Below are 49,658 nucleotides of genomic sequence, written 5' to 3' on the forward strand. Positions count from 1 at the left end.
CGACCGCGGCCAGCTCGGCGACCACCGCCTCGGGCAGCGGCACCCGGATCGCCCCCGCCAGCCGGGCGTACGCGGCGCGCAGCTGCGCGTCGGGGTGCCGCGCGGCGGGCAGCAGTTCCACGGCCGCGGCCGCGACCGCGTCGACCGCCGCCGCTACCACCGGGATCGCCAGGTCTGCGGGCGGCTGGTCGGCGATGTCGGCGAGCAGCTCGAGCACGCCAGCGGGGTCGGCCCCGTGCGCCGCCGCGTACGCGAGGAACGGCACCGCCGCCACCGTGGCCGGAAACACACTGCCCTGGTGCCAGACGTTGCCGTGCAGGTCGTACAGCGCGTCGCCTACGTCGTCGGGGTCGTACAGGGCGCGCACCAGCGCCGGCACATCCTCGGCCCCGCCGTACGCGTGCGTCAGCGCCGCCCACTCGACGGCATCAAGGTCATCCGGCGCTCGCACGGCAGCACCCTACCGTGACGCAACCGCCGCCACGGTGGCCCAACGTCGACCAGGCGCCGGCACGGTGATGGTGCGCCCCTACCGCAATTCCCCTCTCCAGGGCGGCGCTCGGCGCCGCCGTCGCCGTCGCCGTCGCTGCGGTCCTCGGTGACGAGCGACCATGTCGCCAACTCGGCTGGTGCGCACGCGGCAATAGCGAATGTTGTGACGCCGTTACTTCAAGTCCACTGTTCATGGTCGTCGCCGGAACTATGGCCTAGCTCGAGCCTTCTCCCAGGGTGGCCGCGGGCGTTCAGCTCCAATCGGGCGACGCTTGAGCGTAGGCGGGTGGTAGGTGAGGCCAGCCCAGCGGGCGGCCGTCGAGTTGACCTGGTGGGCTGATCGCGCTCCACCCGTTTCCGAGGGCTGTTCGGTAAATGTCGGCTTGGCGCTTCGGGTCATCGCCCGCGCTCTGCCTGGCTGGCATGATGCCTTGCTCCAGCAGCCATCGTGCCGTCCTGGCGAGGGATACAGAGACGTGGGTGGCGTCGCCGGTGCGGGCGCGTCGACCCAGTGCGGCCAGTGCACCAGCCGCGATGAGGTAGCCGGTGGCGTGGTCGAGCAACTGGCAGGGCAGCGCGCCGGGTTGGATGCCATCCGTGCTCGTAGCCCAGCCGATGCCGGTGGCGATCTGCACCAGGCTGTCGAAACCCCGCCGTGTCCCCCAGCTTCCGGCCGTCTCCCACGCCGAAAGCGTGACGACGATGGTGCCGGGGTGCTGGTTCGCAACCTGGTCAGGGTCCAGACCGAGACGGCGCAGCGCTCCGGGCCGGTAGCCGGTCACCAGAACGTCGGCTTGGTCGAGAAGACGATGCAGAGCTTGACGGCCGTCCGCCGTGCTGGCATGCAGGCTTGCGCTTGCCTTACCGATCACTCCGTCGACAGCATGCAGCGCCAACTCCGGGCGATGCGGATCATCGACTCGTAGCACGTCGGCACCGAGCGCGCCCAACATCCGGGTACCAACGGGGCCGGCGATGACCCGTGTCAAATCAAGCACCTTCACCCCCGACGCCGGAAGCTGGCCCGGTTCGGCTAGCGGCAACGAGCCACGGCCGAGCGGCACCATGCTCACGAGCGGCGACGTCCCCGCCGTGCTGCATTGACTGTCTGCTTGCCACTGGGCCTGCGTACGAGCCGCCACGGCCAACCCTCCCGCGGCGTACACAACACGCTCAACCTCCAACGCCGGGCGCGCGGCAATAACCTCAGCCAGCTGCGCCTGAACCTCGGCGTCTCGACCGTCGTTCACACCGACGGACGCCAGCAGAGCCGTCCGATGCCACGGGTAGTTCGCATGGGTGCGCACCCAACCGTCCGCAGCCCGCCACAACCGGGACAGTGGAGCGAAGCCGTCGATCCCCCGCCCGTCTGCGTCGCGAAGCCAGACCTCGCTGCGCATCGCCGCCGCCACATGGTCCGTGTCGAGCCCAATGTCAGGCCGCCGACCGGTGCGCGCATAAGCCAGATCAGCGGCAGCCGTGAGACAGGCGGCCACGGACACGATTGCGCATTCGGCGACTGCGAGCGGTGACGCCAGCACCGCAGGCTGTGGATCTCCGGCCAGCCGGGGCCCGGCGATATCCACCAGCCCCAGGTCTGCCAGTACGCCGTCCAACAGAGTCACCATGCACACATCCTTCCCGACTCTTGCTGACCCGGATTGACCCACTGGAGGTGCCGTTGCTCACCCGCCGGACAGGGTCAGGAGGAACGCCCAGAGTCATCGGGAGCATCGCGACGGAGGTCCTCATCTCGGCATGACAGCGCAGCGGAGTGGGCTGGGCGCGGCCACGCGGACAGCGGCAGAAGCGGATGTCCGCGAGGTTCAGCCGCGGGGGGCGTTCATACACCGGTCACGAGCGGGGCGGCGTCAGGCGCGGGCCGCGATAGGGCAGGGTGGCGCTGTAGACCACGTTGGTGGTGGTGCTGCCGAACCCGGCGAGATCGTTGACGACCTGTTCGAGGTGCGCCATCGACGTCGCGGCCACCTTAAGCACGTAACAGTCGTCTCCCGTGGTGCGCAGGCACTCCAGAATCTCCGACCGTCGCTCCAGTAGTCGGTGCAGCGGTTCGTGCCGGCTGCCGGGGTACTTCAGCCGGACCACCGCGAGCACGGCGAAGCCCGCCTTGGGCAGGTCGACCTCGGCGCGGTAGCCGCTGATCACACCGATCGCCTCCAGCCGCCTCACCCGTTCGCTGGTGGCCGACGCGCTCAGGTTGACCCGGCGGCTGAGCTCGGTGATCGGCAGGCGGCCGTCGCCCTGCAACTCGGTCAGGATGGCCCAATCGACAGCATCAAGATTCTCGGCCATCGGGCCAATCTACCGGCGGATCCACGGCAAAGGCCAGCGAAGGCAGGGATCACGGTGTTCACACGCCGGGTTCACGCTGGCTAGCGTAGGACCCGTGCAGATTGGCGTGAACGTACCGAACTTCGCTCCGGGTACCGACCCGGAGGTGCTGCGACAGTGGGCGCAGACGGTCGAGGGTCTCGGCTTCGACCTGCTGATGGTCTCCGACCACATCGCGGTGACCCAGGACGTGGCCGAGCAGTATCCGGCGCCGTTCTACGAGCCGTTCACCACGTTGTCCTGGCTGGCCGGGGTGACCCGGCGGGTCCGGCTGGGTACCACGGTGCTCATCGTCCCGTACCGGCATCCGCTGCTCACCGCCCGGATGGCGGCGAACCTCAACCGGCTCAGCGGTGGACGGCTCGTCCTCGGCGTCGGCGTCGGCTGGGCCCAGCAGGAGTTCGAGGCGCTCGGCGTGCCGTTCCGGCAGCGCGGCGCGCTGACCAACGAGTACCTGGGCGCCATGTGCGACGCCTGGCGGAACACCGACGACTACGATACGGGTGCGATCCCGATCTGGGTCGGCGGCAACAGCGACGCCGGCATGCGTCGCGCGGTACTGCTCGGTGACGCCTGGCACCCGCTGCGGTTCACGCCAGGATGGCTGGCCACGGCGGCTGGGCGGCTGAAGGCCACCGCCGACGAACTCGGTCGCCCGGTGCCCGCGTTGGCGCCGCGCATCGCACTCCGGGAGACCCGTGAACCAATCACCGACCCGGACCGGCTCGCCGGTGTCGGCACCATCGACCAGATCCTCGCCGACATCGAGCGGATCCGTCTGCTCGGGGCGGAGGCAGTGGTGCTCGACCCGTTCAACGGCGACCTGACCGAGATCCGCCATCCCGAACGGGCCTGGCGGACACTTGCGGCCGTGGCCGCGTACCACAAATCCCAGGAGGACCGATGACGCTCGACGACGAGAAGTTTCTCCGCCGTGCCGTGGAACTCGCCGGCCAGGCCGGGGCGTCCGGCGAACGACCGTTCGCCTCGTTGCTGGTCGCTGCGGACGGCACCGTCCTGATCGAGGACCACAACACCGTGGTGTCCGACTCGGACATCACCGCCCACCCGGAGCTGAAGCTGGCCCGCTGGGCCGCCCGGGAACTAGCTCCCGACGTGGCCGCCGGCACCACCATGTTCACCAGTTGCCAGCCCTGCCCGATGTGCGCGACCGCGATCGACCGGTCCGGCCTCGGCCGGGTGGTGTACGCCCTGTCCACCGAACAGTTCGAGGAGGTCAAGCCGGCCACCCCGCCGCTGCCCCCGGTCCGGTACGAGGGGCCGGCGCTGTTCGACGAGGCGCGCCAGCCGATCGACAACTATTACTAATTAGAGCGCATCGGAGTGCCTGGTAAGTAAGGGTTTTAGGCGTGTTGGTGGCGGGCGAGGCGGCGGGTCATGACGATGACCATTGGACCATTGGGGCGTGGTAGTCGGGTAGCCGTTCGTAATCGTGCCGGGAAAGCGCGGCGGACCCCACGGTCCGAGTGATCCGCCCCGACGAGGCTCATCAGTAACCTCGACGACCACCTCGACAAGATCGCGGTGGACGCGGACCATCGGCTCGCCTTCCAGAACGGCCATCCCACCGCGACCGGCTGAGACGTGCCGAGCCGGGTCCGGCAGCTCCGCACCGGTCGCTTCGCGGCCAGATGCGGATGTCGATTCCTCGCCCACTGTCCGATGCTGCTGGCATGTTCGCCCCGCTGATCGGTGCTGGACCAGGTTTGGGGACGCTTGTGGCTGAGGTGGCGCTGCGGCCTGTCGAGGACTCCGACCTCGATGCCTTGTTCGCACAGATGCGGGATCCCGAGTCTGTCTGTGGATGGCAGCCTTCACTGCCGAGGATCCCGACGACCGCACCGCGTTCGACGTCCACATGGCGAAGGTCAGGAAGTCGCCTGAGGTCACCACCCGCGCTGTCACCGCCGATGGACGGCTCGTCGGCAGTGTCGCCAGCTTCGTCATCGAGGGCACCACCGAGGTCACGTACTGGATCGACAGGTCCTTCTGGGGGCAGGGCCTCGCCGGCCGAGCGCTTGCCCTGCTCCTCGACTCGGTTCCCGTCCGGCCTCTGTTCGCCCGCGTCGCAAGTGACAATGTGAGATCGCTCAAGGTGCTGCAGAAGGCAGGGTTCGCGATCACAGGCACGGAGATCTCGTTCGCCAACGGACGGAATATGGAGATCGAGGAAACGATTCTGCGCCTCGATGAGCCCGCGAAGACCACGCCATCCGATGTGTCGAGCAGGGAGAGGCGGACTTACTGATCTCGGCACGAGAGTGCGTCGGAGACCGTCGAGTCGAATGCATTCAGAGTCGGCACCTTAACAAGCAGCGCAAGACGGAGGTACGGCACCGACCCAGCATGGTCATCGGTAGGTAGGTCCAAGCCGAGGAAGGCGCCGCCGAGGCGACCCTGCGGCGCCTCGGCGGACGCCCACCCTCACCACAGACGGATCCACCGTCGCCGCCCGGTCAGGCGGGGGCGGGCGCCGCCAGAAGCGCGCGCAGCTCGCGGACGCCTGACGACCACCTGGCCATGCGCTTGCACCGGCGCTCACGATAGCGACGATGAGCAGTTGTCACAGGTTGTGGCGTACGTCGGCCGGCAGGTGGGGCGGCTCCGGTGGCTCGGGGGACTGGTCGGGCTGACCAAGCTGCGCGACCCGCGTCGGGTCGAGGACCCGAGAGAGGAACGAGCGGGTCCGTTCGTGCCGCGGTGCGCCGAGCACCTCCTGCGGCGGCCCCTGCTCGACCACCACGCCGCCGTCCATGAACACGACCCGGTCGGCGACTTCCCGGGCGAACGCCATCTCGTGGGTGACGACCATCATCGTCATGCCGTCCTCAGCCAACTGGCGCATGACAGTGAGCACGTCGCCGACCAGTTCCGGATCCAGCGCGGAGGTCGGCTCGTCGAAGAGCATCAGCTTGGGCTCCATCGACAGCGATCGGGCGATCGCCGCCCGCTGCTGCTGCCCGCCGGAGAGCTGCGCCGGGAACGCCTCGGCCTTGTCAGTCAGGCCCACCCGCTCCAGGTTCTTCCGTGCGATCTGCTCGGCCTCGGCGCGGCCGCGCCGGAGCACCCGGCGCTGGGCGATGGTGAGGTTGTTCAGCACGGTCAGGTGCGGGAAGAGGTTGAACGACTGGAAGACCATCCCGATCCCGCGGCGTACGGAATCGATCTCGACATCCGGGTCGGTCATCTCGACCCCGTTCACCCAGATCTTGCCGGCGGTCGGCTCCTCCAGCAGGTTGACGCACCGCAGCAGCGTCGACTTGCCGGATCCGGACGGCCCGATGACGCAGACCACCTCGCCGTGGCCGACCTCGAAGTCGATGCCCTTGAGCACTTCGAGCGGCCCGAAGGATTTGTGCAGATCGCGGATCTCGACGGCGGGCCGGGATTGGATAGTCGTCATGTGGGTCACCGGGCCTTGGCGTAGCGGAGTTCGAGGCGTCGTACCACCTGGGAGAGGGGCAGGGTGATGACCAGGTAGGCGAAGCCGGCTACCAGCAGCGGGGTGGCGTTCACCCGGTCGTTCAGCGTGTCCCGACCGAACTTGGTGACCTCGATGGTCTGCGCGGTCACGCCGAGCACGTAGGCGAGCGACGAGTCCTTGGTGAGCAGGATGAGTTCGTTCGTCAGCGGCGGGATCACGACCCGGAACGCCTGCGGGATGACGATGGTGCGCATCGCGGTGAAGTGCGACATGCCGAGGGTGCGCGCCGCCTCCATCTGCCCCTTCGGCACGGCCTGGATGCCGGCCCGGATGGTCTCGGCCATGTACGCCGCGGCGGTCAATCCGAGACCGATCGCGATCGAACCGAACACGCCGCCCGGAATCTCGCGCTCTGGGAAGGCGATGGGAACGCCGTACCCGACGAGGAAGAGCACCAGCAGCGCGGGCAGACCCCGAAAGAGCTCGATGTACGCCGTTGCGACCCAGCGGTACGGAGCCACCCGGGACAGCCGCATCAGCGCGAGGATGGTGCCGAACACGAGCCCGAAGGCGAACGCACCCAGCGTGTAAAGGATCGTATTGCGCAGCGCGACGGTGATAATCGTCGGGAACATCGACTTGATGATGTCGACGCGGAAAAACGCCTCTCGCAGCCTGTCCCAGTCCGCAGCATAGATCACCGTGGCGATGACGGCGATGAAGGCCAGGTACTGGAGCCAGAGGGACAGCCGCTCTCGCTGGCGGCGTCGCAGCTTCACGGTTCGATGCTCCTTGCTATACGCGCAGGTTGCCTACGCGGAGGGCGCGCGACAGGCGCGCGCCCTCCGGCCACGGGTTTCGATCACGAGTTCGGCCGCTTGCCGATCCACTTCTCGTAGATCGTGTCGTACGTGCCGTCCTGCTTGGCCTTGGCCAGCACATCGTTGATCTTCTTGAGCAGTTCCGGGTTGCTGTCCTTCTTCACCGAGAACCCGTACTGCTCGCCGGTGTCGAACTCGGCCGCCACCTCGAAGCCGCCCGAGTGCTCCTTGATGTACTCGGTCCAGACCGGCAGGTCGTTGATGGCGGCTTCCACCTGGCCGTTGGCGAGGGCCTGCTGCAGGGCGGCGAGATCCTCGAACTCGACGAGCTGCAGGCCCTTCTCCTTCTCGAACTTCCGGGCGTAGTCACGGCCCGTGGTCGCCGCCTGGACGCCGAGCTTCTTCCCCTTGAGGTCGTCCAGCGACTTGTACGGCTTGCCGGTCTTGATCAACATCGCCTGGGTCGCGTCGAAGTAGGGGTCGGAGAAGTTCATCACCTTCTGCCGTTCTTCGGTGATCGTCATGCCGGCGGCGGCCGCGTCGCACTTGCCGGTGTTCAGGTCCTGGCCGGACTTGATCCCCTCGAACGGCGTGTCGACGATCTTCTGTTCGACGCCCAGGTCCTTGGCGACCAGGTCCATCACGTCGACGTCGAACCCGACCACCTTGCCGCTGGGATCCTTGGACTGGAACGGCGCGTACGGCAGGTGGGTGCAGACGGTCAGCTTGCCCTTCTCGACGAGCTTGACCCCGTTCGCCTGGACTTCGCTCTCGTCCTTCTTGGCGCATCCCGCGCTCACCGCGAGGGCGGCGATCGCCACGACGAGGCCAGCCTTGCGGACTGCGCTATCGAACCTCACGGCTGTGTCCCTCCGATTCGGCCCCCGCATGACGGGCAGCCAGGGTTGGTACGAAGACTGTGTAACAGCGGACGGTACCTGATCTGGCGAGCCGTACCCAGATCACGCCCAGTCGTTGAGCCGATGCTGTGACCGTCACGGTCAGTAAATACGGCACTCGGCAAGCAACCGGACGGCGAGACGCGACACCAGCAGAACCGGGCAGTCGGGGCCGAGGAACCACGACGGGTTCTGGGCTCCATCGATCAGGCTGAGCACTCACCACCTTCCAGCGGCCCAGGTGCCGTTGACCCGCGCCGGCGCGACCCGGATCGGCGTCCGCGCCGCAGCGCTCGCGATAGTAGCCATGGTGATCGGCACCGTTCGCATCGCCCAGCTGCAGCGCCGCCGCTAAGCGGGGCCCGAAGACCCGGCCGGACGGGTCGGCGAACGCGGCATCCCGTCCAGCGCATGACGCGATTCCGCGCACGACTTCACCGCTACACCCCGGTCACGGCGATGACGGATCCGACATGATGCCATCGACCAACGCCCTCGCTCCCCCATCGCCGCTCGACGACCGGGTCGACCTGCCAGGGAGATCAGCCGTCTGCTGGTCACCGCCCCGTGACCCGGACGGCGCGCGCCCATATCCGCGATCAGCGCAGCCATGTGCCGGGTATGTCGCAGCTGAGGCAACAACCTTGATCAGATCCGAGGCGGGAGTGGCCTGGTGCGGCGGCCCGGCGAAGTGGCAAGGGGCAAAACGCTGTCGGCGTTTTGCCCCTTTTTCATGCTCTGTAGCTAGCGTGCTGCCCGTCGTTGGAATGATCGCTTTGCCCACAGATATGGCATCAGCAGCGGCCATCGGCCGCCAGCTCCCCCGATGCGGATCACCGAGCGGTCCAGCAGCGCGGCGAACATCGACACGGCAGAAGTCCCGTTCGTGAACGCGAAGCCTGAGGGCTGCCCGATGTGCCCATGGCAACACAGTTCCCGAGTCCGACGCCTCGTGCCAGACGAGGACGTCTCCGGGCTGACCAGCGCCACCACCGACGTCTTCGGCTCCGCCGAAGAGGCCACCACGCAGGACCCGCTGACCCGCCGGATCCCGCTCAGGCTGCCATGGCCGCCGACGGCACCACGTCGGGCGTGCCCAGCCGGACGGCGTCGGCCCCCGCGTCGTCGGGCTGCTCGTGCGCGGCCCGCTCGGCCCGGACGCGCGCGACGTAGTGCGCCACCTCCCGGTCGACCCGCTCGTCGTCCCAGCCAAGGACCGGCGCCATCAGTGTCGCCGCAGGGCGAGCGGCCAGCAGGCCACGGTCGAAGGTCTCGATCGAGATGTGGGTGCGCCGGGTGAGCACGTCCTCCAGGTGCAGCGCCCCCTCGGCGGACGCCGCGTAGACGACCTCCACCCGCAGGTAGTCCTCCGCGCCGTCGAGCGGCTCACCGAGCGTGGAATCCTCCCGCAGCAACGCCAGAACCTCGTCGACAGCGGCGCCGTAGCGCCGCAGCAGGTGCTCCACGCGCTCGGTGTGCATGCCGAACTGCTGCGCCAGCCGGCGCCGCTGGTTCCACCGGGCGACGTAACCCTCGGCGCCGAGCAGCGGCACCCGGTCGGTGCAGGAGGCAGGTACCGCAGCGCCGAAGCCGCGCACCGCCTCGTCGACCGCGTCGCGCGCCATCACCCGGTACGTCGTGTACTTGCCGCCGGCCACCACCACGAGCCCGGGCGCCGGGCTGACCACGGTGTGCTCCCGCGACAGCTTGGCGGTCGCCTCGGACTCCCCGGACAACAGCGGGCGCAGGCCGGCGTACACGCCCTCGACGTCGTCGCGGGTCAGCGGGGTGGCCAGCACCGCGTTGACGTGCTCCAACAGGTAGTCGATGTCCCGGCTGGTCGCCGCCGGATGCGCCTTGTCCAGGTCCCAGTCGGTGTCGGTGGTGCCAATCAGCCAGTGCCGGCCCCACGGGATCACGAACAGGACGCTGGACTCGGTACGCAGGATCAGGCCTGTGCTGGACCGGATCCGGTCGCGCGGGACCACCAGGTGGATGCCCTTGGAGGCGCGCACCTGGAACTGGCCCCGCTCGCCGACGAGGGCCTGGGTGTCGTCGGTCCACACCCCGGTGGCGTTGATGACCTGCCGGGCGCGTACCTCGAACACCTGGTCGGTCTCCAGGTCGTGCACCCGCGCGCCGGTGACCCGGGCGCCCTCGCGCAGCAGACCCACGACGCGGGCCCGCGACAGCGGGTGCGCCCCGTGCGCGGCGGCGGTGCGGACGAGGCAGGTCACCAGCCGGGCGTCGTCGACCTGGGCGTCGTAGTACTGCAGGGCGCCGACCAGCGCCTCGGGCCGCAGCGACGGGCAGGCGCGCAGCGCACCGCGTCGGCTCAGGTGCCGGTGGGCCGGCACGCCGCGCGCGTGGTTGCCGGAGAGGCTCATCGTGTCGTAGAGCAGCACGCCGGCCCCGGCGTACAGCCGTTCCCAACCCCGGTGGCGCAGGGGATAGAGGAAGGGAACCGGGCGGACCAGGTGCGGGGCGAGGCGCTGCAGGAGCAGGCCCCGCTCGCGCAGGGCCTCGCGGACCAGCCCGAAGTCCAGCATCTCCAGGTAGCGCAGGCCGCCGTGGATGAGTTTGCTGGACCGGCTCGACGTGCCGCTGGCCCAGTCACGGGCCTCGACGAGCCCGACCGACAGGCCCCGGGTGACGGCGTCGAGCGCGCAGCCGGCGCCGGTGACGCCGCCGCCGATCACCAGGACGTCCAGTTCCTCGTTGCTGCCGAGGGCGGCCAGGCACCGCTCGCGGGCGGCCGGTGACAGTGTCGCGGAGTGCATCGGTCTTCTCTCTCTTCTGGGAGGGGTGGGGCGGCCGGCGGGAGCGCCGGCCGCCCGGATCCTTGACGGAGGGCGGGACGCCTCAGTCGACGTCGACCCAGTCGAGGGTGCGCTGGACCGCCTTCTTCCACCGGCCGTAGCCGTTCTCGCGCTGCTCCGGCGACCAGGCCGGCTGCCAGCGGCGGCTCTCGTTCCAGTTCTCGCGCAGTTCGTCGGTGTTCTTCCAGAACCCGACGGCCAGGCCGGCGGCGTACGCCGCGCCGAGCGCGGTCGTCTCGGCGACCACCGGCCGGCTGACCGGCACGCCGAGGATGTCCGCCTGCATCTGCATGCACAGGTCGTTGACGGTGACGCCGCCGTCGACCTTGAGGCACTCCAGGTGCACCCCCGAGTCCTGTTCCATGGCCTCGGCCACGTCGCGGCTCTGGTAGCAGATGGACTCGAGGGTGGCCCGGGCGATGTGGGCGTCGGTGTTGAACCGGGAGAGGCCGACGATCGCGCCCCGGGCGTCGGAGCGCCAGTAGGGGGCGAACAGGCCGGAGAACGCCGGCACGAAGTACACCCCGCCGTTGTCCTCCACCTGGCGGGCCAGGATCTCGCTCTGCCCGGCGTTACTGATGATCTTGAGCTGGTCGCGCAGCCACTGCACGGCCGAGCCGGTCACCGCGATCGACCCTTCGAGCGCGTACACCGGCGCCTGGTCGCCGAACTGGTAGCACACCGTGGTGAGCAGTCCGGCCTTCGACCGCACGATCTCCGTGCCGGTGTTGAGGAGCATGAAGTTGCCGGTGCCGTAGGTGTTCTTCGCCTCGCCCGGGGCGAAGCAGACCTGCCCGACCGTGGCGGCCTGCTGGTCGCCCAGGTCGCCGGTGAGCGGGACCGCGCCGGCGAACGGGCCGTTCATGGTGCAGCTGCCATACGAGCGCGGGTCGGACGACGGCCTGATCTCCGGCAGCATGGCGCGCGGGATGTCGAAGAACGACAGCAGCTCCTCGTCCCAGTCCAGCGTCTCCAGGTTCATCAGCATGGTGCGGCTGGCGTTGGTGGGGTCGGTGACGTGCACCCCGCCCTCGGTGCCGCCGGTGAGGTTCCACAGCAGCCAGGTGTCGGTGTTGCCGAAGACGGCCTCACCGCGCTCCGCGGCCTCCCGGACCCCGTCGACGTTCTCCAGGATCCACTGGATCTTCCCGCCGGAGAAGTACGTCGCCGGCGGGAGCCCCGCCTTGCGCCGGATGACGTCGCCCTTACCCTCGCGTTCCAGCGCCGAGGCGATGCGGTCGGTACGGGTGTCCTGCCAGACGATGGCGTTGTAGTAGGGCCGCCCGGTCCGACGGTTCCACACCACGCTGGTCTCGCGCTGGTTGGTGATGCCGAGCGCGGCCAGGTCCGAGGCGGTCAGGCCGCGGGCGTTCATCGCCGTCTGGATGACCGTCTGGGTCCGCTCCCAGATTTCGACGGGGTTGTGCTCCACCCAGCCGGCCTGCGGCAGGATCTGCTGGTGTTCGAGCTGGTGGCGGCCAATCTCGTTGCCGCCGTGATCGAAGATCATGAAGCGGGTGCTGGTTGTGCCCTGGTCTACCGCGCCGACGAAGTCAGCCATTCGGGGTGTCTCCTTCTGTGTTCGTCCGGGGGATGCGGATCGGCGGATGTCAGACGCGGGCGGGCTCGGCCCGGACAGCGACGGTCTCGGTGGCCAGGGCGCCGGGCTCCAGCTCGTCCTCGCTGGGCAGGAAGCGGCCGATGATCAGCTCGTAGAGGCCGGCGCCGATGACGCCACCGACGAGCGGCCCGACGATGGGCACCCAGAAGTACGGATATCCGCTGGTGTCCTGGAAGGCCGTCTCGTAGCCGGTCAGGAACGAGGCGAGGCGGGGGCCGAAGTCGCGGGCGGGGTTGATGGCGTAGCCGGCGTTGACGGCGAAGGCCATGCCGATCGCCACCACGATCAGGCCGACGATCAGCGGGGCGAGGTTGCCGGCGGGCAGCGAGTTACGCGCGTCGGTGACCGCCAGGACGAGGAACAGCAGGATGGCCGTGCCGATGATCTGGTCGCGCAGCGCGCCCCACTCGGTCACACCGGCGCCCGGCAGGGTGGAGAAGACGCCCTGGCTCTTGCTGGTCAGGCCCGGGTCGAACCGGGACAGCACCTCGCTGTAGTTCCAGCGGATGATCAGGGCCGCGACGAACGCGCCGGCGGTCTGGGCCAGCGCGTACGGCATCACCTTGCGCCAGGAGAAGCCCTTGAAGACCGCCAGGGCGACGGTGACTGCGGGGTTGAGGTGCGCGCCGCTGATCCGGCCCGCCACATACACGCCGAGCGTGACGCCGAGGCCCCAGGCCCAGGCGATGCTGTCGAACTCTCCGGTCCCCGCCGCGGCCACCTGGGCGACCACGCCCACGCCGAACAGGATGAGGATCGCGGTGCCGGCGAACTCGGCGGCCAACTCGCCGACGAGTCCGGGGACTTTCAACCGTTGCGCCATGGGTGCCTCCAGAGGTGGTGGGGGGTGACGACCCTCTTCGTTTGGGGGGAAGCGGAGGGCCGGTCGGTAACGCTGCGGCGTCGGGCGTCACCGTGCCGTGAACCGTAGGAAACACTCGAGGCCGGGTCAACGAACCCCGGTCGACAATGTCGAACACTGTTGCGGCCGCCGAAATGCCGTTAGCATTCCGGCCCATGCCGGGTCAGGTGCAGTCCATCGCGCGGGCCGCGGCGATCCTCCGCCTGCTCGCCAGCAGCTCCGGCCGGCTCGGCATCGGAGAGATCGCCCGGTCCCTCGACCTGCCCAAAGGCACTGCCCACGGCATCGTCCGCACCCTGCAGGACGTCGGCTTCGTGGAACAGGACAAGACCTCCGGCAAGTACCAGCTCGGGGCGGCGCTACTGCACCTGGGCACCAGCTACCTCGACGTCAACGAACTGCGCTCACGCTCGATCAACTGGGCCGACCCGCTGGCCGCGCGCAGCGGCGAGGCCGTCCGCATCGGCACCCTGCTGGACGGCAAGGTGCTGGTGGTCCACCACGTCTTCCGACCCGACGACACCCTCCAGACCCTCGACGTCGGGTCCCTGCTGCCCCCGCACGCCACCGCAATCGGCAAGGTCCTGCTCGCCTACGACGTCGGCGCCGCCAACACCGTCATGCAGGGCGAACCCGAGCCGTACACCCGGCGCACCGTGGTCACCGCCCGGACCCTCAGCCAGGCCTTGACCAAGATCCGGGAAAACGGCTGGGGCGCCGAGATCGAGGAGATGACCCTCGGCGAGGCCGGTATCGCCGCACCCATCCGCGGCTACGGCGGCCTCGTCGTGGGCGCGATCGGGCTCTCCGGCCCGGTCGACCGCGTCTGCGACGGGCAGGGCCAACCCCGCCCGACGCTCGTCGCATACGTCCGCGACGCCGCCCGCGCGGTCTCCCGGGATCTCGGCGCCGCACGCTGGTGATCCGTCCACCTGCTCCCCGCCAGGCCAGAGAGGACGAGGAATGACTGACAGCTACGTCGTCTCCATCGACCAGGGCACCACCTCGACCCGCTGCATCGTGTTCGACCGCCGGGGCAACCTCGTCTCAGTGGCGCAGCGGGAGCACCAACAGCACTTCCCCCGGCCCGGCTGGGTGGAACACGACGCGCTGGAGATCTGGCGCAACGTCGGCAAGGTGGTGCCGAGGGCCCTCGCCGAGGCCGGCATCGTCGCCGGCCAGGTCGCCGCGATCGGCATCGCCAACCAGCGGGAGAGCACGGTGGTGTGGGACCGGCGCACCGGCGCACCGGTGGCGCCGGCGATCATCTGGCAGGACACCCGCACCGACGCGCTGGTGGAGACGCTGGCCCAGGCGCCCGGCGCCGAGGACGTCCGGGAGCGCTGTGGGCTGCCCCTGACCACGTACTTCTCCGGCCCGAAGCTGCGCTGGCTGCTCGACCACACGCCCGGGCTGTACGAGCGCGCGGACCGCGGCGAGGTGCTCTTCGGGACGATGGAGAGCTGGTTGATCTGGAACCTCACCGGCGGCCCGGACGGCGGTCTGCACCTGACCGACGTGACCAACGCCAGCCGGACCATGCTGATGGACCTGCGCACGCTCGCTTGGCACCCGGACCTGCTGGCCTTCTTCGGCATCCCGGCCGCCATGCTGCCCGAGATCCGCTCCTCGTCCGAGGTGTACGGCACCGCGACCGCCGTCCTGCCCGGCGTGCGGATCGCGGCGGCGCTCGGCGACCAGCAGGCGGCCCTGTTCGGCCAGACCTGTTTCGCGCCGGGCGACGCCAAGTGCACCTACGGCACGGGTAGCTTCCTGCTGCTCAACACCGGCACGGAACCGGTGCACTCCAGCCACGGGCTGCTCACCACCGTCGGCTACCAGATCGGCGGCCAGCCGGCGGTCTACGCCCTCGAAGGCTCCATCGCGATCACCGGCTCCCTGGTGCAGTGGTTCCGCGACCGGCTGGAGCTGATCAGTACCGCGCCGGAGATCGAGACCCTCGCCCGCACCGTGGACGACAACGGGGGCTGCTACATCGTGCCGGCCTTCTCCGGGCTGTTCGCGCCGCACTGGCGCAGCGAGGCGCGCGGGCTCATCGTCGGGCTCACGTCGTACATCACCAAGGGGCACCTGGCCCGCGCGGTGCTGGAGGCCACCGGCTGGCAGACCCGCGAGGTGGTCGACGCGATGAACGCCGACTCCGGCCTGGCGCTGACAGCGCTGCGGGTGGACGGCGGGATGACCGCCAACAACCTGCTGATGCAGTTCGTCGCCGACGTGCTCGCGGTGCCGGTGGTACGCCCGATGGTCGCCGAGACGGTCTCCCTCGGCGCGGCGTACGCCGCCGGGCTGGCAGTCGGCTACTGGCCCGACCTGGAGGGGCTGCGCAGCAACTGGCACCTCGCCGCCCGCTGGGTGCCCAAGATGGACGACGCCGTCCGGGCCGAGGAACGGGACAACTGGCAGCGGGCGGTGGAGCGCACCTTCGACTGGATCAAGCCTGGGGCCCGGGCCGGCAATGCGTGACCCGTCAGGGCGGTCGCGGATACGGGAGCCGCTTCGGTCGGACGGGCACGGGTGGGCGCACAACGGACAGTCAGGTCCACAGAATCGGGTATTGACTGTGACCTAACGCACATATTGAATGTCGACGTGGTAGGGCCCGCCGTCGGAGCGACCTCGACATGGACCACCGACATGGCCACCTCGACCGATTGTGCTGCTGCGTCACCTGGAGCCGTCGTCGGGGTGCGGTGGACAATGTGAACGAGCGCCGTCGAAGGATGCTGCTCAGCGCCGCGTTGCACGTCGTCTCCCACGGGATCGCCGTCGTCTACTGCCTCGTGACGTTGGGTGAGCCGAATCGGGGCTTCATGATCGCGGCGTACAGCTGTGGGATGGCGTCCGGCATGGTGGGCGTGTGGGCGGCGAAGACGGTGACCACGAAGGCCTCGGGGTACCGGGTGTCGTTCACGATCCTGTTGGTCACGCTCGCCGTGGTGGCGCTCGGCGCGTACTGGGACGGCGGGGTCGCCTCCCCGGCCGCCCTGGGTTTCCTGACCACAACCGTGTTCGTCGCCAGCCACACGCCGCACGTACGTCTGATGATGGGGCTCGAAGGGCTGCTGATCGGGTCCTACCTCGCCCTCGCGGCCGTTGGGCAACCGACACCGCCCGGTCACGTCTTCATCAACGTCGCGGGCATGGCGGTCCTGGCCTCGGTCTGCTCCACGCAGACACGGAAACTCGTGCGGCAGCGCTCCCAGCTCCGTGCTCTCGCGGCGCTGGACCCGCTCACCGGCGCCCTGAACCGGCGCGGCCTGGCCGAGATCACCGAACCGCTGTTCAGGGGCTGCTGGCGGCGCGGCCCGTCCATGCTCTGCCTGGATCTCGACGACTTCAAGCTCGTCAACGACCGCCTCGGGCATGCCGCCGGCGACGAACTGCTGCGGCGGACGGTGGCGGCGGCACGAGAGGTGCTCCGCGCCGAGGACGTCATCGCCCGCATCGGCGGTGACGAGTTCGTCGTCGTCCTGCTGGACGCGGACGAGGCGACCGCGCGGACGGCCGCGACCCGGATCGACGCCGCGGTGCGCCGGCACACCGGCGTCAGCATCGGCGCGGCCACCGCTCCGCATGACGGCGACACGATCGAGGCCCTGATGCAGGTGGCTGACCAGCGCCTCTATCGGGTGAAACAGGAACGCCGCACCGCCGACCCGAGGCGGGAAGACGGCAACGGCCTGGTGACCAGCCGCACGGACACCCTCGGCGGGCCGTGACCGGCAGCCGATGAATCCGCAGGCCGGTCCGCTGTGGCAGCGGCCGGTTGACTCGACGGAGCGGTCGCGTTGCCGGGCGGCGCGGCGCCGGCGGGGACGCTAGTCACCTCCCATCTGGCGTCGTCGCCCCATGTGTTGCCGGCGATCTGTTCACGTGGCTGCTCTGCCATGCAGTGTTGGAACCAGTTCCGCTCCACGGCGGCGGCGTGTTTGACAAGGCCGATGAGCGTGGTGAGCACCTGGTGGTAGGAGCCGACAGGGACCTCACGCTCTCCGGCGACGCTGACCAGTTCCTCGCTGTAGCAGCCACCCACGGGCCACCAGTTCGACAGTCAGGACGACCGCGACGGTCTCCACGGCCAGGAGTCCGACGAGGACGAAAAGTTGCGTGATCCCGGCCACGAGGGGGCTCGCCCCGCCGAGCAGCATCCCGACGAAAGCCCCGGGCAGGGTCACCAGGCCCACCGTGCGGGTCTGGTCCAGCGCCGGGATCAACGCCTGGCCGGCCGCCGGACGGCAGATCAACAGCATCGCGTCCCGGGGCAGCAGGCCCAGGGCCAGTGCCGCCTCCACCTCGCCCCACCGACCGGTCACCTCGTCCAGGGCCCGCCGACCCGCTAGCGAGGTGGCGGTCATCGCCCCGCCGATCAGGATCCCGGCCACCGGGATGATCGCGATCCCGCGCAGCGGCAACAGGCCCGTCAGCAGCAGACCCGCCACGACGGACAGGCTTCCCGCCGCGATCGGCACACCGGCCCACCAACCACCCGTCCCACCGGTGATCCGCCGGCCGGAGGTGCCGACCGCGACCGCGCACATCACCACCACGAAACCGGCGGTGGCCCACAGCGACGCCACGATGGCGGCTATCAGCAGCGACACGGCCGCCAACTGAACCGCCGCGCGAATGGCGGCAACGGCGATCTGGCGGCCGTGCCCGAGCTTCCCGACCGTCGCGACGGCCGCTGCCGCGGCGGTCAGCACGACCAGGGTCACCGCCAGCTTCGGGCCGACCACCAGCATCGTCGAGGACATCGGGTCAGTCTCCCGCGACGTCGCCAGGCCCGCGCCTCAACGGGGTCGGGCGGTGAATCCACCTGGCGATCTCGAGGCCGGTTCCGACGCCCCGGTCGGCCCGACCCTGTTCGCGACGTGTACAGCGCCATGGGTACGACGCTGAGCTCCTGGGAGAGCTTGCGCATGCTGAGTGAGTCGATCCCGGAGTCGTCGGCGAGCGCGACGGCGGCGCGCAGCACCCGATCCCTGCTCAGCGGGACGCGGCGTGAGGCCGTCCTCTGCTCAGCCATCGGATGATCACCTTCCTCCGCGTCAACCACTGACCGGCACCCCCCTTGACAGGTGTACAGCGTACACCTAGGGTCCCGCATGTTCGGGTGTACGGCGTACACCCCGGGATCGGGAAGAGGAGTCGACATGAGCTCTACAAGAGGGACCGCGGTGACCGCGGGCGTGTTCTTCCTGATCACAGAGATCACCGCCATCGCGGGGCTGGTGCTGTACGGCCCCGTCCTGAGCGACGCGAACTACATCGTCGGCGCCGGCGCCGACGATCGCGTGCTGACGGGCGGGTTCCTGGAACTGCTCCTCGTCGTCGCCGTCATCGGCACGGCGGTCACGCTGTATCCCGTCGTCAAGAGGCAGCACCACAGCATCGCCCTCGGCTACCTCTGCAGTCGCCTGCTGGAAGCCGCAATCATCGTCGTCGGCATCCTCAGCGTCCTGTCGGTCGTGACGCTGCGACAGGACCTCGCGGGGGCTGTGGGCACGGACCAGGCCTCGCTCGTCACCGTCGGCACGTCGCTCGTCGCCATCCACGACTGGACGTTCCTGTTCGGCCCCAACTTCGCGCTGGGAGCCAACAGCCTGCTGCTCGCCTACCTGATGTACCGGTCCCGGCTCGTGCCGCGGTTCATCGCCGTGCTGGGGCTCGTCGGAGGACCGCTGATCTGCGCGTCGGCGACCGCCGTGATGTTCGGGCTCTACGACCAGATCTCCACCTGGGGCTCGATCGCCGCGCTTCCGGTGTTCGCGTGGGAGGTCAGCCTCGCCGCGTACCTCATCCTCAGGGGATTCAAGCCCTCTCCCGTGAGCGCGCCCTCGGGCCCGATGCACACAGAGCTGTCCGCCGCCTGAGCTGTCCGTCCACGATCGCCCTGGCCCACCAGCGGTCCGAACTCCGCAGGCCGTTCACCACCAAGCAGCCGGGCCCCTCGTGCTTGGCTGCTTGGTCAGAATCTCCACGGTTGCTCGCTGGGTGTCACGAGGGCCGGGAGGGCGACCGGGTCACGCCCTGTCGGCCTCCTGCGCCGTCCTGGCCTGCCCCTGCTGGTCCAGGACCGCCACCATGTCGTTCGCACCACGCCGACGGCTGTCCTGGCGCTCATCCTGGTCAGCCACCCGATGATCGTGCTGGACATCTCGATCGTCATCGCCACGCTGCCGGAGATCTGTACCGACCTCGGTTCTCGGCCAACGGGCTGTCGTGGGTGCAGAACGCGTACATCCTATGTTTCGGCGGCCTGCCGCTGCTCGGGCCCGCGCCGGCGGACCTGCTCGGCCACCGCCGCATGTTCGTCACCGATCTGGCGATCTTCACGGCCGCGTCCCTCGCCATCGGCGTGGCGCAGTCCCCCGCCTGGCTCGTCGCCGCCGGGGCGGTGCAGGGCATCGGCGCCGCGGTCCTGGCACCCTCGACGCTCGCCCTGCTGTCGACCAGCTGCCGTGAGGGCCCAACCGCACCCGGGCGCTCGGCTACTACGCCGCCACGGCAGGCGTCGGCGCCAGCGCCGGTCTGGTGCTCGGCGGCGTCGTCACCGACCTGCTCTCCTGGCGCGTCGGGTTCTTCCTCAACGTGCCGCTCGGCATCTCTGATGCTCGCCGCACCGCGCCATCTCCCCGAGACTGCGCGACGCTCCGGCCGATTCGACCTACCCGGAGCCCTGAACTCCACCCTGCGAGCCTCGTTGCTCACCAGTACGTGTTGAGCTCCCGGATCAGGTCCCAGGTCGCTCCGCCCTCGGGCTTCTGGTAGAAGTCCACCGCCACGAAGTTGGGCTTGCGCCGCGCCGATGGGCCACACAGGTGCCGCACCCGGTCCCGCAGCTTGGCGCCGTTGTCGGCGGTGGCCGCCCACTCGGTCGGGATGTTGCGGTAGTGGTTCATCACGTGCAGCCGCCGGAATCCCGGTTCCTCCTTCGGCAGGGGGACCTCGTCCCATCGGCTGTAGCAGTCCAGCGCGCCGCCGCCGTCCCCCAGCGACCAGTAGTTCTCGGCGGTCCAGTCCCGGTCGTGCATCACGCCGAAGCTCTCCCGCCCGGGACGCTGGGAGAAGATGAGCAGCCGGCGGTTGCTCGACACGAGTTCGGACAGGCGCGGCCATCCGTGGTCGCGGACACCGGACCGGTCCGGGTGGAAGAGCACGTCCTGCAGGCCGGGCACCCGATCGACAGCCGAGCGCAGCTCGTCCACGCTCGTGTAGTCCTCAAGGAAGACGGTGACCACTGCGTCCCGGTTGCCGTCGAGGAAGCCCACCACATCCCGCAGTCCGTCGCTCAGCGTCCGCTCGTTGCCCCAGCACCCGCCGTGACACATCCGCACGTCGCCGCGGTACGCGTGCACGTCCAGTTGCAGTCCTCGGATGCCGTGGTTGAGCTGGTCGCGCAGCCGGTACGACTGGTTCGGAAAGCGCCCCCAGAACCCCTCGTCGCTGTTCGCCATCGCGTTGTGCGCGGCCAGGAAGCTCAGCTGGTCCAGGCGGGGGTCGGCGGGCATCGCACGGCGCGGCACCGCAAGGTCGGTGAGGTACCACTCGGCGCCGGCCGCATCGTTCGCGCTCACCACCAGTTCCCGCCCGTTCGTGGGCACCTCGTTCCACACGTGCAGGTAGAGATCCCCGGTCGGGTTCCTGATCCGGTACCGCTCGCCGCCCAGCGCCTGCAGGTCCCAGTCGGTCAGCCCGTCGGCGCAGCGGTGCAGGACTACCCGGGCCAGGTCGCCGTCGCGCTCCCGTCCAAGGCAGAACGCCGGATCGGTGACGGCTTCGATCTGGTAGTGGGTCCCCGCCCGCCGCAGGCGCCACTGCTGGGCGCCGGAGCCGTTGTACGTCCACTCGTGGATCTTCCGGCCGTCCCGCATCTCGCCGCCGTCGACGTCGACCATGCGCCCGTTCGGCACGCTCTGGATCGTCAACGGCCCGGCGGTGTGCGGGTCGTCCGACGCTGCCGAGGCCGCCCCGGGCACCGCGTTCAGCCCGACGGCACCGACGACTCCCACCAGCAGACCAGCCAGTGCCCTGCGCATGCGTCCTCCACCCGGCCAGCCACCGCACCCCCGGCATCGGTGGGCGGCATGAGACATCGGGGATCGGAGCATATCCATGTACAAGGTCGCCCGAAAGAGGGAGCTCGGATGTCGACTCCGCCCGGATCGCCTCGCTGTGCCCGGAACTGCCAGGCCGGACGGAGGGCCTACGGCCCGCCCTGCCAGGCGGCACCCCGGTGCACGGGCATCGTGAGGTCACCGCTGTCCTCTGACGCGCTATCCGTCTGCAGGAAGCAGCTGCGCGCCTGGCGCCGGTGGGGGCACTTCCGCGTCTATCGTCAGGAACAGATTCCGGGTCGCCGGGTCCTCCCCGACCCGAACCGCGGCGATCGGTACCTCGGCGACACCGTCCACCAGCCGCGCCGATTCCCCGTCTCGGATTTCACCGTCGAGGCGGCCCAGTAGCCGCAGACCCACACCGTCCGCCCGGGCCTCGACCACCTCGAACCGCCATCGCGGCATCGTTCGGCCCGCTGCGCGCGGCCGATACTCCCGGCTACCCGATCGACTTCGAGCGAATCGGGCACCGAACGCCAGGTCGACCTCCCGCAGCTCGTTCAGCGACGTGTCCTGCATGTGCCGCAGCGCGTGCCGGGCCAGACACATCCGTACGCCGTGCCGGATCACCCACATCCCAGCGCCCCAACCCTCCGCCGGATCCACGAGATCGCTGACGAGCGTGTCGACATCGCCCGTCGCACCCACGGACCGCAATGCCGCCGCGACGACCGTACGGGCATCGGCCGGCACCACTTTGTCGCCCACGAACGGCAACGCCAGCAACAGGCGCTGCTCGCGGCTCAGCGCGGGATCGGGCATGTCCGCCAGCGCCCGCAGTTCTTCCCAGCAGAGCCCCGGCCCGTAGAACTCGCCCAACCCGGCGATCCGGACAGCCGACCCGCCGAGATCCGAAGTGACCAGCACGTCGAGCCCGCCATCGTCGGGCATGTTGCGATTGACGATGCGCAACCACCGCCACCACGTGCCTTGCGCAGGTGTCAGTCGCAGCGACAACACCGGCCACTGCGCCCGGTCCAGCAGCGTCCGCTCCATGTCGGAACGTGCGGACTCGGGTACGTCGAACGCCGCTGACGTGTCATATACCGCGCCGCCCATGTAGGCCAGGTACACCGGCCAGAACCCGGGCTGCTGAAGCAGGACCTTGCCGTCGACGAGCCGCGCGCCGTCCGGAAGCTCGTACCCTTGGATCGCCAACTCGCCGTCGAACATGGCCGCCATCCTGGCAGAAAGGATCCATGCAGCGGGGCGCACCGGTGGCCACGTCGATTGGCGGCCCATCCTGGTCACTCGATCGGCTCAGCCCGTCATCGACGTACGCCATGTGGCGGTCGGTGCTCATCTCACCAACGGTCGGACCCAAGCTGGCCGAAGCGCAGGAGACCATTAGCGACCTGGTCAACAGAGCGGCGACCGTCACCTGCGACTCACCGGAGCAAGCCGCCGCACAACCACAGCCTTTCTTACCGTTCGCAACGGCTCACCAGCGTGGCAGATGTGCTGGTGGGCAGGACGCCGGGGCGACGTCGGCGCAGGTCATGACAGTCCATTGCTCAGTCGACACAGGCCCGACCGCTCCCCCAGCGATGCGTTTGATCAATCCGCGTACCTTCTGGATCTTGTCTTCCGGCATGTCCGAGGTCGGCCGCCAGCGTGGATGTCTGATGTCCTGCGCTCACCTGCCGGCTTCCTGCTCGTGGCTTGCATGGCCGGTCGGGGACTGAGCGCCGGCGTCGTCGTGTGTCGGCCGCGCGACTTCCCGATCAGCATTTGCATAGATGGTTATGCATCTTGCGGTTTGATTGATGCAACCCGATACTGACGGCAGCGTGTGTCAGGAGGACGGCATCGACCGACCCGGCGAGGCGTCCCCAACGGCTCACGGGGCCACCACCCATCTGGCCTATCGCTCCTGAGGAGGAGACAGTGAGGATCAAGCGCAACCCATCCCGCAGTCACATCGCCCGATCCGCCCGAATCTTCGCCGTAGCCGTCGGCATGGTCGCCACCGCCACCTTCACCCAGCCGGCCGCCGCGTCGGCGTCTCCTCAGGACTACAGCGCCAGCCAGCTCTCCCAGGTGAGCGACGCGGTGGAACGGTCGGCAGTCGAGGGCATCGCCTGGCGTGTGGACGAGGCGTCCGGCCGCGTCGTCGTGACCGCCGACAGCAGCGTTTCCCGCGCGGAGATTGCGAAGATCAGGCAGAGCGCCGGCGACAAGGCCGGTGCGATCCGCGTCGAGCGAGCCTCGGGTGTCTTCGCCCCGCTGGTGTCCGCTGGTGACGCCATCTACGGCGGCGGCTACCGTTGCTCGCTCGGCTTCAACGTCGTCAGCGGCAGCACCTACTACTTCCTCACCGCCGGGCACTGCGGAGACGTGGCCAACACCTGGTACACCAACTCCAGCCACACCACCCTCATCGGCCCGACCGTCGGATCCAGCTACCCCGGCAACGACTACGCGCTGGTCCGCTACGACAACACCTCCCTCACCCACCCCGGGGGATTCACCGTCGCCGACGCCTACGTCGGGGAGTCGGTCAAGCGCACCGGTTCGACCACCGGCACCCACAGCGGAACCGTCACCGCGCTCAACGTCTCGGTTCGCTACGTCGGCAAGGGCGGCGGCACCGTGAGCGGCATGATCCAGACCACCGTCTGCGCCGAGCCCGGCGACTCCGGCGGTCCGCTCTACGACGGCTCCAAGGCGCTCGGCATCACCTCCGGCGGCAGTGGCGACTGCCGGTCCGGCGGCACGACCTTCTACCAGCCCGTACGCGAAGCGGCCAACGCGTACGGCGTGGTCGTCTACTGATACGCCAGCAAGGCCAATGAAGGGGCTCCCGGCCGTGGCCGGGAGCCCCTTTGCCGTCACTGGTTGCCTCGGTCGGTCGTCCCGATGACCTGGAGCCGCTCCGGCAACTATTGATCAGGTGCTGGGGCGGTCAGTCGGAACGGTGGTCGGGCGGCCGCCACCAGCCGGCTTGCTGGGAACGGTAGTTGGAACGCTGTCCGGCTTGCCGGCGTGGGACGGGCGAACCTCGGTCTGCCGGCCGACGGGGCGGATCGTCAATCGGTCCGGGTGTGGAGGCTCCGCGCCAGGGTGGGGATCATCACCGTCGCAGGGACGAGGTGTAGCCCGAGGAGGGCGGTGGCGGTGGCGGTGTTTGCCCCGGAGAGGAGGGGCGGGACCAACGAGATCGCGGTCAGCGACACTGCCGTCCACACGAATCGCTCGGCGGGGCGAGCGCTCCAACGAAGAAGAGCGACGGCAATGACGATTCCCACGACCGAGAAGAAGCCGGTCACCACGGCGAACCCGGACAACGGGATCGTCTCGCCACCATCGGGGACCTCGAAGTCGACGCCGACGGCCTGGGCAAGCGCAGCGGCGAGGGTGGTGGCCACCATCGCTGCGAGCGTGGCAACGAAGCCGGTGCCGGCGAGCCCGCGGAGTCGGTGGGTGTGGCTGGTCTGGCCCGATGGCGGGCCTGCGACGACCCCGGTGTCATTCATGCTGTCCATGTCATCCTCCATCTTTCGGTGACTGGCGTAGGGGTGTGTTGACTGGCAGGTGACGGTCCTGGCCCTGGGGGTGACGATGCGCATCCTCGCCGTGCGACGGCCGGGGTTCCGCAGGGCGCGGACGCCGGTGCCGCGGAGCCAGAACCCGGCGTCGCGTCCGAGGACCGGCCCGGGCTCGCCGTCGCGCAGCTCCAGCTGCACCCGCCCGCGGGTGACGACGCCGAACGCGTCGCACCACTCGGCCGCGACCACCACGACACGCCCGCCACCGCGCAGCGCGAGCGTCCGCACCGGGACTACTCCGTGCCGTCCGCCGGCAGGCGCTCAGGCAGCCCGAGCCGCGGGAACTGGTCGTCGTGGAACGTGACGATCTCGGTGATCGCCCCGCCGGTGACGCGCAGGACGTCGATCGTCAGCGGCAGGTACGCGCCCTCCCGCTTCCGCCACAGGTAGAAGGCGACGGCCGGCTGCCGGTTCACCGAGGTGGGCACCGCGCGCAGGCCCTTCATGCCATCGAATCCATCCTCGACCCAGCTGTTCACCACCGCGTCGCGGCCGACGTACAGGCCCGGCGTGGGCGGCATCGAGCAGCGGACGTCGTCCCGCAGCATGGCAGCGAGCACGTCGATGTCCGTGGCCACGCTGGCGTCGGTGAAGCGGCGCACCAGCTCGCGCGTCCCGGCGTCCTCCTCGCCGCCGGTCCAGTCCTGCCGCTCGGCGGGCAGGTGCTCCCGCATGCCGGCGCGGGCCCGCTGCAGCGCGCTGTTCACGGAGTTGACGGAGTCCCCGAGGAGCTCCGCGACGTCCTTCGCCGGCCAGCCGAGCACGTCCCGCAGGATCAGCACGGCCCGTGGGCGCGGCGCGAGGTGCTGGACAGCGACCAGGTACGCCAGCTCGATCGTCTCCCGCGCGACGGCGACGGTCTCCGGCTCCTCCGCGTCGCTGGCGGGCAGCTCGTCGAGCAGCCGGTCCGGGTAGGGCTGCAGCCACAGCACCTCGCCGCCGGTCGCGGGCTCCGGGCGGCACTTGGCGAGCAGGTCCAGGCAGGCGTTGGTGGCGATCCGGTACAGCCAGGCCCGGAACGTCGACCGCCCCTCGAAGGTCTCCCGCCGCCGCCAGGCACGGAGGAACGTCTCCTGCACGGTGTCCTCGGCGTCCTCGAACGACCCGAGCATCCGGTAGCAGTGCACGTGCAGCTCCCGCCGGTGCCGCTCCGCCAGCCCCGAGAACGCCGGCTCGTCGATCTCGCCCAGACCGCTCTCGCCCAGACCGCTCACGCCCAGCTCCTCCAGCCGCGTGTCCGCACTCATCACGTCATCCTTCCGCCTCGTCGTGTCCCGTCCTAGGTGTGACGGGTGCGGGCGCGACAACTCATCACTAGGGTCGGTCGGCATGGCTGATCCAGTGACGGATCCGGTGGCGGAGCACGACGCGCGGTACGGCGAGGAGGGCGCGGGTCCGCCGGAGTGGGCGCGGGTGCGCGACCGCCTGGCGCGTGCCGGGCTCGCCTGGTTCACGACGACGCGGCGGGCATGGACGCACGGGCACGGCACGAGGTCCACCGAAAAGGATGGGCTTGATCTTGGAGCCGAGACCGGGCTCACCTGGGGAGATGCGCGCCCGAAGAGATTCGAACCCGGCGCTGTTGCGTTACCGGATCGGCGGACACGCTAGGCCCGCCGACTACCTGTCAGATCGCTTGGGCGAGCTTCTTCGACCTCGACACCCGGAACTTCTGCGCACCCGACCCAACCCGCTGACCCCCGCCGAGGCTGCGCGGTCCCGCCGGGCCACCCCCGCAACCCGCAACCGATCCCGTGAAGGTCCAGCGACGGGCATCCAACACGGCGTCGTCATGGTCGTCGGGCAGAAAGTCGCCCTTGGGCGCGTCCACGCCGGCAAGACCGCCACCATCGACGTCCCCGACACCGAACTAGCCATCACCTGCGACTACGGCACCGTCCGACGCACCACCCACCAGCCCGTCCGCAACATCAAAGCCAGCCGACCCCGCAAGACCGACTCCCCCTACAGAACAGGCACGATGACCCGATGAGCGCCTACGAGACCGGCAGGTTCACCAACATCCGTCCCGACGAGGTCAACCACGTCACCACGAACACCGACGCCGCCGACATCGTCGGACGGATGCTCACCGACCTACGCGCCCACCCCACCGAGTGGGAGAACCACACCCTCGAACGCTTCCTGGACGCACTCGAGTCCTCGCTCAAAGCCCTGCGCGGCCTCTACCGCAACCGTGGAGACTACTTCCCTGACCAGCCGACCTGGAAGCAGTTCACCGAGGCCCTCATCATGGCCACCGGCCATGAGTAGCCCGAACCGAAGCAAGCGTCCTAGTCCAACCGTCGAGCGCGGGGAGGTCCGGGCGGACAGCGCTTCGACGCTAGGCTGATCATCCGTGGCAACCATCGATGACATGGCTCGACTTGTTCCGCCGCCGGCAGCGCCGGTCCACGCGCAGGGCGATTGGGCACGGAAGCAACGCTAGGCTTCACCCTGCCTACCGACTACCGTGCGTTGGTCGTCACTTACGGCCTGGGCCAGTTCGGTGACATCACCCTGTTCACGCCCTTCGCCGCAGCGACCTCCGGATACGCCGACCTGGTGTGGCAGGCCGGAGAACTACTCGACGGGTATCGGGATGTGCGCGGCGAGTTTCCGGAAGCCTTTCCCTACCCGCTATATCCAGAGCCCGGCGGCCTGCTCCAATGGGCCGCTACCGGGAACGGCGTCATGTTGTGCTGGCTGACCGAGGGCGTTCCGGACACATGGCCAGTCGTCGTCTTCGACTTCGGCGATCACTGCGACCGGTACGACACCGGCGCCGTCGACCTGCTCTACGGGCACCTGAGCGGGCGTCGCCCGGTACCGGGCCTCGGTACGACGCACGGCATCCCCTGGTTCGACGCCGTCCGCGAACGTGACCACGTCTACGTGCGTTTGTCCGACAGCGACCGCCCGTACGAAGAACGCCTGCGCATCCTCCGCGCTGCCCTCACTCCCACGGCGGACCGCGGCAACTTCATCAGTGACCACGGGCGACAGAACCACTTCAAGGCCATCGACCGCGACTGGCTATTGACCTACGAAACCGCGTACGGCCACCAGATCCGCGTCGCGTTCCCACCGGGCGACGCTGCCACGGCCCGCGCCGTCGTCACCGCCGCCGCGCACGAGATGGGCTGCACGGTTCTAGCGACAACCACTCACAACGGCACACCAACCTGGATTGGCTCCTGACCCTTCAACCCGCACATGCCGTTGACCGCGCACCCCTGACGGGCCGTCGAGTCGGCCCGGCTGAGTAGTAACTACGTGTAACAGCGGCGACCGGTCGGGCGGGAACCCGTATCGCGTCAAGTGGAGCCGATGTGTCATGCATCAAGTGGAACCCGACAGTTCTGGTGACGGCGTCCCCGCCGGCCGGGCCTGACCCGACTTGAACTGGCTCCGTGCCTTGAAGTTGACCCGTCGAGCCGCCAGGCGGGGCGCCCGTTCTCGGCGCTTGCACGGGCCGGCGTGGTGACCTGATTAGGAGCTCGGGTTCGTCCCTCATCCCCGTTCTGTCCAGCATTCTCCTCGTGCTCAGCGGCCGAGCGACATCCCTCACGCACCATTTAGGAGGCGAAGTGAACGAGGACCCGGACGTCACCGTAGGTGCGCGCGGCGGGGGCCTTCGGCGCGGGGACCTGGGCCAAGTCGTTCACGGCAATCCCGACCCACGAGGCGGCGAGGCCTTGGCCCGGGCCGGCGTTGGGCCGGTATGTGGGCCGGGGGCGGAGTAGCTGTCGGGCATCGCCTTCGACGCGAGGTCGTAAACAAGGTGCCGGTCGCTACCGCCGAAGCAGCGGAGGCATACACGCCTGCCGGCCCGCCAGATCGCGGGCCGGCAGGGGCGATGGGTGTTTCGGGTGGCCGCTCAGTTGGCGGTGGCGGCCTCGACGATCAGGGCGGCGACGGCGTCCGGGTGCGAGACCGCGACCGAGTGCGACGCCCCATCGACCGTGACGGTGCGGCGGGAGTCGGCCCGATCGGCCATGAACTTCTGGCCAGCGATCGGAATGTTCTTGTCGGCACCGGCGAGCACGAACCACGAGGGGATCGACTTCCAGGCCGGGGCACCGGAGCCCTCGCCGAGCGCGGCGTCGCGGATCGGGCGCTGGGTGGCGGCGGAGAGGGCAGCCGCCGCGGCCGGAACGTCGGCGGCGAACTGGCCGCGGAACGCGTCCTGCCGGATGTAGAGGTCGTGGGTGCCGTCACCGAGCGGAACCGGGGGCGCCAGGGCCTCGCCGAGGGTGCTACCCGGGAACTGGCCGGACAGGCTGAGCACGGTCTCCCCGGCCTCGGGGGCGAAGGCCGCCACGTACACCAGGTCCTTGACGTTGGGGTTGCCCGCCGCCGCGTTGGTGATCACCGAGCCGCCGTAGGAGTGCCCGACGAGCACGACCGGGCCGGAAACGGTGGCCAGCAGGTGCTTCAGGTAGTCGGCGTCGGAGCTCAGGCCGCGCAGCGGATTCGCCGGCGCGATGACCGGGTATCCGCGCTTCTGCAGCCGCGACACCACCCCGTTCCAGCTGGACGAGTCGGCGAAGGCGCCGTGCACGAGCACCACGGTGGGCTTGGGGCTGTTGTGCTGGTCGGCGGCGGCGCTCGCCGTGCCGCTGCCGACGCCGGTGCCGAGGCTGGCCACGATTCCGACGGCAGCGAGGGCGGACAGGCTCAGCAGGTTCCGGATGCGCATGACGACTCCTCGGTGAGGTAGAACGATCGGTCTTTCTACCGGGAAGACTAGTCGTTCTCCCAGCGTTCGCAAGGCGGCGTGGAGCACATCACGTCGCTACCGTATGCGGTGGCAGAACGAACGGTCTCTCTTTATGCTGAGGGGATGTCATCCACCTCGGCGCTTGCCCCGCGGGACCGGTTGCTGCGAACGGCCTCGCGCCTGTTCTACGCCGAAGGCCTGCATACGGTGGGCGTGGACCGCCTGGTCAGCGAGGCCGGCGTCACCCGGGCGACCTTCTACCGCCACTTCCCGGCGAAGGAGGAACTGATCGTCGCCTACCTGCGAGGCCGCAGCCAGGAGATCCGCGCCGCCGTCGCGCAGATCCCCGCCCACCGCCGCGGACGCGAAGCCCTGCTGGGCATCATGCAATCCGTCGCCGAAGACGTGCGCCGAGCCGACTTCCGCGGCTGCGCGTTCCTCAACGCCGCAGCGGAATATCCGGACCCGGCCCATCCCGTGCGCGTGGCCGTCGAGGAACACCACGCCTGGTTCTTCCAGGCACTGCGCGACCAGGCGGCAGAGGCCGGGCACATCGACCCCGACCACACTGCGCGGCTGTTGGTGCTCCTGCGCGACGGCGCCCTTCAGGGCGGTGCCCTCGGCAACCCGGACCGCGTATGCGACACGCTGCTCAGAGCGGTCAACGACCTGCTCGCCGCGGCTGAACCGACCGGGGGTGGGGACGCGTCCGCCGAACATGACGTTCGCAGGGGGACGCTGGGCGGTTGACCATCTCGTACGCTGCCCGCGGAGCGGCGGCCGAGCACAAGGAGGGTCGGCGCTGAGCGCTCGGCGCCCCATCGTTGGCCAGCGACCGTGTGGATGCCATCAATCCACGCTGCTGGGCGATCACCGGCCACGGCATCAACGGCCGGAAGCTTGAGCTCGGGTTGGAACGGAATGCCGCGATCGGCGGGCAACCCGGCGCTCCGCGTCCCGCGCGCCCGAGCCCCGGGGCCCGTGTACGGCTGCGGTCGACGGCGGCCGTTGACGGCGGCCGTTGACCCGCTACGGATGCTGAACCGGTAATACTGCGCCGCCCGTAGATGCATCGGGTCGTCATCCTGGCGGTCGTCATGGCGGCGGACCAGCTCGTACGGGGATCCCAGCAGGGCAGAGCTTGGATCGGCGTGCTCCACGCCGGGTTGGCGGTACTGTTCGGCTTGGACGGCGTCCCACAGGGCTGGTCGATGCGGGTAGTGCGCGATGGCCGCATGTGCGAATGGACCCGTGCCGACCTGCTGTGTCGGTTGGTGCGCAGCCGTCGTTTCTTATCCGCCAAGGCCCGGTCAGGTCGGGTATGTGGCCGACCGCCGATGGGGCGGGGACGTTGCGGTTGAGGCTTACCGCCTGTTCAGGGGCGAAGCTGCGCAGAAGCCCGCCGGTTACAGGCAGGCGGTGACGATGGCGGTCACGCCGTTGAGGCGGCGGGTGACGATGAGGCCTTCGGTCAGCTGATGGGCGAGCCACAAACCGCGTCCACCGGCCCTGTCGGCCGCGGGCAGTCGCACCGGCAGGCTACCCAACGCTGAACCTCGGTCGATGACCTCGCAAGTCAGGACGTCGTTCTGCCGGCGCAGTTCGAGACGTCCATGGCCGCCGCCGTGTCGGACGGCGTTGGTAACCAGTTCGTGGACGGCGAGAACGAAGTCGTAGCCGGCGTCCCCGGTCAGTCCCTCGGCGGTCACCTGGGCATGGAGAGCATGCCGGAGCGTGCTGACCGTCGCTTCGGTGAAGTCCTGCGACAGCAGCGGCACGACGCCGGTGACAACCCTCGGCGTCGGATGCCCCGGATCGAATGGCGCAGCCCCGTCCCTCACGCCCGCAGGTTACCCGCGTTCGGCCGCTCCGCGACCGTTGCGCAAAGACAAGTATCTGCAGCTCATGGGGGGCGGCCAGCCTCCCGGGGTGGTGGTTCCCCCGGGCTGACACGGCCCACAGCGCCCGCGAGCCTAGCCGGGTGGCGTAAGCACGCCGGCGGGGCTGTGTCATGTGCGCGGCATCGCCGGCCAGGAACAATGGTCCGGCCCGAACTTGCCCTTGTTGTGGCCCAGGCCAACCAGTTGTCGAACATGGCGCCGTCGGTCGACGTCACGGCCCCGTTCGGGTCGATCTGTTGCGTCTCGCGCGTGATCACCGATTCATAGATGAAGCACTGTCGCATCCTGAGAAGAGGTCTCATGTCGATCATGCGATTACTGGCCGGCACCGCGGTGGTCACCGTCCTCGTGGCCCTCACCGCAACGCCCGCCCAAGCGGCTGTCAACGATCCGCTGTACGACAAGCAGTGGGGCCTGCTGCAGATCCACGCCGAACAGGCATGGGCAACCAGCACGGGATCCGGGGTGGTGATCGCGGTCGTGGACACCGGTGTCGACCTCAGCCACCCGGATCTGGCCTCCAAGCTTGTGCCCGGGGCGACCTTCGTCGATTGTGGCCCGGTGTCCTGCGGTGACGGCGACTGGCGGGGGCCGAACGGCAGGCCCGACGCCGGCGACGAGCACGGCAGCCACGTTGCGGGCATCGCGGCCGCGGCCACCGGCAACGGCGTCGGTGTCGCGGGAGCCGCCCCTGACGCGAAGGTCATGCCGATCAAGGTGTTGGAGGCGGGCAGTGGCAGCTTCGCCGACATCGCGGCGGGCATCCGGTACGCGGCCGACCACGGTGCGAAGGTGGTCACCCTGAGTCTCGGGGCGCTGCCGGGCTCCCAGGCACTCACCCTCACCGGGCTCGAGTCGGCCGCGACTGAGGCGATCGCGTACGCGCACGCGAAAGGCGTGGCGGTCATCGCCGCCGCCGGCAACGAGACGGCACCGCTCTGCGACACCCCGGCGTGGGAACCCGGCGCCCTCTGTGTCGCCGCCACTGACCGCAATGAGGTGAAGGCGTGGTATTCCAACCTGGGCGTGAAAGCTGACGTGAGAGCGGTCGCCGCCCCCGGTGGTGCTGGCCTCGTCAACTGCGACGACGACGTGTGGTCCAGCGTCCCGGTGGACACCGGCTCGGCCGCCTGCGGGCAGGGCGACTACGACGCCTACGCCGGCACGTCGATGGCCACGCCATACGTGTCGGGGGTCGCGGCCCTGCTCTTCGCCCAGCAGCGCAGCCTTGACAACGTGTACTCGGTGTTGATGTCCACTGCCCGCACCCCGGTCGTCGGCCAGCGTGGTGTCTATACGCCGATTTACGGCTGGGGCATCGTCGACGCCCAGGCCGCCGTGGCGGCGCCGCGCACCTGACGCCGAGCGGGACGTCCCGGCTGCGGCTTAGCCGTAACAGCACCCCGACCATCGACGCCTGTTTCTTCGGAGGCTGGGGTGCGCGACCTCCGTGGCGGGCGGGATCCCGACCCCGGGTCCCGCCCGCCGTGACTGGAAACAGCGCACTACGAGGCTCGCCGGGAGTAGCGATTCCTCAATCGACACCCCGACCCACTTCACCGCAGCGACAGTGACGCTTCGAGACGTCGCGCAGCATCCGGGGAAGGATGTGCCGGCGGTCCAAGGCGCGACGGTTGGCACGCGGCCGTCGCCTCCATCCCCGCGCTGCCCGCAACGTAGGCGTGTGCGCTCGGGGGGAGCTTCCTGCAGGCCTCGTCCTACAAGGCGGGAAGCGCTGCGTGGACCGTCGGTCGACGTCCACTCGCACCATCGCGGAAGATGGCGCTTTGCCGCGCTCTTCCCCAGCTGTCGGCCGTCTCCTTCACGTCTTCAGGCTGGCGATCACGCTCGTCACGGACGATCCCCTGCCGACAAAAACCTGGCGAGGAGTTGTCCTGACGGTAACAACCGGCCACCCGCAGGGTGCGAGGGCCGACACCCGTTGCACCTCAGTCGGCGAGTTGGCGCTCCAAGGCCACGTGCAGCCGCAGTCGTACATCCGGGTCCTGCAGCTGCGCACCGAAGAGCCGGCGCAGGGTGCGTAGCCGGTACCGGACCGTCTGCGGGTGCGCGTGCAGCGCCGCAGCCGTCGGGATCACCTGTCCCTGGGCGCGCAACCACGCATACAGCGTTTGAAAAAGAGTCTGCCGCGAGGCTTCCGGTAGGGCCTGCAAGGGCGCCAGCACTCGTGCGGCGAGAAGCTCGGCCACCCCTGGTTCCCACTGCGTGAGCAGCTCGAGCAGGTATTCCTCACAGCACAGCATCCGGTCGACCGGCAACTGTCCGGCACCCTGTAGCAGCAGGGCCCGCGCAGCCAGACGGTACGACTGCCGAGCCGACGCCAGCGGCACGTTCGGGCCCAGCGCGGCGCGGCGCCCGGCGAGTACGTGCCGCAGCCGGGCGAGACGCCCGGGAGTTTCGGGGTCGGCGACGACCAGCCGCACGGCGTTGTCGATCACCGTACCGACGGTGCCGCCGCCGACGGCGCGTGCGAGGTGGTCCGCGTCGGTGCCCTCGACGGCGGCGACGGCCACTGACGCCGGCAGAGGCCAGCGGGCCGCATCGGAGGCGGCGCGCAGGACGGGATCGCCCGGCGGGTCCGCCTGGACGAGCAGGGTGACGAGCCGCCGACGGGCCACGACCAAGTCGTGTGATGTGTCCTGCTGGGCTTGCAGGTAGCCCTCGGCCGCGGACCCGGCGAGGGCGTCGACGTAACCGAACAGGGCGGCGGCCAGCACGTAGAGCTCTTCCGGGGACAGCCGGTCGGTGCCGGACTCGACCAGGAACGACCAGATCTCGCGGGCCCCGATCGTCAGGGTGGTGCGCAGCGCGTCGACCTGGTGACCCTCGAAGAACTCGGTGCGTCCGAGGGCCCGGAACACCGCCCTGGTGGGTTCGAGGTCGCGGGCCGGGTCGGCGACGGCCTCGACGAACTCGGTCACCGCGGTCTCCACGCCCAGGGACAGCCCGCGCCCTTGGTCGCCGGTCAGCGAGCGACCCTGTGAGCGCATCTCCGCGCGTACGGTGTCCAGCAGCCGTGCGTGCAGTGCGTCCCGGCTGCGCCTCAGGTGCTCGCCGACATGGGCGCCCAGGTTGGCGAGCCGGGGTTCGATGTCCCGGACGGCATCCGACATGGGTCCCTCGCTTTGTCACCTCGGTGATAAGAGCAACGAAATTTTCGTCACTGTACAACTCCTCTTTGGCACTCGGGTCCGTAAGGCTGGGCTGGTGGACACAGATGTGATCGTGGTGGGTGGCGGCCTGGCGGGTCTCGTCGCAGCCGCCGAGGCAGCGGATGCCGGCGCGCGGGTGATGCTGCTCGATCAGGAGCCGGAGCAGAATCTCGGTGGCCAGGCATTCTGGTCGTTCGGCGGGCTGTTCCTCGTCGACTCGCCGGAGCAGCGGCGGATGGGCATCCGCGACTCCCGCGAGCTGGCCTGGCAGGACTGGCTGGGCAGCGCCGCGTTCGACCGGCCGGAGGACGCCTGGCCGCGCCGGTGGGCCGAGGCCTACGTCGACTTCGCCGCAGGCGAGAAGCGGGCCTGGTTGCGCGCGATGGGTCATCGGCTGTTCCCGGTGGTGGGGTGGGCGGAGCGCGGCGACGGCCGGGCGGAGGGCCACGGCAACTCCGTGCCGCGTTTCCACATCACCTGGGGCACCGGTCCAGGCGTGGTCGAGCCGTTCGAGCGCCGGGTCCGCGACGCCGTCGCCCGCGGCCGGATTGAGCTGCGATTCCGGCATCAGGTGGACGGCCTGGTCACCACGGCGGGTGTGGTCACCGGGGTCCGCGGCACCGTGCTGGAGCCCAGCGCGGTCGCACGCGGCGTGCCTAGCTCGCGGGTAGCGGTGGGCGATTTCGAGGTCAGCGCCCCAGCGGTGATCGTGACCTCGGGCGGCATCGGCGGCAACCACGATCTCGTCCGCAAGGCCTGGCCGGCCCGGCTCGGCGTGCCGCCGAAGCACATGGTGGCCGGCGTGCCGGCGCACGTCGACGGCCGCATGCTCGGCATCACGCAGTCCGCCGGCGGAACGATCATCAACCCCGACCGGATGTGGCACTACGTCGAGGGACTGCGCAACTTCGACCCGATCTGGCCCGGGCACGGCATCCGGATCCTGCCCGGTCCCTCGTCGCTGTGGGTGGACGCGCAGGGCCAACGGCTGCCGGCGCCGTTCTTCCCCGGCTTTGACACCCTGGGCACATTGCAGCACCTCATGGCGACCGGCCATGACCACAGCTGGTTCGTACTCACCCAGAAGATCATCGAAAAGGAGTTCGCTCTCTCCGGCTCGGAGCAGAACCCGGACCTGACCGGGCGCAGCGTCCGTCAGGTACTGGGCCGCATCCGTCCCGGCGCACCGGCACCGGTCGAGGCCTTCAAGCAGCGCGGGGCCGACTTCGTCGTCGCGGACACCCTCGCGGAACTCGTCACCGGCATGAACAAGCTGACCGACGAGCCGCTCATCGAGCTCGCCGACCTGGAACGTACGATCGTCGCCCGGGATCGCGAGATCACCAACCCGTACACCAAGGACGCCCAGATCACCGCGATTCGCGGGGCCCGCGCCTACCGCGGGGACCGGCTGGTCCGGGTGGCCACGCCGCACCGGCTGCTCGACCCCAAGGCGGGACCGCTGATCGCCGTACGCCTGAACATCCTCACCCGCAAAACTCTGGGCGGGCTGCAGACCGACCTCGCCGGCCGGGTCCTGCGGGCGAACGGCGAGCCACTGCCCGGACTGTACGCCGCGGGCGAGGTCGCCGGGTTCGGCGGCGGCGGCATGCACGGCTACAACTCGCTGGAGGGCACCTTCCTCGGCGGCTGCCTGTTCTCCGGCCGCATCGCCGGCCGGGCCGCCGCGGCGGCGGTCCGCTGATGGGCGTACGCAAGAACATGGTCCTGGCCGCATGCGGCGGTCCTGGCCGGGGCTGCCCTGGCCGACGCATCCGGGCCCGGCCGGCGCCGAGCAGCCACATCCCCACTGTGACCGACCGGGCCGACAGTCCTGCGCGCTTCGACAGCCCACTGCTCGCCCGGCTGGCCGAGCCGACTTCTTTCTCCTGCGACAGCGGATCCTGCTCGCATAGGTCACACACCGCGACCGCCTTCTTCGTGCAGAGCCGGTTACCGCGACTGTCCCGTTGATTCCCGGTTGCCATCGATGCTGATGGACTGGTCGGCGTTTGGGGGTGGGAACGCGCGGCGGTATGCCGACGGGCTGACGCCGACGAGGTCCTTGAACCGGTCGCGGAATGTGGTCGCTGAGGTAAACCCTGCAGCTTGCCCGACCTGCTCGACTGGCACGGCGGTAGTTTCCAGCAGGTGCTGTGCCCGGCGCACCCGGTGGTGGGTGAGCCATTGCATCGGCGTCGTTCCGGTTTGTTGACGAAAACGCCGCAGCAACGTTCGAACACTGACAGTAGCTTCAGCTGCTATGTCGTCCAGGCTGAGGTCACTTGCGGTGTTGCTGGCCAGCCACTGCAGCAGCGGGGCGAGGGAGTTGCCCTGCGCTGTGGGCGGTTCGTGGCTGATGAACTGCGACTGGCCGCCGGCGCGTTCCAGCGGCATCACCGAGGTGCGGGCTACGTCAGCCGCGACGGCGGCGCCGTGGTCGCGTCGGACCATGTGCAGGCAAAGGTCGAGTCCAGCGGCGGCACCCGCCGAGGTCAGCACATCGTGCTCGTCGACGTACAGCAGGTCCGGCTCGACGGTGACGGCGGGATAGCGCCGGGCAAGCTCTGGTGCCGCGGCCCAGTGGGTTGTGGCTCGACGGCCGTCGAGCAGGCCGGCCGCGGCGAGGGTGAACGCGCCGACGCAGATCGACGCCACCCGGGCTCCCCGGGCTGCCGCCGCCCGCACGGCAGTCAGGACCTGCGGTGAGACAGGCGCCTGGAGATCCGCGACGCCGGGCACGATCACCGTGTCCGCGTCGCGTAGCACGTCCAGATCCCACGGCGCGCGAAGGATGAACAGCCCGGCATCGACATCGCGGCGGTCGGCGCACACCTTCACCTGGTAGGCCGCCCGCCCGTCACGCAGTCGAGCTCTGCCGAAAACCTCCAGCGCCGTCGACAGGTCGAAGCCGACAACCCCGTCGAAGGCCACGACCGCTACCGCATGCATCCGCTGACGCTATCCCGGCTGCCATCAACAGCGTGGCGAGCAGCCGTTGATGGTTGGCGCTCACGCCGCTGTTCGCCACCACTGACCGGTCGTAGCGTTCTGGCGTGATAGTGATCGCGCCGATTCTGATCGGGCTGGCTTACGCCGGACTGAACTCCTTGATCCCTGCCGCGCACCGCCGGTCGTTCAACGCGGTGATGGTTGCCGGGGCGGGTGCCGCATATCTCAGCGGCGGCTTCGGAGTCTGGGAACTGCTGTTCACCGCAGCTATGACGTACGTTGCCTTCAGGGGACTGCGCTCCTGGCGGTGGATCGGCCTGGCATGGCTCATGCACACCGCCTGGGACGTCCTGCATCACCTGCACGGCAAACCGATCTTGCCGTTCGCGGCACACTCCTCGCTGGGCTGCGCGGTCTGCGACCCCGTCATCGCCCTGTGGTGCCTTGCCGGCGGCCCGTCCGTGAAGGACCTGTGGCGGCTGTGGTCGCCGCGGTCGATCAACAGTGGGCACGCCACCGAAGGCACTGCCGGGTAGCCGACGAGCGTAGGGGTTTGTCGGCCGACTGATGTTCCTCGGTCAGTAGCCGTTGGGAGTCAGGACGTCCACGAAGATCGGATCCCGCTCGGTGCCGCCAAGCGTGATGGAGTCGTACTTGCAAGATGACCGTGCCGCCGTGCGTCGCCCGGTGCTGACAGCGCCAGCTGGTCCGGAGGCAGGTGCGCCTGCTCCTTCACCCAGTCCGTCGCGTGTCTGTCGGAGCCCTCACCTACCGCGACGATCGCACCGGCTGCGAGGTGGCCGTGCGCCTGCTGCGACCAACCCTTCCACCCACCTGCCCGTCGCCCTGGGCGACGACCCCGGGCTGGGCGTACCCGGCGGCACCGTGACTATCGCCAGGCGTTGCGCCGCGCCGGTGAAACGGACCTCGGGGTACTCGCACCGATCCGGAAACGGCCGCGGGATCCTTCCCGCGGCCGTTCCCGTGTGCTCATCCCGGGCAGGCGGTTGCGTCGGCCCCGTCGGTGCCGTTACGAGATCGGGTACTCCGTGAGGTAGACCGGCGCGCCGACCCGGGTCGTGTCGGCCGGCTCACCCACGCCGTTGACCACGTGGTCGATCGTGCCGGCGCTGAGGTTGACGGTCATGATGTGGTGCAGCCTGACGCCCGGCGTCACCGGGACCTCGAAGCCGTTCTCGGTGTGGATCGACGGGTTGTTCTGGTTGAAGACGTACACGCCGCCGCCGTGCAGGGTGTGGTGCTTCACCCGGTCGCCGACCTTGTAGCCGGCCCACCCCTCGACGTCGCCGTTCATCCAGTCGGCCTGCGTCGGCGGGTCGTACGGCAGCTCGTTCTGGTACAGGACCGTCGTACCGTGCTCGCCGTTCCAGACCGTGTTGTACCGCTGGAAGTGCTCGACGAACAGCCCGGTCGCCGTCACGTGGTCGCCGTTGATGACGGCACCGTAGCGACCGGTGTTGGTCCGCCAGCGCTCGGTGTCTCCGTTGACACCCTCGCTGAAGCCTTCGACGCCGTGGTCACCGCGCCAGACCCAGGTGTGGTCGATGAGGACGTGGTCGCTGTTCACCTCGAGCGCGATGTTCGTCCGGCCGATGTGCGGCCCGCCGACGCGGAAGTACACGTCGGACAGCGTCGTCGGGTTGTGCGGGGTGCTGGCGTTGCGGCCGTGCTTGCGGCCCACCCGCAGCAGGACCGGCGACTCCGTGAGGCCGGCGTCGATCGTGACGCCGGCCACGACCACGCCGGGGACGCCGGCGACGTCCAGCGGGACGGCGCCGTTCACGGCGGTGAGGGTGGCGTGGCCCAGGCCGAGGACCACCGTGTCGGGGCGCCTGACCTCGATGCTGCGTGCGATGTCGTACACGCCCGGCGTGAGCAGCAGGTGCCTGCCGCGCGCGAGCTGGCTGTTGATGACGTGCACCGGGTCGGACGGCTTGGCGATGAAGAAGTCGCGGATCGGAATGGTCCGGCCCGGCGTCATGCCGGCGGCCCAGGAGACGCCGCGGCTGTCGCGCTGCACGGCGGGCACGCGGACGTTGTAGCGGCCCTTCGCGTCGACGTACAGGTAGGGCCTCTCCCGGCTCAGCGGGGTGGTGTCGAGCGTGGTGTACGGCGGGTTCGGGAACCCGGCGTCGTCCGGAGCGCCCACGACACCGGCGAACACCTGGTTCCACACGGCGTTGGACCAGCTGGCGACCTCACTGTTGCGGGTCAGCCACTGCTGCTGCGAGCCGTTGATGGTGGCAGGCAGCCGCGAGTCGGCGATGAAGCCGCCGCTGGCGTACTGGGGGCCGGCGGTGCAGTAGTCCATCAGCGACAACCCGCCGCCGCTGATGTCGAGCCGACGCATCGACACCGCCTGGGACACCGCCCAGAAGTTCGCCGACGACCGGCAGCCGTCCTGGCCGGCCGCGTTGATGTTGATCGACAGGTTGGACAGGGTGCGCCAGAAGTTGACCAGCGCGAGGCAGTTGCTCGTGCCGCCGCCCTCGAGGCAGCGGTTGTAGACCTCGACCTTGCCGTTGATGTCCACGTCGGTGGGCGAGGCCCCGAGACCGGAGATCTCGGTGTAGTAGCCGACGTTGACCTGTAGCGGCTGCTCGGCGGTGCCGTAACTACCCGGCTTGAAGAGGTAGGCGTACCGCTCGGTGCCCATCTCGTTGCCGACCTGCCGGGCGTGCGTCGCGTCGAGCGTCGCCTGGATCTCGCCGACCGGGGTGCTCGGGTCGAAGATCTTGACGTTGGGCCCGAAGTCCGGCGTACCGTGCCGCGACGGACCGGCGGTCGCCGCCGTGTTCGTCGCGGTGGCAGCTGCGGTCAGCACGAGACCGAACACGAGCGCCCGGCCGATTCGCCGCCGCACGCCAGGGGACTGCGTCGTCATCTAGTTCGTCCTCTCCGCCGGCCGGAAGATGTTCCGGACGCAGCGACGCGGGGGTGGGAGGTTGCCGTCGATGAGTGCGGGAGCCCCTCGCGACATGCCGTAAGAGAGCGCTCTCTGACTCCGTCCGACTTGTATCACGCCGTGAAAAAAGGGGATAGCATGTTTCTACCCTGTAACCCGGCCATGCGCCACGGTCAGGACCGTGATTTTTCGCCAGCCCCGCGTCGACCCACCACGAAGGACGGTCCCAGGCAACGTGCGTGTGCGGTCCCACAGCCCGTATTGGTAGGCCCTCGCTGTCCCGGCACACTGTGGCCCACGCTATTTCAATGCCGGCTTCCGGCCCCTGCACCGCCGAAGCCAGATCCCGACCGTTGCGGCGACCTGGGGAGCAGCGGCCTTGCCTGCAAGGGTGCCGAGGCTCGACGGCGAGCGCCCCGGCGAAAAACACCCATCGACACGGCAACATTTCTGACAGTGTCGGATAGGTTGCACAGCGTGCCGACGGATGAAGATGAGGCTGCCCGGATGCGCCACACCCGGGCACAGGATGACGCGAGCGACGCGTGGATGCTCGCAGTGGCGGACAGCGCCCGCAGAAGCAGTCGCGTCCGCGATGACGTGCATGTGTGGGTCTCTTCTGCGCCACCTCGCGCTGGCGCAACGCCGAACGGCGCCTTCGCTGCCGGCGCAGCCGGGACCGCGGGTACGCCAGACCGCCCACTCGCGGTGGCCTGGTTCGCACCCCTAACACCGGCGATCACGCAGGCGCTCGACGGACGCGACCAGGAGGCGCAGGTGGAAGCGGCGATAGCCCTCGGACTCCCCCGATGGACACGCGGTGCCGCGCCACCTCCGGCGCCAGGCTGGTATGTACGTAGGCATCCCATGGGCCTGGCGCTGCACGATCCAACCCAACAAGTCTTCGCCACCGGCGTCATCGAGGTCTCAGTGGAGTGGACTTCCGCTGCGCTGACGGTCGGCGCGGTCGCCGCCTACGGCGTTGCGTCCCTTGATCCACACACGCCGGGCGCCGGCCCGAGTATCGGCGACTCATTGCGCGACGCGCGACGCGCGGGACGCATCGCGGCTGGCTACATGTCCCTGCGCTGGTGACGCCCGCGGTGTGGCTGGCGGCCAACGAGACCCGCCTGATCCGCGCGTTCGTCGACCTCACCGTCGAGCAGCCCCACCAGCACAGGCACGCCCGCTCAGCAACTCCATCGGTCCGGTCCCGCCCGGTCCAGTCCGCCCCGGTGGCTCCCGCGGGTGGCTCCCAAACTGCCAGCATGGGAATTGGAGCCAGCGTTGGTACGACGGCCGCTGTTGGTGTCGTGCTGGGGTCAGGCTGGGGTCAGGGAGCACGAGCGCGGTGGCGTGCGGCACGTCGATGGGTACGAACAGCGGTATGGCAGATCGACCTCGGCTGACCTTGGCCGCCACTGTGCTGGACTCCCCCGATGCCCGGGAACTCGCGGCGTTCTACGAACGCCTGCTCGGGTGGTCGCGGCACGACGACGAGCCGGATTGGGTTACGCTGCGCGCCCCGGACGGCGACGCTGGCCTGTCCTTCCAGACCGAGCCGGCATACGTGCGGCCGGTCTGGCCGGCTGGCCCGCAGCAGCCGCAGATGATGGCCCACCTCGACATCCAGGTCGACGACCTCGATGCGGCCTCGGCCCACGCCGTGGCCGTAGGCGCCACCGTGGCGGATTTCCAACCGCAGGAAAACGTGCGGGTGCACCTTGACCCGGCCGGCCACCCGTTCTGCCTATTCATCTAAGCCGCGCCAGTCGCCGGGCGGTCACGTGGCCTGGCTACGCAATACGAGATCCAGTTGGCAGGGGCAACCTTGGTATACCCGCCGCCGCCGTTGCAAGGCCCACTGCTCGTGCCGCATACGCATAGATTCGCTGCCGTTCGACTGGCTGTCCCGGCTGGAGTTGGCTTGGGTGACCGACAACCTCGCTCGCGACACGTCCGCCAGTTCACCGAGCACCCTGCGGGTATCGACCTCCTCTTCCTCGCCACCATCACCGACCAACCGGGCACCGACCCGAACTGGCTACCGCTACCCCGGCTGGTAACCGCCCTGCCTCGGACCCGCTGCGCTCCAGAGCCGCCCTGGCAGCCGCCCGAGGCCGAAGCCGCCCACGAACCGCGCGGCCACTGGCCTGGTTCGAGGCGGCCACGTAGCCGGCAGCTTCACCGATGACTCGCGGTGTGGCGCGGGAGGGGCGAACCCGAGGCGCCCAGCGTGGCATCTGAAATCTCCAATTCGGCCCGCAACCTTGTAGCATGCGGCGGACGACGGCCGGCACCCGAAGCGCGGCTCTGGTACGACTCGGCGGACGGCACTGGCCGCGTCGGGCGGCCGCGGCGCCGCTCAGGCCGGGGCCGAAGGAGAGAGGAACCTGCTCGGCGTGTTCCAGGAACCGGACCGGACCCGGATAACCGGCGGAAACTCAATCGGCAGGGCGCCAGACGCCGCGGGCGGCGCGTCAGGTGCCCACCCGCCGGAGGCGTGGGACGCAGAGCTGGCCAAGGCGGTGCGGCACATTGCCGTGCTGCGCACCGGGTTCTACGTCGTCGTGCTGCTGATCGCGCTCGGCGGCCAGGTGTCCGGGGCGATGGAACGGCTCGGCATGCCCTGGTACGTCGCCCTTCCCGCCGTCGGGGCGTTGGAGCTGGGCGGCGTTGTAGTGCTCGCGAACGCCGACGTGCGCCGTCGACTAGGCGAACCGGCGATGCTGTCCCGCGTGCTGTCGGCCGGCATCGCCACGGCCGCGGTCGCCTTCAACTGGCTGGCTCACAGCAACCACCTCGAAGGTGGTTTCTACGCGGGCATGTCGCTGCTCGGTTATCTGGTGTGGCTGATGAGCACCGAGAACCAACGGCGGGACCGGCTGCGCGCCAAGCAGCAGCTGCCACCCACGACGCCGGCGTACGAACCGGTCGGGCACTGGTTGCGACATCCGTGGCTGACCCGCCGTGCCCGCTCGCTGGCCAAGGCCGACCCCAGACTCGGGCTGTACGGTTCGCTCGACGCGGCCCGCGCACAGATCCGCGCCGAGCGGCGGCAGGCGGCGCTCAGCAAGGTGTTGCGCCGCAAGATCAGTCGAGCACTGGACACCACCACCGCGGACATCGCCGTGGCGGTGTACGACCTCGAGGAGATCGCCCGGCGGCTGGCCGAACAGGCGGACTACGACGGGCTCACCGCGCTGATCGCCGCCGATCTGGCACCTGCGCGCGTGCTGGCCGGGAACCTACCGGCCGGCGGCCGCCGCCGGCGGTGGCGTCGCACGGGCAGTGACCCTGTCGCACTAGCCTCGGCCGCGCGGCTGCTCGCCGATGCCCCGGAGCGGCTGCTCGCTCACGACCCCGGGCCGCTCACGGACGCGGCCCCCGTAGTCCCTGCGGCGGACGTGGCCTCCGGCGGGTCAGCGCGGCCACAGTCGGCCGGGGACGCCGTTCAGCAGGCGAACGGCACCGAGCAGGCGGGAGACGGTGACGAGCGACCGGGATCGGAGCGGTCCCGGGCGGTGACGCCGGACCGTACCGACCGGCAGGTGGAGCGGTCCGAAAGCACGGGCCAGGTCACCTCGACCACGGACCAGCCCGACCCGCTCCCCGCCTCCGACTGGGCGGCGCTGCACGCGGAACTCGCGCCGCTCCTGCCGGCAGCCCCACCGCGACGAACGCCGCGCAACACAGCAGGCCGGTCGGCCACCAGCCGGGCGGAAGGGCCGTCGACCACGGACGCGCCAGGCTCCGTCGCGGAGCCGACCGACACCGTGCCGCCGGCACCGACCCGCAGCCCGGCACCGACGCGGCGAACCGCGACGGGACGGGCAGGTGTCGCCCGAGTCGCCGACTTGGCGGGCGAGCCGGGGCCGGTCGCGGCAGCCACGCGAGAGCTACCCCTGGTGGCCGGGCGGGACCTGCCGGACCTGGTAAACACCGCGGCGAGCCGCACCACACCACCCGTCGCGGCCCCCGACGCCGTGGAAGGAGCCACCGAGCAACGACCAGCGCCGCGACCGCGGCAGCGCCGGCGGGACGACGCAGGCCCGCAACCGAGCTCGGAGACCATCCGGCGTCGGTCGAACACCAACGCTTGAAGCCTGTGAGGATCGGTTCGGCGCCGTCCACCCCTCGGCTTGACTGAGCTGGGGTTGCTATGGATCGCTGGCTGAACGAGCTGACCAACGCCGAGCGGGAGGAGCTGGCCCGGCTGCGCCAGGAGAGCCGCGGCAGCGGCTGCACTCGACCCTGGGCTACCGCACCCTGGCCGAGGCCCTCACCGACTACCAGACCACGCCTGACCAGCAATCCTACGAAGACCTGCCCAGAAGCCTTGACACAGCTCAGTAGGGGTAGCGGGTGCGTTTGATCGTGGTGACGGGCGTCTGCCGGTGACGTGTGCTGGCGAACTTCTCGACGACGCCGTTGGCGTTGAGGCACGCGCAGTACCTACGGCTCTCCCGGGACCTGGTGACTGCCCGGGTGGTCGAGCAACCTGCCGCGGCCGTCGCCCGCTACCTCGGCTGCGGTCTCACCTGAGCCCGTCCGCGCGGTAGTGTCGGGCATGGAACGCGGCGAGCTCTGGTGGGCACAGTTCGACGACAAGCGACCCGTCGTGCTGCTGTCGGGTGGTGCGGGGCCGGAGTTCCGGGCGGTGCAGATTGTCGCCCCGGCCACGCCAGTCGAGAAGCAGGGGTTCCTGCTGATGTCCGGTGAGCAGGCGGTCGACGCGGATGAGCGGCGCCGCGTCGTCGAGGCGGCCGGGCCGGACGTGCGGGCGATCGGCATCGAAGTCTTCTTCGGGGCGCAGGAGGGGCTCGCCGAGGATGGTGTCGTGCGGGTGGCGCTGCCCTTGGATGGGAAGATCTTCTGCACTTGGATGCTGTCCCTCGCCGGGGAGTACCTGATCGAGCGGATCGGGGTCCTCTCTCCGGCGAAGCGGCGCGAGCTCGACGTCGCGATGGAGCTGTCCGGCGCCGAGTGACGGCGGCCCGGCTCACCGCGCCAGTGCGCCCCGTGCGGCGAGCATCGCGCGGTGCGGGGAGGACCGGTCGCCGAGCCGGGCGGGTAGTACCCGCGCGGGGGGACTGACCCGGCCAGGCCAGGCCAGCAAGGACAGCTGACGGATGACCTCGTCGATATGTCCAGGGACCGACGCGGCGAAGCCGCCGATCACGATCGCCTCGGGGCGCACCAGCTCTTCCGTGCCGATCAGGGCAGCCGCCAGGGGCCGCGTAGACCTTTCGATCGCCGTGACGGCCGACGGCGTACGGCCGGGGAAGTCAGACCGCAGCTGGTAGACGTGCGGGTCATGGTCAAGTGCCCGCTTGTCGGCGCGACCGGGCGCCGCGACGCCGAGCAGCGCGGCAGATCCGCGCATCTGGTCTTGGCAGGCCGTGGTCGGCTCCGGGATCGCTAGGCCGTCGCGGCGCTGGCCTGATGTGGGTCACCGAGCAACCGGCGGGCGCCCTGACGGACGGCGTCCCAGTCGGTCTTGGGTGTGCGGTTGAGGTTCTTAGCGAGCCAGTGCGCCCGGTCCTCGTGTTCACGCCGCAGCCAGGCGAGATCAAGGTCCACTCCGGGCAGGCGGCCACGGCGTTCCAACTGTTCGACCCGCTGCAGCATCACCGTCATCAGCTCTCGGTCGAGCGCGTATACAGCCTCAACGTATGCAGCAGTCGGGACGCAGACCCGGACAGCCGGGCCGGCGATGAAACCGATCTCGCCGTTGTCCTCGTGCCGCCAGTCTACGGTGATCTCGTCGCTGTCGCCGCGGACAGTGCGCCAGAACCGAAGACTCGGAGCATTCCGCAGGTAACCGAGGTCCAGGTAGTGCGCGCCGTGCCAGTTCGCGGCCATGACCACCGGGTGGTCGGGCACATTCGGGTCGATGCCCCCGAATCCGTCCTCGTCACCGACGGTGACGAATGCGAGCGGATCGCATGCCCACTGCGCGGGGTCGGAGGCGATGAACAGCTGCAGGTCGGCGGGCACCGGCTCGAGGACGTCCGGCGTGAGGACATTGACGTCTTCCCAGAGCCGGGCCAGGTAGTAGTCGACGTAGGGATGCGGATGCTCGAGGCGGGTCCTTCGCAGCAACTGGTGCCCGCCGACCTCGAGCCAGTACCAGCCCTCGGTGAGCCCGAACCAGTGCAGCGTTGGTTGGTCACCGCCCCACGACGACACCTTGTCCAGCGGATACAGCTCGAAGCAGAACCCGATCATCAAGGCAGTATCGCGTAAGCCTCGTCGCGTCAGCGGATGTGGACGTAGCCGGTCGCGACCCCGTCCGCACGATAGCTGCTATGGTCCGGCATGCTGCTCAACCGCGTGCGTTTCACCGTCGATGCTGACCACAGCCAGTACCTGGTGGCCGATCAAGACGCCGACATCAGCCGTGAGTTCACCACTGGAGGCACCGGACTCATCGGCCCGCAGGGAGACGTGGCCGTCGTGTACACCGGCACTGCGTACGGCCCGGTTCGGCTCACGGTCGAGGCGCATGATGTCCCACCGGACCCCGACCCGGAATCCTGGGACGAAGTCGTGGACGTGAGTTTCGAGCTGCCCAGCGCAAGGCTGACCATCCGGACGCTCATGTCAGGCCCCGCCGCCACCTTTGACCTTGCATCCGGCAGGGGTGCCTACTGGCTCCGGCTGCAGGCGCGAGGACGCGACGACGCCCGGGACGACCCCAAGGGCGAGGACGACGAGCCGATCGAGGAACACCTGATCGTGGTCTGGCCCGCCGAAAGGGTCCCAGGCGTTCCGCACGCCGTCGTGCACAAGGCCACCGACCGGGTCGGTGCCTACCACCGACGCGAGGAGACTCGGCGAGGCAGCTCAGCGTCGTCCACTCTAGAGTTTCGTACCTCACCAGCGCAGTGGTCCATCCCTGACTGGGTACGGTGGCCAGCCGAGCCCGGCGTACAAGTGCCGGTCGACCAGGCCGTCCTCCGCTCGGCCCGTCTCGACTTGACCGTGACCGCGGTGACCGTGTACCGGACGGGGTGCCTGATTCCCCTCAATGTCCACGCGCGGCAGTCAGATCTGGACCTGCCCGGGTGGAAGAGGTTCAGCGATGTAGCAGGGCACGGGTTCGGGTTCCCCGGACACTCGCTTCGCCGCCCACTTCATCCCGATGCGCTCCGGCTGAGCATCGCCTGGCCGGGCCAGCCGCCGGTAACTTCGGCGAAGGCCAGGGATACCGACAGCCAGCGACCCGACGGGCCGACTCTCGTGGGCTACTGGCACGGCGCCATCGTCATGAGGGACTACGTGGTCGCCGACCACTGGGCGTGGCTGTGGCCGCGACCACCCGCGCACTCGCTGCAGCTCACGGTGGAGTGGCCAGCCCTGGGCGTACCACCAACGACGGTCACGCTCGACGGTGGTCGAATCGCCGCCGCCCACGGGCCCGGCGCTGACCACTGAGCGCCGGCTGTGGCCAATACGGCAGTCACACTTCGTCTTTGAGCAGACCAGATGGACGGCGGCCTGACCTGCTGGTTAGATCACGCCGTGACGACGGTGGAGGAGTTGTTAGCGGAGGCGGCCTCGGACCCGCGTGCGCCGGCGTGGGGCGTGTTGTATGAGCGGGCTTGCCAGGAGGGCTTTGACAAAGCAGAAGAGACGCTGCTCATCGCGCGGCTAGCGACCATCGCTTCTGTGTTCATGCCCGCTGATCGCGACGAGGTGCTGATCCTCGCCGGGAAACTAGCGGTCGATATGGATGAGCGATCTCACCGCCGGCAGGCCGACATCCTGGTGCAACTGTGTCACCTGACCACCGACTGGCTCCCGACGCCGGCTGACGCGCGGTCGTTTATCTACCGTCTCCGCGCGGTCATGGCGCTGGAAGGCGACATGCTCTGGGGCGAAGAACTCGAACGGCTCATCTACGACGAGGTCGAGGTCGAGTGCCCGAACTGTGAGACGTCCCTGTTCATAGCGTTCGGCGAACGGGGTCACTTCGCCACGCACGAGGACTATGCGACGAAGTCGGATGTTGCACAGACGCCGTTGCTGCCGGCGACATCTGTCGATCTTGAGGGCGTCGGCCTGCGGCTGTACTGCATGAGCACCGAAGTCGGACAGCAGTCCGTTGCCGAAGCGGTCACCCACGTATTCGGCCGCGCCACCTGCACCCAATGTGCTGGCACGTTCCGCGTATCGGACCAAATCGAGCGTTATTAGTACGGCGGTCACGTTGTTCGCTGAGCTGCTTCGGCTCCCGGCGCGGTAGTGACTGATTCGCACGAGGGCTTGGTGTCGGCGTCGCCAGTAGGACCAGCGCATCAGGTGGGCGATGTCGGGTGCCCGTTGGAGCAGCGCGGCGATCAGGCGTCTGATCTCTGGAACGATCAGGGCGATCACCTCTGGCGCAGCGGGGACGGTCAGGGCCGCGGTGGTGAAGGTCAGGACGGCCAGTGTCAGCGCTCAGGTAATTCCGCCAGGAGGCCGTGATCCGCTCCATTGCGATCACCGCCAACCGCGCACCCCAGGACTGGTATCCGCTGTTCCCCAACCCCGTCGTCGCCGAACCGCTGCTCGACCGGCTGATCAATACCAACCACCAGGTCTTCATGAACGGTCCCTCATACCGGCCGAACAAACGACCCAAGGCGTCGGTCACCAAAGCCTGAGCCGGCCCGCGGGTGCTGCCGAGACCGTGGGCCCACTGACCCGGCGTTGCTCAGCCGACCGGTCCCGTTGTCGCGTGCGGCCGTACCGCCGGTTCGAGCAGCGACAACGTCCGCTGCTGCGCATCGAGGGCGACGCGGATGCCGACCGGCATCGGCAGATTCGGACCGGCGTGTCCGAACTCGACGTTGCCCAGGACCGGGATGCCACGGTCGCCGAGGACGTCGAGGACTATCTCGGGCAGGGTCGGGGACGCGTCGGGCGCCCCGAGCCCGTCGATCGCGTACGGGACGCCCACGACCATGCCGGAGATCCGATCGAGGATGCCGCAGTG

At 69.5% G+C, this 49,658-nt stretch carries 45 protein-coding genes and 5 pseudogenes; 26 read left to right on the forward strand and 24 right to left on the reverse strand.

The features are described from left to right. From NCC78_RS03000 to NCC78_RS03010, 3 genes and pseudogenes are all read right to left on the reverse strand, one after another. Nucleotides 1-451, reverse strand: a pseudogene (locus NCC78_RS03000) (hypothetical protein); the annotation flags it as partial. 292 nt (nucleotides 452-743) lie between these two features. After that, complete coding sequence (locus NCC78_RS03005; protein ID WP_250791594.1) at nucleotides 744-2,120, reverse strand: CoA transferase; 1,377 nt, start codon at nucleotides 2,118-2,120, stop codon at nucleotides 744-746. A gap of 226 nt (nucleotides 2,121-2,346) precedes the next feature. Further along, entirely contained in the window at nucleotides 2,347-2,805 is a 459-nt protein-coding gene (locus NCC78_RS03010; RefSeq protein ID WP_250791595.1) for an Lrp/AsnC family transcriptional regulator, read from the reverse strand. A 94-nt stretch (nucleotides 2,806-2,899) separates the two neighbouring features. Between NCC78_RS03010 and NCC78_RS03015 the strand changes: the two genes are divergently transcribed. From NCC78_RS03015 to NCC78_RS03025, 3 genes are all read left to right on the forward strand, one after another. Next, complete coding sequence (locus NCC78_RS03015) at nucleotides 2,900-3,751, forward strand: LLM class flavin-dependent oxidoreductase (protein WP_250791596.1); 852 nt, start codon at nucleotides 2,900-2,902, stop codon at nucleotides 3,749-3,751. Further along, nucleotides 3,748-4,173: a nucleoside deaminase gene (locus NCC78_RS03020; protein WP_250791597.1), complete on the forward strand. Its 426-nt coding sequence runs from the start codon at nucleotides 3,748-3,750 to the stop codon at nucleotides 4,171-4,173. Before NCC78_RS03015 ends, NCC78_RS03020 begins: the two co-directional genes overlap by 4 nt. Nucleotides 4,174-4,669: 496 nt before the next feature. Continuing rightward, the gene (locus NCC78_RS03025) at nucleotides 4,670-5,113 is read left to right on the forward strand and encodes a GNAT family N-acetyltransferase (protein WP_250791598.1); all 444 of its coding nucleotides are present in this window, start codon (nucleotides 4,670-4,672) and stop codon (nucleotides 5,111-5,113) included. 315 nt (nucleotides 5,114-5,428) lie between these two features. Here the strand turns inward: NCC78_RS03025 and NCC78_RS03030 are convergent, their stop codons facing one another. From NCC78_RS03030 to NCC78_RS03055, 6 genes are all read right to left on the reverse strand, one after another. Beyond that, nucleotides 5,429-6,268 carry an amino acid ABC transporter ATP-binding protein gene (locus NCC78_RS03030; protein ID WP_250791599.1) on the reverse strand — a complete coding sequence of 280 codons (840 nt, stop codon included), beginning with the start codon at nucleotides 6,266-6,268 and terminating at the stop codon, nucleotides 5,429-5,431. 5 nt (nucleotides 6,269-6,273) lie between these two features. Then, a complete protein-coding gene (locus NCC78_RS03035; RefSeq protein WP_250791600.1) occupies nucleotides 6,274-7,068 on the reverse strand; it encodes an amino acid ABC transporter permease in 795 nt (264 codons plus the stop codon). An 83-nt stretch (nucleotides 7,069-7,151) separates the two neighbouring features. Then, nucleotides 7,152-7,970 carry a basic amino acid ABC transporter substrate-binding protein gene (locus NCC78_RS03040; RefSeq protein ID WP_250791601.1) on the reverse strand — a complete coding sequence of 273 codons (819 nt, stop codon included), beginning with the start codon at nucleotides 7,968-7,970 and terminating at the stop codon, nucleotides 7,152-7,154. Nucleotides 7,971-9,064: 1,094 nt separating this feature from the next. After that, complete coding sequence (locus NCC78_RS03045; protein ID WP_250791603.1) at nucleotides 9,065-10,789, reverse strand: glycerol-3-phosphate dehydrogenase/oxidase; 1,725 nt, start codon at nucleotides 10,787-10,789, stop codon at nucleotides 9,065-9,067. Between the two features lie 82 nt (nucleotides 10,790-10,871). Further along, a complete protein-coding gene (glpK, locus tag NCC78_RS03050; protein WP_250791604.1) occupies nucleotides 10,872-12,389 on the reverse strand; it encodes a glycerol kinase GlpK in 1,518 nt (505 codons plus the stop codon). Between the two features lie 49 nt (nucleotides 12,390-12,438). After that, nucleotides 12,439-13,272 (reverse strand): MIP/aquaporin family protein, encoded by an 834-nt coding sequence (locus NCC78_RS03055; RefSeq protein ID WP_250791605.1) that lies wholly within the window; start codon nucleotides 13,270-13,272, stop codon nucleotides 12,439-12,441. 194 nt (nucleotides 13,273-13,466) lie between these two features. Between NCC78_RS03055 and NCC78_RS03060 the strand changes: the two genes are divergently transcribed. From NCC78_RS03060 to NCC78_RS03070, 3 genes are all read left to right on the forward strand, one after another. After that, nucleotides 13,467-14,234, forward strand: a complete 768-nt coding sequence (locus NCC78_RS03060) for an IclR family transcriptional regulator (RefSeq protein WP_250791606.1) — start codon at nucleotides 13,467-13,469, stop codon at nucleotides 14,232-14,234. A gap of 40 nt (nucleotides 14,235-14,274) precedes the next feature. Further along, entirely contained in the window at nucleotides 14,275-15,798 is a 1,524-nt protein-coding gene (gene glpK / locus NCC78_RS03065; RefSeq protein ID WP_250791607.1) for a glycerol kinase GlpK, read from the forward strand. A gap of 257 nt (nucleotides 15,799-16,055) precedes the next feature. Further along, nucleotides 16,056-17,054: a GGDEF domain-containing protein gene (locus NCC78_RS03070; protein ID WP_250791608.1), complete on the forward strand. Its 999-nt coding sequence runs from the start codon at nucleotides 16,056-16,058 to the stop codon at nucleotides 17,052-17,054. On the opposite strand, the gene NCC78_RS03075 is transcribed toward NCC78_RS03070, so the two are convergent. The 3 genes and pseudogenes from NCC78_RS03075 to NCC78_RS03085 all read right to left on the reverse strand — a co-directional run. Next, nucleotides 16,958-17,368 carry a mycothiol transferase gene (locus tag NCC78_RS03075; protein ID WP_308220857.1) on the reverse strand — a complete coding sequence of 137 codons (411 nt, stop codon included), beginning with the start codon at nucleotides 17,366-17,368 and terminating at the stop codon, nucleotides 16,958-16,960. The genes NCC78_RS03070 and NCC78_RS03075 overlap by 97 nt on opposite strands. Then, nucleotides 17,319-18,089 carry an ABC transporter permease gene (locus NCC78_RS03080; protein ID WP_250791610.1) on the reverse strand — a complete coding sequence of 257 codons (771 nt, stop codon included), beginning with the start codon at nucleotides 18,087-18,089 and terminating at the stop codon, nucleotides 17,319-17,321. The genes NCC78_RS03075 and NCC78_RS03080 overlap by 50 nt, the downstream gene beginning before the upstream one ends. 119 nt (nucleotides 18,090-18,208) lie before the next feature. Further along, nucleotides 18,209-18,361: pseudogene (locus NCC78_RS03085) on the reverse strand (TetR/AcrR family transcriptional regulator); the annotation flags it as partial. A 151-nt stretch (nucleotides 18,362-18,512) separates the two neighbouring features. On the opposite strand from NCC78_RS03085, the gene NCC78_RS03090 reads away from it, so the two are divergent. The 3 genes and pseudogenes from NCC78_RS03090 to NCC78_RS32390 form a co-directional block, all read left to right on the forward strand. Continuing rightward, nucleotides 18,513-19,208: a DUF4386 domain-containing protein gene (locus tag NCC78_RS03090; protein ID WP_250791611.1), complete on the forward strand. Its 696-nt coding sequence runs from the start codon at nucleotides 18,513-18,515 to the stop codon at nucleotides 19,206-19,208. 314 nt (nucleotides 19,209-19,522) lie between these two features. Further along, a pseudogene (locus tag NCC78_RS32385) lies at nucleotides 19,523-19,780 on the forward strand (MFS transporter); the annotation flags it as partial. Nucleotides 19,781-19,818: 38 nt separating this feature from the next. Beyond that, a pseudogene (locus tag NCC78_RS32390) lies at nucleotides 19,819-20,106 on the forward strand (hypothetical protein); the annotation flags it as partial. On the opposite strand, the gene NCC78_RS03095 reads toward NCC78_RS32390, so the two are convergent. Beyond that, nucleotides 20,043-21,374: a phosphoinositide-specific phospholipase C-related protein gene (locus NCC78_RS03095; RefSeq protein ID WP_250791612.1), complete on the reverse strand. Its 1,332-nt coding sequence runs from the start codon at nucleotides 21,372-21,374 to the stop codon at nucleotides 20,043-20,045. The pseudogene NCC78_RS32390 and the gene NCC78_RS03095 overlap by 64 nt on opposite strands. Before the next feature lie 237 nt (nucleotides 21,375-21,611). After that, nucleotides 21,612-22,625: a hypothetical protein gene (locus NCC78_RS03100; protein WP_250791613.1), complete on the reverse strand. Its 1,014-nt coding sequence runs from the start codon at nucleotides 22,623-22,625 to the stop codon at nucleotides 21,612-21,614. A 714-nt stretch (nucleotides 22,626-23,339) separates the two neighbouring features. Here NCC78_RS03100 and NCC78_RS03105 point away from each other — a divergent pair. Next, a complete protein-coding gene (locus NCC78_RS03105) occupies nucleotides 23,340-24,227 on the forward strand; it encodes a S1 family peptidase (protein ID WP_250791614.1) in 888 nt (295 codons plus the stop codon). Nucleotides 24,228-24,481: 254 nt separating this feature from the next. Here NCC78_RS03105 and NCC78_RS03110 read toward each other — a convergent pair whose 3' ends face one another. Then, nucleotides 24,482-25,192, reverse strand: a complete 711-nt coding sequence (locus NCC78_RS03110; protein ID WP_250791615.1) for a DUF6069 family protein — start codon at nucleotides 25,190-25,192, stop codon at nucleotides 24,482-24,484. Nucleotides 25,193-25,233: 41 nt separating this feature from the next. After that, nucleotides 25,234-26,247, reverse strand: coding sequence for an RNA polymerase subunit sigma-70 (locus NCC78_RS03115; protein WP_250791617.1), 1,014 nt, complete (start codon nucleotides 26,245-26,247; stop codon nucleotides 25,234-25,236). A 545-nt stretch (nucleotides 26,248-26,792) separates the two neighbouring features. On the opposite strand from NCC78_RS03115, the gene NCC78_RS03120 reads away from it, so the two are divergent. From NCC78_RS03120 to NCC78_RS03130, 3 genes are all read left to right on the forward strand, one after another. Further along, a complete protein-coding gene (locus NCC78_RS03120; protein WP_250791618.1) occupies nucleotides 26,793-26,993 on the forward strand; it encodes a hypothetical protein in 201 nt (66 codons plus the stop codon). Then, a complete protein-coding gene (locus NCC78_RS03125; RefSeq protein WP_250791619.1) occupies nucleotides 26,990-27,274 on the forward strand; it encodes a DUF7660 family protein in 285 nt (94 codons plus the stop codon). Before NCC78_RS03120 ends, NCC78_RS03125 begins: the two co-directional genes overlap by 4 nt. A gap of 153 nt (nucleotides 27,275-27,427) precedes the next feature. Continuing rightward, the gene (locus NCC78_RS03130) at nucleotides 27,428-28,201 is read left to right on the forward strand and encodes an SMI1/KNR4 family protein (protein WP_284706213.1); all 774 of its coding nucleotides are present in this window, start codon (nucleotides 27,428-27,430) and stop codon (nucleotides 28,199-28,201) included. A 679-nt stretch (nucleotides 28,202-28,880) separates the two neighbouring features. Here the strand turns inward: NCC78_RS03130 and NCC78_RS03135 are convergent. Further along, nucleotides 28,881-29,702 carry an alpha/beta fold hydrolase gene (locus tag NCC78_RS03135; RefSeq protein WP_250791622.1) on the reverse strand — a complete coding sequence of 274 codons (822 nt, stop codon included), beginning with the start codon at nucleotides 29,700-29,702 and terminating at the stop codon, nucleotides 28,881-28,883. A gap of 144 nt (nucleotides 29,703-29,846) precedes the next feature. Between NCC78_RS03135 and NCC78_RS03140 the strand changes: the two genes are divergently transcribed. Further along, nucleotides 29,847-30,473 (forward strand): TetR/AcrR family transcriptional regulator, encoded by a 627-nt coding sequence (locus NCC78_RS03140; RefSeq protein ID WP_250791624.1) that lies wholly within the window; start codon nucleotides 29,847-29,849, stop codon nucleotides 30,471-30,473. A 656-nt stretch (nucleotides 30,474-31,129) separates the two neighbouring features. Here the strand turns inward: NCC78_RS03140 and NCC78_RS03145 are convergent. After that, complete coding sequence (locus NCC78_RS03145) at nucleotides 31,130-31,564, reverse strand: ATP-binding protein (RefSeq protein WP_250791627.1); 435 nt, start codon at nucleotides 31,562-31,564, stop codon at nucleotides 31,130-31,132. A gap of 369 nt (nucleotides 31,565-31,933) precedes the next feature. On the opposite strand from NCC78_RS03145, the gene NCC78_RS03150 reads away from it, so the two are divergent. Beyond that, the gene (locus NCC78_RS03150; protein WP_250791629.1) at nucleotides 31,934-32,983 is read left to right on the forward strand and encodes a S8 family serine peptidase; all 1,050 of its coding nucleotides are present in this window, start codon (nucleotides 31,934-31,936) and stop codon (nucleotides 32,981-32,983) included. A 590-nt stretch (nucleotides 32,984-33,573) separates the two neighbouring features. Here the strand turns inward: NCC78_RS03150 and NCC78_RS03155 are convergent. Next, the gene (locus NCC78_RS03155) at nucleotides 33,574-34,758 is read right to left on the reverse strand and encodes a PucR-like N-terminal domain-containing protein (RefSeq protein ID WP_250791631.1); all 1,185 of its coding nucleotides are present in this window, start codon (nucleotides 34,756-34,758) and stop codon (nucleotides 33,574-33,576) included. Between the two features lie 94 nt (nucleotides 34,759-34,852). On the opposite strand from NCC78_RS03155, the gene NCC78_RS03160 reads away from it, so the two are divergent. Next, complete coding sequence (locus NCC78_RS03160) at nucleotides 34,853-36,502, forward strand: FAD-binding dehydrogenase (protein ID WP_250791633.1); 1,650 nt, start codon at nucleotides 34,853-34,855, stop codon at nucleotides 36,500-36,502. Nucleotides 36,503-36,750: 248 nt separating this feature from the next. On the opposite strand, the gene NCC78_RS03165 is transcribed toward NCC78_RS03160, so the two are convergent. Further along, nucleotides 36,751-37,749, reverse strand: coding sequence for a GlxA family transcriptional regulator (locus tag NCC78_RS03165; RefSeq protein WP_250791634.1), 999 nt, complete (start codon nucleotides 37,747-37,749; stop codon nucleotides 36,751-36,753). Nucleotides 37,750-37,853: 104 nt separating this feature from the next. Here NCC78_RS03165 and NCC78_RS03170 point away from each other — a divergent pair, with 104 nt between their 5' ends. Beyond that, the gene (locus NCC78_RS03170; protein WP_250791636.1) at nucleotides 37,854-38,285 is read left to right on the forward strand and encodes a DUF6010 family protein; all 432 of its coding nucleotides are present in this window, start codon (nucleotides 37,854-37,856) and stop codon (nucleotides 38,283-38,285) included. A gap of 212 nt (nucleotides 38,286-38,497) precedes the next feature. Then, on the forward strand, nucleotides 38,498-38,638 hold the full coding sequence (locus NCC78_RS03175) for a hypothetical protein (RefSeq protein ID WP_250791638.1): 141 nt from the start codon (nucleotides 38,498-38,500) through the stop codon (nucleotides 38,636-38,638). Between the two features lie 141 nt (nucleotides 38,639-38,779). On the opposite strand, the gene NCC78_RS03180 is transcribed toward NCC78_RS03175, so the two are convergent. Then, on the reverse strand, nucleotides 38,780-40,654 hold the full coding sequence (locus NCC78_RS03180; protein ID WP_250791639.1) for a pectate lyase-like domain-containing protein: 1,875 nt from the start codon (nucleotides 40,652-40,654) through the stop codon (nucleotides 38,780-38,782). Between the two features lie 888 nt (nucleotides 40,655-41,542). Between NCC78_RS03180 and NCC78_RS03185 the strand changes: the two genes are divergently transcribed. From NCC78_RS03185 to NCC78_RS03205, 5 genes are all read left to right on the forward strand, one after another. Next, the gene (locus NCC78_RS03185) at nucleotides 41,543-41,770 is read left to right on the forward strand and encodes a hypothetical protein (protein WP_250791641.1); all 228 of its coding nucleotides are present in this window, start codon (nucleotides 41,543-41,545) and stop codon (nucleotides 41,768-41,770) included. A gap of 328 nt (nucleotides 41,771-42,098) precedes the next feature. Then, the gene (locus tag NCC78_RS03190) at nucleotides 42,099-42,437 is read left to right on the forward strand and encodes a VOC family protein (protein WP_372495039.1); all 339 of its coding nucleotides are present in this window, start codon (nucleotides 42,099-42,101) and stop codon (nucleotides 42,435-42,437) included. A gap of 766 nt (nucleotides 42,438-43,203) precedes the next feature. Further along, a complete protein-coding gene (locus tag NCC78_RS03195) occupies nucleotides 43,204-44,778 on the forward strand; it encodes a hypothetical protein (protein WP_250791643.1) in 1,575 nt (524 codons plus the stop codon). 301 nt (nucleotides 44,779-45,079) lie between these two features. After that, nucleotides 45,080-45,220, forward strand: a complete 141-nt coding sequence (locus NCC78_RS03200; protein ID WP_250791645.1) for a hypothetical protein — start codon at nucleotides 45,080-45,082, stop codon at nucleotides 45,218-45,220. A 25-nt stretch (nucleotides 45,221-45,245) separates the two neighbouring features. Continuing rightward, complete coding sequence (locus tag NCC78_RS03205; RefSeq protein WP_250791647.1) at nucleotides 45,246-45,665, forward strand: putative type II toxin-antitoxin system PemK/MazF family toxin; 420 nt, start codon at nucleotides 45,246-45,248, stop codon at nucleotides 45,663-45,665. Nucleotides 45,666-45,677: 12 nt separating this feature from the next. Here the strand turns inward: NCC78_RS03205 and NCC78_RS03210 are convergent, their stop codons facing one another. Both NCC78_RS03210 and NCC78_RS03215 read right to left on the reverse strand, forming a co-directional pair. Continuing rightward, nucleotides 45,678-46,061, reverse strand: coding sequence for an acetate and sugar kinases/Hsc70/actin family protein (locus NCC78_RS03210; RefSeq protein ID WP_250791649.1), 384 nt, complete (start codon nucleotides 46,059-46,061; stop codon nucleotides 45,678-45,680). 35 nt (nucleotides 46,062-46,096) lie between these two features. Next, entirely contained in the window at nucleotides 46,097-46,906 is an 810-nt protein-coding gene (locus NCC78_RS03215) for a DUF5984 family protein (protein WP_250791651.1), read from the reverse strand. A gap of 90 nt (nucleotides 46,907-46,996) precedes the next feature. Between NCC78_RS03215 and NCC78_RS03220 the strand changes: the two genes are divergently transcribed. From NCC78_RS03220 to NCC78_RS03230, 3 genes are all read left to right on the forward strand, one after another. After that, nucleotides 46,997-48,115, forward strand: a complete 1,119-nt coding sequence (locus tag NCC78_RS03220) for a hypothetical protein (protein ID WP_250791653.1) — start codon at nucleotides 46,997-46,999, stop codon at nucleotides 48,113-48,115. Between the two features lie 51 nt (nucleotides 48,116-48,166). Beyond that, nucleotides 48,167-48,877 (forward strand): hypothetical protein, encoded by a 711-nt coding sequence (locus tag NCC78_RS03225; RefSeq protein ID WP_250791655.1) that lies wholly within the window; start codon nucleotides 48,167-48,169, stop codon nucleotides 48,875-48,877. Nucleotides 48,878-49,143: 266 nt separating this feature from the next. Next, nucleotides 49,144-49,326, forward strand: a complete 183-nt coding sequence (locus tag NCC78_RS03230) for an ATP-binding protein (protein ID WP_284706214.1) — start codon at nucleotides 49,144-49,146, stop codon at nucleotides 49,324-49,326. A gap of 50 nt (nucleotides 49,327-49,376) precedes the next feature. Here the strand turns inward: NCC78_RS03230 and NCC78_RS03235 are convergent. Next, nucleotides 49,377-49,658 (reverse strand): annotated as a pseudogene (locus NCC78_RS03235) (hypothetical protein); the annotation flags it as partial.

This window comes from Micromonospora phytophila (assembly GCF_023656545.1).
GTDB lineage: Bacteria > Actinomycetota > Actinomycetes > Mycobacteriales > Micromonosporaceae > Micromonospora > Micromonospora phytophila.

What these genes read in the sequence shown, in the direction of transcription:
- NCC78_RS03005 (WP_250791594.1), bottom strand. Translation starts at nt 2,120, where the DNA reads ATGGTGACTCTGTTGGACGGCGTACTGGCAGACCTGGGGCTGGTGGAT.
- NCC78_RS03010 (WP_250791595.1), bottom strand. Translation starts at nt 2,805, where the DNA reads ATGGCCGAGAATCTTGATGCTGTCGATTGGGCCATCCTGACCGAGTTG.
- NCC78_RS03020 (WP_250791597.1), top strand. Translation starts at nt 3,748, where the DNA reads ATGACGCTCGACGACGAGAAGTTTCTCCGCCGTGCCGTGGAACTCGCC.
- NCC78_RS03025 (WP_250791598.1), top strand. Translation starts at nt 4,670, where the DNA reads ATGGCAGCCTTCACTGCCGAGGATCCCGACGACCGCACCGCGTTCGAC.
- NCC78_RS03030 (WP_250791599.1), bottom strand. Translation starts at nt 6,268, where the DNA reads ATGACGACTATCCAATCCCGGCCCGCCGTCGAGATCCGCGATCTGCAC.
- NCC78_RS03045 (WP_250791603.1), bottom strand. Translation starts at nt 10,789, where the DNA reads ATGCACTCCGCGACACTGTCACCGGCCGCCCGCGAGCGGTGCCTGGCC.
- glpK (WP_250791604.1), bottom strand. Translation starts at nt 12,389, where the DNA reads ATGGCTGACTTCGTCGGCGCGGTAGACCAGGGCACAACCAGCACCCGC.
- NCC78_RS03055 (WP_250791605.1), bottom strand. Translation starts at nt 13,272, where the DNA reads ATGGCGCAACGGTTGAAAGTCCCCGGACTCGTCGGCGAGTTGGCCGCC.
- NCC78_RS03060 (WP_250791606.1), top strand. Translation starts at nt 13,467, where the DNA reads ATGCCGGGTCAGGTGCAGTCCATCGCGCGGGCCGCGGCGATCCTCCGC.
- glpK (WP_250791607.1), top strand. Translation starts at nt 14,275, where the DNA reads ATGACTGACAGCTACGTCGTCTCCATCGACCAGGGCACCACCTCGACC.
- NCC78_RS03070 (WP_250791608.1), top strand. Translation starts at nt 16,056, where the DNA reads ATGCTGCTCAGCGCCGCGTTGCACGTCGTCTCCCACGGGATCGCCGTC.
- NCC78_RS03080 (WP_250791610.1), bottom strand. Translation starts at nt 18,089, where the DNA reads ATGTCCTCGACGATGCTGGTGGTCGGCCCGAAGCTGGCGGTGACCCTG.
- NCC78_RS03095 (WP_250791612.1), bottom strand. Translation starts at nt 21,374, where the DNA reads ATGCGCAGGGCACTGGCTGGTCTGCTGGTGGGAGTCGTCGGTGCCGTC.
- NCC78_RS03100 (WP_250791613.1), bottom strand. Translation starts at nt 22,625, where the DNA reads ATGTTCGACGGCGAGTTGGCGATCCAAGGGTACGAGCTTCCGGACGGC.
- NCC78_RS03115 (WP_250791617.1), bottom strand. Translation starts at nt 26,247, where the DNA reads ATGAGTGCGGACACGCGGCTGGAGGAGCTGGGCGTGAGCGGTCTGGGC.
- NCC78_RS03120 (WP_250791618.1), top strand. Translation starts at nt 26,793, where the DNA reads ATGGTCGTCGGGCAGAAAGTCGCCCTTGGGCGCGTCCACGCCGGCAAG.
- NCC78_RS03125 (WP_250791619.1), top strand. Translation starts at nt 26,990, where the DNA reads ATGAGCGCCTACGAGACCGGCAGGTTCACCAACATCCGTCCCGACGAG.
- NCC78_RS03135 (WP_250791622.1), bottom strand. Translation starts at nt 29,702, where the DNA reads ATGCGCATCCGGAACCTGCTGAGCCTGTCCGCCCTCGCTGCCGTCGGA.
- NCC78_RS03140 (WP_250791624.1), top strand. Translation starts at nt 29,847, where the DNA reads ATGTCATCCACCTCGGCGCTTGCCCCGCGGGACCGGTTGCTGCGAACG.
- NCC78_RS03150 (WP_250791629.1), top strand. Translation starts at nt 31,934, where the DNA reads ATGCGATTACTGGCCGGCACCGCGGTGGTCACCGTCCTCGTGGCCCTC.
- NCC78_RS03155 (WP_250791631.1), bottom strand. Translation starts at nt 34,758, where the DNA reads ATGTCGGATGCCGTCCGGGACATCGAACCCCGGCTCGCCAACCTGGGC.
- NCC78_RS03165 (WP_250791634.1), bottom strand. Translation starts at nt 37,749, where the DNA reads ATGCATGCGGTAGCGGTCGTGGCCTTCGACGGGGTTGTCGGCTTCGAC.
- NCC78_RS03180 (WP_250791639.1), bottom strand. Translation starts at nt 40,654, where the DNA reads ATGACGACGCAGTCCCCTGGCGTGCGGCGGCGAATCGGCCGGGCGCTC.
- NCC78_RS03185 (WP_250791641.1), top strand. Translation starts at nt 41,543, where the DNA reads ATGGGCCTGGCGCTGCACGATCCAACCCAACAAGTCTTCGCCACCGGC.
- NCC78_RS03205 (WP_250791647.1), top strand. Translation starts at nt 45,246, where the DNA reads ATGGAACGCGGCGAGCTCTGGTGGGCACAGTTCGACGACAAGCGACCC.
- NCC78_RS03210 (WP_250791649.1), bottom strand. Translation starts at nt 46,061, where the DNA reads ATGCGCGGATCTGCCGCGCTGCTCGGCGTCGCGGCGCCCGGTCGCGCC.
- NCC78_RS03215 (WP_250791651.1), bottom strand. Translation starts at nt 46,906, where the DNA reads ATGATCGGGTTCTGCTTCGAGCTGTATCCGCTGGACAAGGTGTCGTCG.
- NCC78_RS03220 (WP_250791653.1), top strand. Translation starts at nt 46,997, where the DNA reads ATGCTGCTCAACCGCGTGCGTTTCACCGTCGATGCTGACCACAGCCAG.
- NCC78_RS03225 (WP_250791655.1), top strand. Translation starts at nt 48,167, where the DNA reads ATGGACGGCGGCCTGACCTGCTGGTTAGATCACGCCGTGACGACGGTG.